The sequence below is a fragment of the Alcanivorax nanhaiticus genome (assembly GCF_000756665.1).
Taxonomy (GTDB): Bacteria; Pseudomonadota; Gammaproteobacteria; order Pseudomonadales; family Alcanivoracaceae; genus Alcanivorax; species Alcanivorax nanhaiticus.
The window spans coordinates 57230-114900 of sequence record NZ_ARXV01000013.1 but is presented as its reverse complement, the minus strand read 5'-3'; the positions used below and the strand labels follow the sequence as shown (position 1 = coordinate 114900).

Below are 57671 nucleotides of genomic sequence, written 5' to 3'. Positions count from 1 at the left end.
ATCAATAGGTGCAGGATACGCCCAGTCAGGTGGTTGGCGATAATCCAGGGCCAATACTTTCGCTTTGCAATACTGACTCATCCGCCAGGTAACGGCACGGTGTGAACGGGGAGAACCAAAAAAGTAAGCGCCGCCATGAAAATAAAGCACTACCCGGTTAGAACGGACGCCCCGCCCAGCGATAAGCCATTCTCCAGGCACGCCGCCCACCAGCGCCGGGGAAATATGGACGTCTGAATGTACTGGCAGAGCCAACGTCACAGCATCAAACCCCAGCTGGGAAAACTTCATGAAACGCCGACTGAAACGCACGCGGCTAACCACGGGTTTGATAAGAGTACGCATGACAGACGTGACAATTTTGCCCTGCCAGCTATTTCCCGGGAACAGAGTATTGTTGTTTTTCTTCATGATGGTTGCGCCTCTGGTTCATAGACTAAGTGGTCATCCGATGCGTAACAAGCCACAATAGCGGCAGCTTTGTTGATTTCACGGGATCAGGAACCTGCATGGAAAGTCTGCGAGAACGCTGGCGACATATTATCTTCGGCACTGACACGCCGGCGGGTCAGCTGTTTGATGTAATCCTGATTGTTACCATTCTGGCCAGTGTCGTTGCGGTGATGCTGGACAGTGTCGCCAGCCTGCATCTGGACTATGGTACCTGGCTGTATGCCGCCGAGTGGTTCTTCACCATTTTGTTCACTCTGGAATACGGAATCCGTCTGTGGGTCAGTGAACGTCCATTGCGGTATGCACGCAGTTTTTACGGCATTGTCGACCTGCTTTCGATTATTCCCACCTATTTGAGCCTGATCGTCGCCGGCTCCAATTACCTGCTTACTATCCGCGCGCTACGGGTACTGCGAGTATTCCGGGTCATGAAGCTGGTCAAGTTCATGGGCGAGGCCAATCAGCTCGGGCTCGCCCTGGTGCGCACCCGCCGCAAGATCGCTATCTTCATGTTTTCGGTGTTCGTAGTGATCGTTATTTTTGGCAGTGTCATGTATGTGGTGGAAGGGCCAAAGAACGGCTTCACCAGCATCCCCAGAAGCATTTACTGGGCTATCGTGACCATCACCACTGTCGGCTACGGGGATATTTCTCCACACACGCCATTGGGGCAATTGATTGCTTCACTGGCCATGATCACAGGCTATGCCATCATCGCGGTCCCTACTGGTATCGTCACAGCCGAGATCTCTGCGGCTCGGCACAGCATGCAATATGAGCGCGAGTGCACCGAATGCCACTGGCACTCCCACGACCCGGATGCGAGATTCTGCAAACAATGCGGCAGCAAATTGCCCAAACTGTCACTGAAAGGCAGGGAATAAGCAGCAGGGGTCCTGGCTTTGGCCTCTGCTGCTCGCGAATTCAGATTAAGCCTTTTTCCTTGAGTACCGCCATAAAGAGAGAGGGCTCCGGGCGGACTCGGTAATTATCGGTGAGATGCTGGTAAACCAATCGCCCTTCCCGATCCAGAATCAGTACTGTCGGCATGACGGTGTCGCTGTCATCCCCCAACCCCCTCGGCATGACGGTGTCGCTGTCATACCCCAACACCTCCAGCCCCGCCGGTGTACCGCCTTCATCGATAATTCCCAGTGTTCTTGCAGACTGGTTATTGTCATCACGAAGGAAATCAAACTGAACTGAAAACTGTTTCGCCAATGCAGCAGACTGGGTATGGGACTGAGGGCTGACCAGTGCCACCCGCACACCTTTCTCCTGCAATGACTGATACTGTTCAGCAATCTCACGAATCTGCGCCATGCACAGTGGGCACCAGTTGCCGCGATAAAACATCAGAATCACGGGGTGACCGGCAAAAGATTCCGGTGTGACCAAGTTGCCATTCAGGTCCGAAAAGCTGACAGGGGGCAGCACCTTGCCAATTTCAGCAGTCAGCGGACGTTGCTGATAACGGCTGTACCAGCGGATGTACAGGTACACCCCCAGTAGATTCAGTACCGCCAGGGAACTCATCAACCAGCATGCTTTTCCGCCAGCGAATAAAACCACTACCACCACCGCCCCAACGAGCGTCGGCCAGAATACCCACGGCAGATTGGTACTGGTGCGTGCCGGAGGAAACAGGAAGAGCCGTGCCAGGAATATCAGGAGCGGCAGTGCAGGTAACAACAAGGCCAATCCATAAGGGTTGCCCACAATGGTCAGCCAGATCGCCACCGCGACAGAACCCACCGCCAAGGTAATTTGACCAGAAATAAACAGAGATTTGAGACTTTTCATGGAGACCCCGACAGACATTTGCACTTCGATGACTGTCGGGGCGGGATGTTACAGAATCAGACAGCGCTGGTAGCCAGCAGCCCTTTCAACTCCGGAATGCAGGAGCCACAGTTAGTGCCGGCCTTACAGCACTGGCCAATCGCCTCCACCGTATCGGCACCCTCTTCTACCGCTGCTTCGATGGTTTTCTGCCGCACCTGATGGCAACTGCAGATCACAGGCCCGAGATCCGGACCGGCATCAGCGGGTTGCCCTGCCAGGATGGACAGGGGTTGCACGTCCTGTTCATCCGCAAAGCAGCTGGCCAGCCATTCCACATCACACAGCGGCAGGCTTTCGCCGATGGCAAGCCACGCGATCAGTTTGCCATCGGCATCCAGGGCAGCACGGCGAAAATGGCCTGTGGAGGGATCATTCAGCGCCAACCACTGCGCTGCCTCTGGCATCCATTCATGGAGTTGTTGTTCGGTTAGGTCCGCATCGCCGGCCAGCCGATAGCGTTGTACTTGGCCCGCCTGCAAAAATGCATCGACGGGAACTCGGGCCCAGTACTCCACGGCGGGCGGGGTTGCCGCCGTGAACAACCAGCCATGCCAGCGGGGTTGCCAGTCGCTGACATTAACCGGCGTATGTTTGAACGCCGGCTGGCCGGAATGCGGATCCAGACGTGCCGGCACCAGGGCATCAACCCGGGCGCGGCGAGAAAACTGATCAGTCCAGTGCATGGGCATGAAAGCCGTACCGGGGCGTTGCCCGGCATCACTTTTCACCCGCACCAGAGCATCACCAACCTTGCTGGTCAGGCGGACAAAGCCGCCATCCGTGAGCCGGTAACGCTCAATATCTTTGGGGTGGAGGGCAGTAAACGGTTCGCTGAGGTGAGCGAACAACCGCCCTGCTCTGCCGGTGCGTGTCATGGTATGCCATTGATCACGAATACGGCCGCTGTTGAGGATCACCGGGTAGGCGTCACCCATCTTGTGAACCACCGGATTCTTGCACGCCACAAAACGTGCGCGACCATCAGGGGTCGCAAACTGGCCATCCCCGAAACAGCGAGGATCAGCTTGCAGGGGCCACTGTTGCGGCTCCCAGCTTTCATATTGGTCGGCGCTCATTTCTGCAGCCGCTGTCAGGTCAAGCCGCTTACCAAACCGGCCAGCCAGTGCAGTGAGCGCCGAATACTCGGCAAAAATTTCATGTTCGTGCTGATAACCGAACGCATCAGCGTAACCCATACGGCGGGCCACTTCGGTGATGATCCACCAGTCGGCTTTCGCTTCCCCCGGAGCCGGAACAAAAGGCCGCTGGCGTGACACACAGCGCTCGGAGTTGGTAACCATGCCGGACTTTTCTCCCCAGCCCAGCGCCGGGAGACGAATGTCAGCACAGGCCAGGGTATCGCCACTGGCCACACAGTCAGACACCACCACGGTATCGCATGCCATCAATGCATGGCGCACGCGATCCGCCTCAGGCAGGGAGTCCACCGGATTGGTAGCCATAATCCAGACTGCTTTGACCTGACCACTTTCCACCGCATTGAACAGATCAACCGCTGTCAGACCATTTTCCCGAGCCAGGTTTTCTGTCTGCCAGAAATCGGCCACCGCTGCATGATGCTCCTGGTTATCAATATCCAGATGCACAGCCAGCTGGTTGGCCAGGCCTCCCACTTCCCTGCCGCCCATGGCATTGGGCTGGCCGGTAATGGAAAACGGACTGGCTCCCGGTTTACCTACACGGCCAGTGGCCAAATGCGCATTGATAATGGCATTACCCTGGTCGGAACCATTTCGCGCCTGGTTAACCCCTTGGGAAAACACCGTGACGGTTTTGTCGCAGGTGGCAAACCAGTGATAGAAGGTCGTCAGGTCGACCTTGGACACGCCCAGTTGACTCGCCAGTGCATCCCAGTCATTGCCCTGCTCGCGAGCCGTGCTGAGCGCTGCATCAAAGCCGTTGGTGTGTGCCGCGATGTACTCACCGTCCAACGCGTTGTGATCGTCCAGCCAGGTGAGCAGGCCATTGAATAAAGGAACATCCTGACCAGGTCGCACGGCAATGTGCAGATCCGCCAGATCACAGGTGGCCGTGCGACGGGGATCGATCACCACCACTTTCATTTCCGGGCGCGCCTGCTTGGCCGCCGCAATCCGCTGATACACGATAGGATGTGCCCAGGCGGTATTGGAGCCGGTCAGAATCACCAGATCCGCGATCTCGAGATCTTCATAACAACCGGGCACCACGTCCTCACCAAAGGCACGCTTGTGGGCCACCACCGCGCTGCTCATGCACAGCCGGGAATTGGTATCGATGTTGGCGCTACCGATATAGCCCTTCATCAATTTGTTGGCGACGTAATAATCCTCAGTGAGTAGCTGACCCGACACATAGAAGGCAACCGCATCCGGACCATGTTCATCCACGATACGGCGAAAACGATTAGCCACTTCATCCAGCGCGTGATTCCAGCTGGCGCGAAGACCCTCTATTTCCGGGTACAACAACCTGTCCTGGTCTCCCAGGGTTTCCAGTACGGAGGAACCCTTCACACACAGGCGGCCACCATTGGCCGGATGAATCTCATCGCCCTGCAGGGTATTACCATCGGTACGGATACCGCACCCAACACCACAGTATGGACAGGTGGTACAGATACTACTCATGCGGCAATTTCCTCCTCGCCGTCACCGCGCTTGGCTGCTGCCTTGCAGAACGCCTCACCCATCAACAAGACCTGGCGCAACGAGGTAATGTCGGTGCGCTCTCGCCACAGGCTCTCGTAATAGGCGGCATCGGTGACATCACCATACAGCACCATACCGACGATCCGGTTTTCCACCACTTGCAGGCGGCGATAGCTGCCCGGCAGCGCCAGCTGCAGGGTCTCGCCGTCACCTTCAAAATCGCCGAACGACACCAGGTCGATGCCGGAGATCTTGAGCCGGGTAGCACTGTCTGCAAACAGGTAACGACGGTGCCCAAGTTCTGCAAGATGACTGGCACACACCGCCGCTTGTTCATACAGCGGTGCCACCAGACCAAAGGTGCGGTTACGGTGCTCCACGCATTCGCCAATGGCATAAATGGCAGGGTCAAACGTTTGCAAGGTATCGTCCACACGGACACCTTGGTTAACGCTTAAGCCTGCTTGATCGGCCAGTTCAGTTCGCGGAACAATGCCCACGGCCTGAACCACATAGTCGGCTGGCAGCAGCTGACCATCGCCAAGCATCACTGACGACACCGCACCGTCACTGTCTCCTTGCAGAGACGCAGTGCGTGCCTGCATGACGAATTTCACGCCACGCTGTTCCAGGTCGGCCTGCAAACGGTGACCGGCAACTTCATCCAGTTGCTGATTCAGCAGATGGCCGCGGCTGTGCACCAGGGTCACATCGTGTCCCTGTTTCACCAGCGCGTCGGCGGCCTCCAGCCCTAAAAAGCCGCCGCCCACGACCACCACACGGGCAGCCGAGAGCGACAACAACTTGCGGACGTCATAAAGATCTCGAAAGCTCATGACGCCCTGTAATTCAACACCCTCAACGGGTAGCTTGCGGGGCGCAGCCCCGGTAGCCAGCACCAGGCGGTCGTAGTCCAGCTTGTGGCCGGCGGCGGTGACCACCTGACGACGGTGGCGGCGGATAGCCACCACCGGTGAACCGGTTATGAGTCGAATTCCCCGGTCCCGGTACCACTGGTGCGGGTGGGTGGTGATAGCGGATTCATCCGTACCACCACCCAGCAAGGGCGACAGCATGACCCGGTTGTAACCGGCAAAAGGTTCTTCGCCAACGACGGTGATCTGATACAGATCAGGCGCCAGGCGAGTCACCTCTTCCAACAGGCGGACAGCCGCCATGCCGTTACCGATTACCACCAGTTTCTTCATTACTGCCTTGCCCTTATGGTCAGTTAGTTGCCGAAGTGGCAACTTCGATGACGTCGCCTTCCACCCGAACCGGATAGACATTCAAGGTGACGGTTTCATCTTCGAGACACTGACCGGTCTCCAGATCAAAATGCTGCTTGTAGATCGGTGAGGCCACCACCTTGCGGCCTCCCAGTGATCCCAGCAGCCCCCTGCTCAGCACATTGGCGCTGCTGAACGGGTCCATGTTATCGAGTGCAAAGAAACTGCCATCACGAGTGCAGAACAGTGCCGCCTGGCCTTCCGGCAAGCGCACTCCAACACCGGTGCCAGGCAGCACATCGCTGACTTTGCACACCGCTTTCCATTCCACTGCAAGAGCGCTGTTCATGCTTATGCCTCCTCAACCAGTTGGATACGTTCATTCTCGTAAGCAGGACGACGCTGACCACGCTCACGTACGTACTGCAGGTTATCGTCGGCGCTGTCGTCGTTGACGAAATGCTTGAAGCGTTTCACCGCTTCTTCGTCTTCCACTGTGGTCTTCCACTCACATTGGTAGGTGGCGATCACATGCTGCATTTGCGCTTCCAGTTCTTCCCCGATACCCAGGGAATCTTCCAGAATCACTTGCTTCAGATAGTCCAGACCTCCTTCCAGGTTTTCCAACCAGACGCTGGTGCGTTGCAGGCGGTCTGCGGTTTTAATGTAGAACATCAGGAAGCGGTCGATGGTCTTGATCAGCTCTTCATCAGACAGATCCGAGGCGAACAGGTCGGCGTGACGGGGACGCATGCCACCGTTGCCACACACATACAGATTCCAGCCTTTCTCGGTGGCGATGACACCCACGTCCTTGCTCTGCGCTTCCGCACACTCACGGGTACAGCCACTCACCGCCATCTTCAGTTTGTGCGGGCTACGCAGGCCCTTGTAGCGATCTTCAACTTGAATGGCGGTGCCGACGGAATCTTTCACCCCGTAGCGGCACCAGGTAGAACCGACGCAGGACTTCACGGTGCGCAGGGACTTGCCGTAGGCATGACCGGTTTCGAAACCGGCATCCACCAGGATTTTCCAGATTTCCGGCAGCTGCTCTACGCGGGCACCGAACAGATCCACACGCTGACCACCGGTGATCTTGGTGTAAAGGTCGTATTTCTTGGCGACTTCCCCCAACACAATCAACTTGTCTGGAGTAATTTCACCACCCGCCACTCGGGGCACGATGGAATAGGTACCGTCGCGCTGCATGTTACCGAGGAAGTAATCGTTGGTGTCCTGCAAACCGGCATGGGGTTTGTTCAGGACATAGTCGTTCCAGCAGGAGGCCAGTACTGATGCAGCCGTCGGCTTGCAGATATCGCAACCGTCTCCAGTACCGTGCTTCTCAAGCAGTTCGTCAAAGGTGGTGATCTGGCCAACGCGTACCAGGTGGTAAATTTCCTGACGGGAGTAAGGGAAGTGTTCACAGATGTGGTTGTTCACTTCCACACCACGTTTTTCCAGCTCGCTGTCCAGTACTTGCTTGACCAGTGCGGAACAACCGCCACAAGTGGCAGAGGCCTTGGTACAGGCCTTGAGGTCGCCGACCGTCATGGCACCATCATCGATGGCCGCACACAGGTCGCCCTTGGAAACGTTGTTACAGGAACAGATTTGCGCACTATCGGGCAGCGCATCAGCACCCAGCAGCGGCGCGCCATCAGAAACCGGAGCGACCAGGGCAGCCGGGTCGCCGGGCAGATCCATCTCGTTCAGGCACAGTTGCAGCAGGTTGCCGTAGTCAGCAGCGTCACCCACTAGCACGGCCCCCAACAGTTTCTTGCCGCACTCACTGATCACTGCTTTCTTGTAGATGCCAGCGGTCTGATCCATGAACACGGTGCTGCGGCAGCCTGGAGTGTTGCCATGGGCATCACCAATTGAAGCCACATCCACACCCATCAATTTGAGCTTGGTGCTCATGTCGGCACCCTGGAAAGACTTGTCGGTCTTTTTCATCAGGTGCTCGGCAGCGATTTCCGCCATCTGGTAACCCGGTGCCACCAGACCGAAGATACGGCCATTCCACAGTGCCACTTCACCAATGGCATAAACATCATCATCTGAAGTCACGCAGTGATCGTTGACCACGATACCGCCCCGCTCGCCCAGCTCCAGCTCACAGGCCCGCGCCAGTGCATCCTGGGGACGAATGCCCGCGGAGAAAACAATCAAGTCAGTTTCCAGATGCTTGTCTTCACCAAACACCATGCGGTGCTTGCAGCTTTCGCCATCGACAATTTCCTGGGTGCCGGTACTGGTATGCACAGTCACACCCAGTTCCTGAATCTTGTCCTTGAGCAGCGCACCACCGAAATCATCCACCTGTACCGCCATCAGGCGCGGGGCGAATTCCACTACGTGGGTTTCCAGACCCAGATCATGCAATGCTTTGGCCGCTTCCAGACCTAGCAAGCCACCACCGACAACGGTACCCACTTTACCGCCCTTACTGGCCGCAATCATGGCGTCCAGATCATCGATGGTGCGGTACACAAAGCAGTTGTCACGATCGTTGCCCGGAATCGGAGGCACAAAAGGATAAGAACCGGTAGCCAGCACCAGCTTGTCGTAAGACAGGGTTTCACCCGTATTGGTGGTCACGGTTTTGGCAGCGCGATCAATGCTGTCAGCGCGTGTCTTCAGCTTCAGGGCAATATCGTGTTCTTCAAAGAAACCCTGCGGCACCAGCGACAGGTCATCGGCGGTCTTGCCGGAAAAATAACTGGTCAACCCGACACGGTCGTAAGCCGGCAGCGGCTCTTCACACAGTACAGTGATGTCGAATTGCTCACGGCCACCCTGGGCAACCAGCGCTTCCAGATAACGCTGGCCTACCATCCCGTGTCCGATCAAAAGAAGTTGTTGCTTGGCCATAAGGCTCACCCTCGCGGTGCGTAACTGACAGCACCACTACAGCAAGGCTTGTGCCAACTTGATAACCCTTTGAATATATTTATTTTTTCCGGTTTTCTTATGAGAAAAATGTATTTCGATGCATTTTTTTAATGCGTTTATGCACGACGACGATGCACTTTTTCGTGCACCTCAATGAATCACAATTGCGCGCCAGGGATGCGCAGCCATCGGATTTCAGCATTTCTGAAGGCCAATCCGTACAAAGCCCCAAAATGCTCCATCCTTGACCTCCTTCTTCTATATAAGGAACACACGACAATAAAAGCGCTTCGCAACATTCCAAGGCAGTCAGACCAACCCACCCCCTAATCGCCGTACCAGCAACAAGCACAGCTGAGAGGCATTCGTCAGGCACCTATATATAGCAAACGGCAAAAATTCCTTTTTTGCACACATGGCGAGCATCATTTTCGCCCCATCATGCAGCCTAGAGCCTCATGATCCCGCACGGCATCGCGAAAGTTTTCAGCAAAAACTCAACATTTCCCAACAAAATCAGCAACTTAATTGTTGGCACGGCGATTGCTTTGTACAAGCCATCGACCAACCGCCCGTGGATGGAGTCATCATGAGCGCCGACAAACTGAATCTTCTTAATTTTTCTGCACCGCGTATCCGCCTGCTACACCTGAGCTGGGTCGCTTTCTTTATCACTTTTGTAGTGTGGTTTTCCCATGCGCCACTGATGGGACATTTGCGTGAAGCCTTTGACCTCACCACCGAGCAAGTCAAAGCCTTGCTGATTCTCAACGTGGCCCTGACCATCCCCTCGCGGGTAATCATTGGCTCCCTGGTAGACCGTTATGGTCCGCGCAAGGTGTTCGGCTTTTTGCTAATCATCTCCGCCTTCCCTTGCTGGGCATTTGCCATGTCCACCACCTTCGAGCAGCTAGCCATCACCCGACTGCTGCTCGGTTTTGTGGGAGCCGGCTTTGTGGTGGGTATTCGTCTGATTGGTGAGTGGTTCCCCGCTCGCGAAGTGGGGCTGGCTGAAGGTGTTTACGGCGGCTGGGGCAACTTCGGCTCCGCTGCAGCAGCCATTACCCTGCCCTCCGTCGCCATGCTGTTTGGTGGTGATGACGGCTGGCGCTGGGCTATTGCCAGCACCGGTATGATTGCCTTGCTGTACGGTTTCTTCTTCCTCTGGAAAGCCCGTAACACTCCCAAGGGCTCCTCCTACTTCAAGCCCAAGCGCAGTGCCGCGCTGGAAGTCAGCACCAAGCGTGATCTGTACTTCTACCTGGCCATGAGCATTCCGCTGTACGCCGCCCTGCTGGTGATTGTATGGCGTCTTGGCCCCAGCAACCTGTCTCTGTTTGGCACCACTACCCAGTATGTACTGGCCTCGCTGATCTTTGCCCTGGGCATTGTGCAGATTGGTCAGGCATGGCGCGTGAACCGTGAGCACCTGAAAGAAGGCGTTGACGAGCATGACCGTTACAGCTTCAAGCAGGTCGCCATTCTTGATCTTTCCTATCTGGTGACCTTTGGCTCCGAACTGGCTGTAGTCTCCATGCTGCCACTGTTCTTTGCAGACACCTTTGGTCTGGAGCCGGTGATGGCCGGTCTGTTGGCCTCCGGTTATGCCTTCATGAATCTGGCTGCGCGCCCTGGCGGTGGCTGGCTCTCCGACAAGTTCGGTCGCAAGAAATCCCTGATGATTCTGCTCGCCGGACTGATGGTGGGTTACGGTCTGATGAGCCAGATCGGCAGTACCTGGCCGCTGGCACTCGCCGTGATCGCCACCATGTGTTGCTCCTTCTTCGTGCAGGCTGGTGAAGGGGCGGTGTTCGCTACCGTACCGCTGATCAAGCGCCGCCTTACAGGACAGATCGCGGGCATGGTAGGTGCCTATGGCAACACCGGGGCGGTGATCTTCCTGACCGTACTCACCTTTGTGGAGCCCAGCACTTTCTTCCTGGTCATTGCTGCCAGTGCCGCCGTGGCCTTCGCAGCAGTCCAGTTCCTCGATGAGCCCAAGGGGCATATTGCGGAGATCGACGAAAAAGGCGAAGTTCAGCTTATCAAGGTAGGCTAACAACGACTGGCCGGCCTGCGGGCCGGCCGTTCAGGATTGACACGGGGACCGATAATGGACGCATCTAACGCCAGCCTTCCCACCACTCCAGTAACCGCATCATCCTCCGGTGACGAACCGGATCTGGCCCCTCGTGTTCGCATTGGCCAGTACACGGATAGCGGCCCCAAACTGCACAACCAGGACGCTCTGGCCATGCAGATTCCGGAAGGCAGCCTGATGCGCACCAAAGGCATTGTGGCAGCACTGGCAGATGGCCTTTCCACTGCCGGGGCGGCTCGCGAGGCAGCCGAATCCTGCGTTCTCGGTTTTATCAGTGATTATTACGCCACCCCGGCGCTGTGGAGCGTGCCCCGCTCGGCACAGAAAGTACTGGAAGCACTCAACCGCTGGTTATGCCGCCAGACACTGGCCGGGGAAAGCCACCTGTGCACCCTGTCCCTGCTAATTTTGAGGTCACGAACCGCCCACCTGTTTCAGGTGGGCGATTCGCGCATCTGGCGTCTGCGCAACGACAAGCTTGAATGTCTGACCCGTGACCACAGCCGTATGCTCGGTGATAACAAACAGGTGCTCACCCGTGTCATGGGCGGTGACACACGACTGGATGTGGATTACAGCAGCAGTGATCTACAGGTCGGGGATATTTTTCTGCTCACCAGCGACGGCGTGCATGGTTTCCTCAGCCGCTCGCGCATGCAGGGCATTCTCCGGGGCTGCAGCAAACCTGAGATCTGCTCCCAGGCGCTGGTGGAAGCGGCAATCGCCAATGGCAGCGACGACAATGTCAGCTGCCAGGTACTGGTGGTCGATGCCCTGCCGGATGCCGGTGCGGATGAAGTACTGCGTCAGCGAGGTAGCCTGCCCCTGCCGCCGCCACTCAGCCCTGGAATAAGAGTCGATGGCTTTACGGTACTGCGGGAGCTCTATGCCAGTGTGCGCAGCCACCTTTATCTGGTGGAAGATGCCGATGGACAACGCTCTGTTCTGAAGACTCCCTCCGTGAACCTGGAAGATGATCGCTTCTCTCTGGAGCGCTTTGTCATGGAAGGCTGGGTTGGCAACCGGTTGAGAAACCCTCATTTGTTGCGCTATCTCACCCTTCCTGACAATCCCAGTTGTCTCTATCAGCGTCTGGAATTCATCGATGGCGTAACGCTAAAGCAGTGGCTCAAGGATCACCCTGATGCACCTGTCGAAGAAAAGCTGTACCTGGCAGATCAGCTGCTCAATGGTATCCGCGCCTTGCACCGGGCCGATGTGATTCATGGCGATCTCAAGCCGGAAAACATCATGGTAGACAGCAATGGGCTGGTCAGAATTGTCGACTTTGGCAGCTGCCATTGCCGCGGCATGGAACAAGTCAACGCTGGCATCCCCCTGGGTACACGGGATTACAGTGCCCCGGAGTTGGTAGAAGGCTCCACGCCTTCTGAGCAGAGTGACCTGTTCTCTGTTGGCGTGATCATCCATGAGATGCTCACTGGTGCCCTGCCCTGGCATGGCCGCTATGAAAAAGCCTCACATCAACCGCTGCCGCCACTCCAGGGATTGAATGCCTTTGTACCATTGTGGATCAATAACGTGCTGCAGATTGGCTTGCAACGCCAACCCAACCAGCGCTTTGCTGACGCCGCCGAATTCCGGGATGCCCTGCGCCGCCCGGTCCGCAGCGCCAAGCCAGCGAAAGACAACAGCGTGAATGAATTAAGACTTTGGAAAGGCGCCTGTGTGGTACTGATGATGTTGTTGCTGATTAGCGTAAGCCTTAATCAATAGCAGTGAACAGTTGCGCGAGCAACGTTGTTTTATCTTAAACGCATGAGGCCGCGCCCAACCAATGGACGCGGCCTCATGCGTTTAAGAGCAAACCCGCTTTATTCCGCGTTCTTTCGCTGTTAACTATTCACTGTTAACTGTTCACTCTTCCAGAGCGCCCAACTCAAACCGCTCCCCACCACTCTCAACCAGCAGCCTGCCACCCTCTTCCCTTCCCCAGTCGATCAGCTGGTAGAAAGCACTGCGGCCAATAAGGGCTTCAAGGTTCTTGCGTACAGTGATGTAGGGGGATGGTTCACCGGTTTCAGGATCAGTCGCTACCCGGATAGGGTGCTCGGCAGAGGCGACCACGTGGCTACCTACATTGGTGGTAAAGACGAGTTTGCCGTCCACCTGCTGCACTTCGCCTGCCACGAAGGGCGCATCGTCCACCTGAATCCGCAACTTCTCCACCGGTGTGATCAGGAAGAAATCTTCCCCTTCTCGCAACAGGATCGTGGAGAACAAGGCGACCATCCGTTCGCGTTCGATGGGCGAGCCTTCATAGAACCAGGTGCCATCACGGGCAATGCGCATGTCAATGTCCGCATGCCGTTGTGGCTTCCACTGCTCCACCGGCGGCAGCCCCTGCTCATCCTTGTCTGCTTTCTCAAGCAAGGAAAGCAGATCATCCGCTGAGCTCATCGCGGCCCCCGCTGGCCCTTGTTGCCCATGCGGATGCCAATCTCGATCAGGAAATCGAGGAAGTCTTCCTTGTCATCAATCAAACGCTTGTAAAACGGCGATTCCATCAGCGCCACCGCCCCATGGGCCAGCGCCCAGGCGGAACAGATGTGATAGATCGGCGGCACTGATTCCAGGGAACCTTCTTCCACCCGGGCTTCAACGATTTCGGTAAGCCTGGCGAAATTGGCTTCGCGAATGCTGTGCAGCTTTTCTACCAGCTCCGGAAGTGCATGGTCCTTGATGACCTTGTTTTCCAGACGGTCGAACAACTGATAACGCTTGGGATCGGAGATGCGGAAACGGAAATACTCCCGGACCAGCTTTTCCTTGTTGTCGGCATCGGATATCTGCTTGAAAACGTCTGCCAGATCCTCTTCGTAACGGATCATCAACAACAGGTAAATTTCGTTCTTGGTCTCGAAGTGCTTGTAGATGGTGCCCTTACCAATCCCTACACGGTCGGCAATCATCTCCACTGTTACCCGGTCTTCGCCTTCCTCCAGAAACAACTCCAGAGCAGCATCAAGAATCTGCCTTTCACGCTGACGGAACTCCTGCGCTTTGCGTGTGGCTTTTTCCAGGTCACCCATCCAAATCTCCTTGAGCACGACAGGGCTTGGGAGCCTCTGAACTGTCCTTCACATACCCCGTATGCAAGGCCATCGCAGACACTTCCCGGTCAACATCAGGATAACCCGAACCGCAGCGGTGCCAACCTTTTCAGGCCAGCCCAACACCGATCCAGTGTTATGGCGGCAATTCTAACGTATTCCCTTTTTCTGCGCATATCACTGAGGCACACTGTTTACCCATCCACCTCGTATCATTGCCAGCCAGGAGTCAGCATGGGTCTCTCAGTGTCAGATCATCCCGAATTTCCACAGCAGGACGAACTGATTTATCTGAATCATGCTGCGGTTGCTCCCTGGCCGGAACGCACCCGCCTTGCCGTTCACGCCTTCGCCGATACCAACTGCCGCATCGGTGCTCGGGATTACCCACAGTGGCTGAAGGTAGAACAACGGCTGCGACAGCGACTGGCCTGGTTGATCGGAGGCGTAGACACCGATGAAATCGCGCTGCTGAAAAACACCTCAGAAGGGCTTTCCGTCATAGCCCAGGGGCTTGACTGGCAACCCGGTGACCAGATCGTAATCAGCGATCAGGAGTTTCCCTCCAACCGCATTCCCTGGCTGGCCCTTGCAGAACAGGGCGTCGAGGTCATTGAAGTCAATCTGGATGTGGATGATCCCGAACAGGCCATCATCGACGCCCTCAACGACAAAACCCGACTGGTTTCACTTTCCGCTGTGCAATACGGTACCGGCCTGCTGATGAATATGGCGCGAATAGGCCAGGTATGCCGGGCACGGCAAATCCTGTTTTGTGTGGATGCCATCCAGATACTCGGCGCCCTGCCCTTTGATGCCCGCGAGGCCTGTGCCGACTTTGTCGTGGCCGACGGGCATAAATGGATGCTGGGCCCCGAAGGCCTGGCACTTTTTTACTGTCGCAAGGAAGTACAGCCGTCCCTGACCCTGCGTCAGCATGGCTGGCACATGATCGCCAACGCAGGGGACTACACCCGCAAAGACTGGCAGGTGGTAGATAATGCCCGTCGCTTTGAGTGCGGCAGCCCGAACATGCTCGGCATCCATGCACTGGAGGCGTCACTGTCGCTGTTACAGGAAGTGGGTATGGAGACAGTAGAAGCCGAGTTGCAGGCGCGGGTTGCGTATCTGATTGAAGGCTTGCAACAGCGTGGTGCCGACTTGCTGAGCCCGATCCAGCCAGAACAGCGGGCCGGGATTGTGACCTTTACACTGCCAGGTGAAGTTCCCGCCGATACCTTCCTCCGTCTCAAGCAACAGGGTGTGGTATGTGCAGAACGGGGTGGCGGTGTACGCTTCTCACCCCATTTCTACACGGCATTTTCGGTCATCGACCGGGCGCTGGCCCTGTTGTAAGCTGCCTCCACTCTGTAACAAATCATGGATAACGAACCAAGATGAGCAAACAGCGGGCGGTGTACGAGTGGTGCTGTCGTCAGCTCCAGCGGGATGAGAGCCACAGCGGCCAACCCAGCGCGGATCTGGACAGCCTGCGTTCAGTTATTCGTCCCTGTGATGTGCTATTGGTAGCCGGGCACAGCAGCATAGACCGGACCTTCAAGGTCATTGGCGACAGCCGTTATGCCCGTGCAGTGCTTTATGTTGGTCGTCTGCATGATGTGGCCGACCCGGCGCTACGTGCACTGCTTTCCGATTACACCCCCTGTGAACCCGATACCCAGCTGGTGATCGACGCCAGCCTCGAGCGGGGCTTGATTGTAGAACCCCTATCCGCGCTCGAAGGGCGCCAGATGCGGGTGTGCCGGGCACAGGGCTTGAGCGACAATGAAGCTCAGGATGTACTGAGATATGCCATCAGTCGCATTGGTGCTGGCGGGGGACGCTCCTGGGCCGCGCTTACTCTCATGGCACTGGTGCCCTGGCGCTGGATGCCCCTTCGCTGGCGCTCCAGCCTGTTCCGCCGTTGGGCCGGTGAACTGATCAAGGCGCTCAGCGGAACCGTTATCGCTGATGCCTTCAGTTTCGTGCAATTCCCAGTATTACCATTGGTGAAGGAAGATGGCTCCGGAGCCCGTCTGCTTCGCTTGCAACCTCGCGCGGTCACCGCAGCTGACTTTGATCACTCGCCCTACTTTGAAATCATCAAGGCGCCTTTTCAGCTCAATGCTATCCCCAAAGGGATTGATGCAGTGCCCTGGAAAGGCAATCAGGGCGCGCTGGCGCCAGAGCGCCAGCGCCACCTGTCACTGGTAGAGCCGCCTGCGAATGGCACCCCCGGCCAGAAGTAGCACCACCAGACCGGACAAAGCACCTCCGCCACCACCACCGGAACCCTCACCACCAGAGGAAGCCGTGTTGCTGCTAACCACATTACGGGCGAGCGCAGGATAGCTGGCTGCCTGGTTGTCATTGCTCGGAAAATCGCCATTGTCTGTCCACACTTTCACAGACACCAGGCCATTTCCGCTTCCCTTCAGAATCAATTGCTGTACTGCAACGGCACCCGGAACAAGATCACCAAGACCACACTGAACCAATGTCGTGCCATAACAGCTGTCTGGCACTTGGGCCTGCCAGCCGTCCGGCATCTGAAAACCGACGCGCACCCGTGAAGCGGTACGGTGGGTTGCCGCGTTTTCAACCCGTGCCGTCATTACCACGTTACCGTCGGCACGACGCTGGCTGGACACGTTAAGGACAACATCGGGCTGATCACTGAAAACCAGCTTGAAGCTCTCGGACGGCAGACTGAAGTAGTCATGTCCATCGCTGTAAGGGCGCACGCTCACATTGCCAGCCCAATCCTGCCCATCATTGCTGAAACGAAGGGTGATGGCACCCAGACCATCGCCTACATAGAGGTTCTTGCCCGCAGTGCAACGGGTCTGTTGCGTGCCTGCGGCCGTACAGTTCCAGCCCGCAACGGACACTTCCAGGCCTGCCGCGTGTCGAACCGTCAGCCCCACATTGGTGGCCATATTGACGATACTGCGGTTCACCAGGCTGGCATTCAGGGTCAGAGTTGAGCCCGGTGCCAGATAACGTTTTTCAGGCAAGCCCTGGGTCTCAAGATCCACCAACAGACCCGACGTGGCACTTTCCAGCCAGTCAAGATACTGATCAATACGGGTGTATACGGCAGGAATGCCATCGGTTGCACAGGTCTCATGTCCATAGCTGGTGATCCCCACCAGCCACTGCTGACCATCCTGACTATAGATCAGCGGCCCGCCGCTATCGCCACGGCAGGTATCCTGGGCCACAGGAGCGGGATCCATTTCCCCTGCACAGAGCTGTCCCCTCCAGAGCTCACTCCATTGGCTGGCACAATAGCCACTGGAGACATAATCCAGTTGCACCTGCTGCAAGGTATCGGAAAGCGTCTGGTCTTTGTTGCTGGTATACCCCCAGCCCAACGCAAGCAGGGACTCCTTTGGATTTGCCGCAACGGAGTCGATGACCTCAGCCTTGGCCAAATCCATGGTCTTCAGCTGGCTGGAGGACTTCAATCGCAGCAAGGCAATGTCGTTGTGGTAATTGTCAGAGCGATAGGACGGATGCACCAGAACAGCATTCACAGAATGTTGCTCAAGGGCACTGCCGAAACGATTGGTTCCACCCAGGGAAACAAACAGGATATTGGGTGACAGGGTCACGCCATCCCCGACCACGCAGTGGGCTGCGGTGACAACCCACTGCGGGGCGATCAAGGTGCCACCACACAGGGTAGACGAGTTCGCAGGATCCCCGGATCGGCTGATTTCCACCTCGGCCATCCACGGCCTGACTGCTGTTACATCCTGTCCCCCGATAATGCGGGGTTGAGCTTCTGCTGCCGATACCGTCTGAACCAGGCTCGCGTAAAAAAACAGAACCACAATCAAACGATACATAGTTAATACCTAAGGCTAGACATTGGTTACACCGAGATACTAGCCAAGGAATAAGCTTTTTACGTGTGATGTAGTTCTGATATTAAGATGATAATACGACCGTTCATCTTAATACTTTTTCATGACTGACAGGTCATGTCACTTTGACGTTTTTTGGCAGCATTTTCGTGACATTTGGCGACACAAAATAGAAATATTCACTGCCATTTTGTTTAATTCAACGAGTTGTATATAAATCAGGCTTTTTACATTTAATCAAAAGCCTTGTCAGACAGACCCATCGGTCAGCTGCAGCAGCAAGAAAGGAGAGGCCCTCCCCGGCAAGGACATCGACAGGCGCACGGGCAAACAGGGAGGCTGCCCGGAACCGGGCAGCGACAGAGCGATTCAGGATGAAGCAGGCTCATCCTCATCATCGGCTCTCGGCAATGCACGGCGAGCCTTGGCACCGAGATCCATCAGCTGGTTGGCCTGGCGCAGCAGGTTGCCCCTGCCCTGAGTGAGGCGACTATGGGTGGTTTCCCAGGCGTTGTGGGCCTTGTTTAACTTGTCACCCAGGTCTCCCAGTGATTCATCGATAAGAGAAACCTGATCACAAATTTTGCCCGCCCGGTCAGCAATATCCAGCGCATTGCGGTTCTGATACTCGTAGCGCCAGATATTCTGGATGGTGCGCAGGGTCACCAACAACGTGGTCGGGCTGACCAGCACGATGTTACGGGCGAAGGCATCGGTGTACAGGCTGGAATCCTGCTCCATGGCCACCATGAAGGCTCCTTCGATGGGAATGAACAGCAGAACAAAGTCCAGGCTCTGGATGCCTTCCAGGCCGCTGTAGTCCTTGATATCCAACCCTTTGATGTGACTTCGCAGTGAAGCCAGATGCTCTCGCAGGGCCTGCTCTCGCTCCTCCTGGCTGGAGGCTGAAGACAGACGTTCATAGGCAAGCAGTGACACTTTGGCGTCCACCACCACATCCTTGTTTTCAGGTAGACGCACAATGGCATCTGGCAGTCGACGCTGACCACTCTCATCCTTGAAGGCCACCTGGGTTTCATACTCACGGCCACGAGTCAGACCGGAGGACTCCAGCACCCGCTCAAGAATCATTTCCCCCCAGTTACCCTGGGTTTTGACCTGTCCCTTGAGGGCATCAGTCAGATTCTTGGCATCCTCATGCATTTGCTGATTCAGCCCACGCAGCTGGCTCAGTTGCTCCATCAAGGTGGCCTGGGTACGGGTTTCATCGCTGTGGATCTGATCCACTCGACGACGGAAATCATGGAGCTGCTCGCGGAACGGTTTCAGCACACCATCCAGGCCCTGATGTTGCTGCTCCTGAAGCTGCTTGCTGCGCTGCTCAAAGATCTTTGCCGAGAGATTCTCGAATTCCTGTTTGAGTAGCTCACGGCTTTTCTCGGCGAAGGCCAGTTTTTCTTCCTGACCGGCCAGACGCTCCTCCAGACGGGCTTTTTCTGCCGCCAACTGATGTGCCCGTGACTCCATCTCTCGCTGCTGCCGGGTCGCCGCTTGCAGCTGTTCGTTGAGCAACGGCAGCTGCGCCAACGGCTCGCGCAATTGGTGCTTTTCTTCTTGCCACTGCAACGCCAGATTAGCCTGACGGCGGCGCTCCAGCAGCCAGACCACAAGCGCAGCCAGCACAGCACCCGCCAGCGCCGCCAGACCCGGTATCAGGAACATATTCATCGTTGTGCCTTACTGAAAAGAGTAAAGAAATTATCTGCAGTGATTTTTCCAAGTTGCTCAACGCTCACGTCTTTCAGCTCAGCAACGCATTCGGCCACATTGGCCACAAAGCGCGGTTCATTGGGCTTGCCTCTAAAGGGCACGGGAGCCAGCCAGGGGGAATCCGTTTCGATCAACAGCTTCTCAATGGGCAGCGCCCTGACAACATCGCGCAACGATTCCGCATTGCGGAACGTGACAATACCCGAGATGGATATATAAAAACCCAGCTCAATGGCTTGCTGTGCCATGTCCAGGTCTTCCGTGAAGCAGTGCAACACACCTTTTACCTCACCACCGCCGTGCTCACGCAGCAGACTAAGCGTGTCGTCCTTGGCACCACGGGTATGCACCACCAATGGCAGTCCGGTTTCTCTTGCCGCCTGGATGTGAGCAATGAAATAGCGTTTCTGCCAATCCCGCTCTTCCTTGGCGTAGAAGTAATCCAGCCCGGTTTCACCGATGGCGATCACCTTGGGATGTGCTGCACGCTCAAGCAGTTCAGTCACCGACGGTTCGCGGGATTCCTTGTACAGCGGATGCACCCCCACACTGGCGAATACGTGAGGATATTGTTCAGCCAGCGCCTGCACATCTGGAAAGGTTTCCAGATCCACGCCGATACACAACATGTGGCTGACGCCCGCCTCCTCTGTCGCAGCCATCATGGCCGAGAAATCCCCACCATGGGCCTCCAGGTTCAGACGATCAAGGTGGCAATGAGAATCCACAAAAGTGGCTGACGACATGAAAATCTCCGGCGTTTTTTTACGGCGGCAAGTGTAACAGATTCAGAGGAGACGCTGGACGCATGACGCCAAATGCCAGACGCAAAAAAGCGGCAACCTCTGCCTGGAAATTGCCGCTTTCGGATCCGAAGCGCATCAGCGCTTTTTTGGTGTTTTTTTGCTTCTAGGGTCAGGCGTGCTACATCGTATGCGTCGGACGGTCAGACTCCAGTGAGCCAGCCAGATGGTTTTCGATGGTAACCCGAGCGGTATCATCCTGATCAGAGAATTGAACGCCAATACCCGCGCTGCGGTTACCCTGAGCGCCTTTGGGGGTGATCCATACCACTTTGCCCGCCACTGGGATCTTGTCGGCTTCATCCATGATATTGAGCAGCAGGAAGATCTCCTCGCCCAGCTTGTACTGTTTGTCCGTAGGGATGAACAATCCGCCGTTGGTGATAAAGGGCATATAAGCCGAATAAAGCACCGCCTTGTCCTTGATGGACAAGGAAAGAATCCCGCTACGTCCGCCGGGCATCTTCATAAGATTTGCCTCATGGTCGTTAATGGCCACAACGCCAGAACGGCAGCCAGTACGACTTTATTATTAAAGTTGCACCAAGATTAGTGGCCTGTCGGCGCAGCGTCAACGCCAGTCAGCACCAGTAGCCATTGCTCGTAAAGGAGTTCCTTGTTGGGATTGGCCCCGGATAGCAACGCACGCCGCCCTTCCAGCACCCGTTGCGCAGCCCGCAGCAAGCGAGCGGCCGGTACCGCAATAGCCAGCCGTTTCAGCAAGGGAGCCAGCTGCGCATCAGCACTTTCCTCGCCCGCCACCGACTGTTTCAGGCTGCGCCCCAACCAACCGTATATCACTGTCGCCATCTCGATCGGATCATGCTTGGCGAGCACTGAGGAGGCCTGGGCCGAGCTTTGCCGCCCCTCTGCCACTGATACCAGGGTTTCCAGCAAACGACTTCTGTCCGCAAACCAGTCAGCCTGCTCCAGAGCCAGCGCCTGCAAAGGTGCCCCCTGAGCAGCATCCAGCAGCGAGCCAGGATCACTGGCCTGCCCCTGTAACCATTCCAGTGCCTGCTCCCTGGGTGGCAAAGGCAGGGTGCGCTGCTGGCAACGGCTACGAATGGTCGGTAGCAGCAGCGTCGGCTGGTCACTGATCAGCATCAACAGGGTCCTGCTGCCCGGCTCTTCAAGCGTTTTCAGCAAGGCATTCTGGGCATTGCGGTTCAAGGCTTCTGCCGGTGACAGGATCGCAATACGGTAGCCATCGTACTGGGCGGTACGCGTGGCGAAACTGACCAACTGGCGAACCTGATCAATCTTGATCGCCTTGCTGCCCTCCTCCGGGCTGAGGCGATGATAATCAGGATGGGTACCTGCGGTACTCAACTGGCACCCCTGACATTTACCGCAAGGGAAGTCGCTGCCACTGTTACACAGCAGTGTCTGGGCCAGGGATTCCGCCAGCCTCAGCTTGCCGATCCCTCGCGGGCCACTGATCAGGAGAGCGTGTGGCAAACGATTCTGGCGATGCTGATCCAGTAACCGCGCCATTTCTTCCTGATGCCAGGGAAGCGGAACCTGCACGCGGGCAGCTACGGCCATGACAGCATCTCCTCAATGACGGGCTCCAGCTGCGCACGCACCTGGTCAAGAGACAGGGAAGCATCCAACACACGAAAACGTGCTGGCTGCTGATCTGCACGCTGCAGGTAACAATCCCGAATACGCTCGAAAAACGCCTTGTCTTCCTGCTCGATACGATCCAGAGCAGCACGCTTACCCGCCCGGGCCATGCCCTGCTCAACAGAAATATCAAACAGAATGGTCATATCCGGCTGGCTATCGGCGACCACCAGCTGCTCCAGGGCCGCAATGCTGGTTTGATCCAGACCTCGCCCGGCCCCCTGATAGGCCCAGGTGGCATCCACGAAACGATCGCACAACACCCATTCGCCTCTTGCCAGTGCAGGGCGGATTTTTTCAGCCAGATGCTGGGCTCGGGCAGCAAACACCAGCAGCAATTCGGTGTCGTCTGCCATGGCTTCGTCACTTGGCGCCAACAACACCTCACGAATGGACTCAGCCAAAGGCGTACCACCCGGCTCGCGGGTTAACAGTACCGTCTTGCCAGCGGCGCGCAGTTGCTCCGCCAGCCATTCCATATTGCTGCTTTTGCCTGCCCCTTCTCCCCCTTCAAGAGTAATAAAGCGTCCACTCATTGGGCTGCTCCCGGTGAAGAGCGATAACCATTGCGGCGACGCAACTGATAATCTCGCACCGCCTTTTGATGCTGGGCCAGAGTCTTGGAAAAATAATGACTGCCGTCACCTCTGGCAACAAAGTAAAGCGACTCGGTGGTTTGCGGTTTCACCGCAGCCAGAATCGCCTCCTTGCCCGGCATGGCAATAGGTGTCGGCGGCATGCCGAAGATGGTGTAGGTGTTGTAAGGGGTAGGACGCCGCAGGTCTGACCGACGAATATTGCCGTCATAGCGCTCTCCCATGCCGTAGATCACAGTAGGGTCCGTCTGCAGACGCATGCCCTTGCGCAGCCGGTTAACGAAAACCCCTGCTATCTCGCCACGCTCTTCCGGCACACCGGTTTCCTTTTCCACTATCGACGCCATAATCAGCGCCTCATAAGGCGTGTCATAGGGCAAGTCGGCATCGCGCTGGGCCCAGGCTGCATCCAGCACCTGCTGCTGGCGCTCCATAGCCCAGCCCAACAATTCGATATCGGAGGTGCCACGGGTGTAGAAATAGGTTTCCGGTGCAAACCACCCTTCGGGATGACGTTCCGGGTGACCCAGCCTGTCCATGACCTGCTCATCTGTCAGGCCTTCCAGCGTTTGCGTCAGCGTATCCTGTGCTGCCAGGCGAGCGCGCAGTTCACGAAAGTTCCAGCCCTCCACCAACGTAACGCTGCGCTGCAGCACATCGCCACGCTCCATTTTTTCGAGCAGCGCGAGCAACGAATCGCCCTTCTCGAGCTGATATTCGCCCACATGCAGGCGGCCATCCATACCCGTGAAGCTGCTGTAGAGACGCGCGCCAAGACGGCGCAGGGTGGCATTGTGGCCATCGCCCAGCACCCCATCACGCTGAAGGCTATACAGCACACGGCTCAGGCCCGCCCCTTTCTCGACAACCACAATACGGGATTCAGACACGCCCAGCGGGCGATGCAGATAACTGCTGACCCAGGCCCCGGCAACAGGAATGGCGGCAACCAGCAGAAGTACCAGCAACCCAAAGACTCGAATTTTTTTTCGCATAGCGGAATTGTAGGGCCTGTAATCAGGAAAGCTACCAGGAATCAGAGATTAGGCGGCGAACAGTGCATCCACACGCGCTTGCAACACACGCACGGAATCCGGCACAGCCCATTGCCACTGCGCCAGTTTACGCACCGGGAGCACCCCGACAACACTGTTGCTCAAAAACACCCCTTGCGCATGGCAAAGCTGTGACAGTGGCCGCAGATCGCAACTCACGGGCTCCCCCCGCGAAGCCAGATCTGCAAGCAACCAGCGACGCATCACTCCACCGACACCACAGCCCGCTGCAGCCAGATCTGGCGTCCACCATCCCTCGTCAAAACGGGCAAACAGATTCATGGCAGTAGCTTCCAGCGGCTGACGGCGACTGGATAGCAACAACCCCTCCTGCCACCCCTGGCGAGCCACTTCAGCGCGAGCCATAACCTGGGGCAGACGATTGAGATGCTTGTGGCCGGCCAACACATCAGGATAAAGCGGTTGCGAGCACAGCCCCATGACAATGCCATCCCTGCGGTCCTGCTCCTGCCAGACGGGTAAATCCGACGTTTGCCAAAGCAGATTTGGCTTGGGGTGCGCAGGAGGAAGGTAGCCGCGCCCTCCTGCTCCCCTTGTCAGCTGCAGCTTGATCACTCCGGCACCAGCAAGGGCAATGCCCGCTTGTTGCAGTGCCTGATCCACGCAGGCCGGCTCCGGCATCGGAATGCCCAGGGCGCAAGCCCCTTGCTCCAGCCGGGCCAAATGCAAGGGTAACAGCGGAATCCTTCCCTCTGCCGTTACCCGCAGCGTTTCAAACACGCCATCGCCGTAAGCAAGGCCGCGATCACGGCTGTCCAGCATGCTGGGCCAGCGGCTCATAGCTGCCTCAAGGCTTCTTGAACAACAGGGAACCGTTGGTGCCACCAAACCCGAAGGAGTTCGACAGCGCATACTCGATGTTGCGTTCCTGGGCCACGTTGGCCACCAGATTCAGATCACAGCCTTCATCCGGGTTATCCAGGTTGATGGTCGGAGGCGCAATAGAATCGCGGATGGCGAGAATGGAGAAGATGGCTTCAACCGCCCCGGCAGCACCGAGCAAATGGCCGATCATGGATTTGGTCGAGCTCATGGCAAGTGCCTTGGCATGTTCGCCAAACAAGGTCTTTACTGCTGCCACCTCGGCCACATCCCCCATCTGGGTGGAGGTGCCGTGTGCATTGATGTAATCCACCTGCTCAGGAGCGACACCGGCATTCTGCAGGGCATTGCGCATGGCCCGCATGGCACCATCCCCTCCCTCCGCTGGCGCAGTAATATGATAGGCGTCATCGCTCATGCCATAACCCACCAGTTCGGCATAGATGGTGGCACCACGGGCCTTGGCGTGCTCGTACTCTTCCAGCACCAAAGCACCTGCGCCATCGGCCAGTACAAAGCCATCACGATCCTTGTCCCAGGGACGACTCGCCGCCTGAGGATCATCATTGCGAGTGGAAAGCGCGCGAGCCGCAGAAAAACCACCCAGCCCCAGCGGCGTTGACCCTTTCTCGGCACCGCCCGCTACCATCACTTCAGCTTGCCCCAGCTGGATCTGCTGGGCAGCAAAACCAATGTTATGGGTGCCCGTGGTACACGCCGTCACCGTGGCAAAATTTGGCCCCTTCATGCCATACATAATGGCCAGATTGCCGGCGATCATGTTGATGATCGTGCCCGGCACAAAGAACGGGCTCAGTTTACGTGGGCCACTGTTCAGCATCTTGATATGGTTTTCTTCGATATTGGTCAGGCCACCGATGCCGGAGCCAATCGCAGCCCCCACCCGCTCGGCATCCACTTTCTCCATATCCAGGCCTGCATCACGTACCGCCTGGATCGCCGCAATCAGCCCGTACTGGACGAAGATATCCATCTTGCGGGCTTCTTTCGGGGAGAGGTATTCGGAAACATCAAACTCGGGAACCAGGCCGGCGAAGCGGGTTGCAAACGGTTCAGTATCGAAATGCTCGATATTACGAATGCCGCTTTTGCCGGCCTTGATGCCTTCCCAGGTGGAAGCCACATCAGCACCCAGCGGGGTCAGCATTCCCATCCCTGTAACTACAACTCGCCGTAATGTCACCCGAATTCCTCCAGTCCGTTCCAAAGTTGGAGCATTAAACGCTATTGAATGCGACAAGATTACTACAAAGCCGCCATTATCACGCCGCCATTATGTAAGCGGCTGTTAGGGCCTGCCAACACTACCAAAACAGCCCCTGCTGAATGCATTTTTTCGTCCAGTCGTGTCAGTCGATATGCCGTGTAGTCGCTCTATATAAACAGCGGCTGGCACTGCTGGGCGGAAAAAGGGATCAGCCTTTCTGGCTGCGCCCTACAAGTCAAGCAAGAAGACTACCTGAAAATCAGGCACAAAAAAGCCGCAAGTTCGTTGAACCTGCGGCCATTTTGTAAAGCGTAACAACTAACGAATTAGCTGTGGGCTTTGATGTAGTCAACAGCGGACTGAACAGTGCTGATTTTCTCAGCTTCTTCGTCCGGGATCTCGGTCTCGAATTCCTCTTCGAGAGCCATCACCAGCTCAACGGTATCCAGGGAGTCTGCACCCAGATCTTCAACGAAGGACGCTTCAGATTTTACGTCTTCCGGCTTAACACCCAGTTGTTCCACGATGATTTTTTGTACGCGTTCTTCGATGCTGCTCATGATCCTATAACTCTCCTGATTGATGGTGTGCTAGCACCTGTCAGCGGCTATTCTAGGTGAACGCCGTTTGCGCTTGCAAGCGAACTGACCCGGTGCGATTCCTTCAAGTTTTTCCAAATATTTTTCTCTGTAAAAACAGTCAATTACACTGCCCCACAGAGACCCACTCACATGCACACTTTTGGCACTAGCCGGTAAACATACCGCCATTCACGTGCAAAGTCGTGCCGGTTACATAGCCACCGCCGTCGCTGGCAAGCCAGGCAACCGCACTGGCAATCTCTTCCGGCTGCCCCAAACGCCCCAGTGGAATCCCGGACAAAAGAGACTCTTTCTGAGCATCAGGCAAGGCGTCCGTCATATCCGTCTGGATAAAACCGGGCGCCACAGAATTCACTGTGATATTGCGCGAACCCACCTCACGAGCCAGCGCACGGGTAAAACCTTCTACCCCACCCTTGGCTGCCGCGTAGTTGGCCTGGCCAGCATTCCCCATGGTGCCAACCACAGAGCTGATATTGATGATTCTGCCCCAACGCGCCTTGGTCATCCCTTTCAGGCAGCCCTTACTGACACGATAAAGGGAATTGAGGTTGGTGTTAATCACATCTTCCCACTCATCATCTTTCATTCGTAGCATGATGTTGTCACGGGTAATACCGGCGTTATTCACCAGCACCACTGGCGCACCAAACTCTTCATTAATGCTTTTCAGGGTGGTTTCAACGGATTGGCGATCGGCCACATTCAGCACCTTGCCAGCGCCATTGGCACTCAGCGCCTCACCGATAGCAGCAGCACCGCCCTCAGAGGTTGCCGTGCCCACAACAAAAAAGCCGTCTTCAATCAGTTTATTGGCAATGGCACGGCCGATACCGCGGCTAGCGCCGGTTACCAGTGCCACTTTCTTATCAGACATTCTGTTTTCTCCTGACAGAATCGTTTACAGACCCAGCGCCTTTTCAAACGCATCACCGCTCTCCAGCGGACTGGCAGCCATGCCCCGATCAATTCGCTTGATCAGACCACATAGCACCTTGCCGGGGCCACATTCATAAACACTGGTCACGCCCTCGGCACCCAGCGCCTGGATGGTTTCCACCCAACGCACAGGTGAATACAGCTGCCGCACCAGCGCATCACGGATTTGTTCCGGTGCGGTTTCTGCCACCACGTCCACATTGTTGATGACCGGGATTTCAGCCGCATGAAAATTAGTGGCGTTGAGGTTTTCTGCAAGCTGGTCTGCCGCAGGTTTCATCAGAGCACAATGAGATGGCACGCTGACTGGCAGTGGCATGGCGCGCTTGGCCCCTGCCTCTTTGCAGGCAGCAATGGCACGCTCGACTGCATCCGCGGCACCGGCAATCACCACCTGTCCAGGTGCATTGAAATTCACCGCTTCCACCACAGAGCCCTCAGCAGCCCTGGCACAGGCCTCACGCACTTGCTCATCGTCGAGGCCCAGTACCGCCGCCATCTTGCCCTCGCCTTCGGCAACGGCTTGCTGCATCAGCTGGCCACGGGTCCGTACCAGACGTACCGCATCTCCCAGATTGATCACACCCGCGCAGCTCAGTGCGGTGTATTCGCCCAGGCTGTGGCCAGCCAGAAAGTGCGGACGTGGCCCGCCGCTTTGCTCCCACAAACGCCACAGTGCCACACCGGCAGTGAGCAGCAACGGCTGGGTATTTTCCGTCTGGTTCATCAACTCCTGGGGACCTTCCTGACTCATGGCCCAGAGATCCAGACCCAGGGCACCGGAGGCTTCCTGAAAGGTCTGCTTGACCGCAGGGCGATCAGCAAAGTCCGCCAGCATTCCCAATGACTGGGAACCCTGACCGGGGAAAATAAAGGCAGTTTTGGACATGTCTTATCCTCGTTTCACGCGCCGCAGTATGCCCGGTTTGCCCTGTACTGTCCGGGTAATGCTGCAACAAAGTATTGCCACATCAGGCCCCAGTGTCTGGCGCCGCCTCGGGCGCCAGGGCATCACGAATCAGCGCCGGCACATTTCGCCGCGCTTCCAGCTCCGCCACCTCAAGGGCACTGATAAAACCTTCCACACTGGTGCCACCGTGGCTTTTCACCACTACGCCTCTCAAACCGACCAGGCTGGCACCGTTATAACGGTCTGGATCCATGCGTTTCTTCAATCCGCTCAACACCGGCAGTGCCAGCAGACCACTGAGCTTGCGCAGCCAGGATTGCCCTATCTCTTCACGGATCATATTGCCGATCATCTTGGCAACGCCTTCCATGGTTTTCAGTGACACATTGCCAACAAAGCCGTCACAGACCACCACGTCCGCCTCACCAGCAAAGATGCCATTGCCTTCCACGAAGCCAACATAATTCATGTCGGCAGTTGCCCGCAGCAAGGCGGCCGCTTCCTTGATCTGCTCATTACCCTTGATGTCTTCTTCACCAATATTGAGCAGCGCTACCCGCGGATGGCGCTCACCATCCACCGCCCGCACCAACGCCTGCCCCATCAGAGCAAACTGCACCAAATGTGCTGGCTCGGAATCCACATTGGCACCCAGATCAAGCATGTGACAGTGCCCGGCGGAGGTAGGAATCGCGGTGCAGATGGCGGGACGATCAACTCCTGGCAGGGTTTTCAGAACGAAACGGCTAACCGCCATCAAGGCACCGGTATTACCGGCACTGACAGCCGCCTGGGCCTTGCCTTCCTTGACCTGGTTGATAGCCACTCGCATGGAGGAATCTTTCTTCTGACGCAATGCCACGGCCACCGGATCATCCATGGCTACCACTTCGGCAGCAGGCTGAACGGTAATACGGGCATGGTCCTGCAGACCTTGCTTCCTGAGCGCCTCAGCCAACGGCTCCGGCTGCCCGACAAGAATGATATTGAGATGATCATGGCGGGAAAGCATCCGCGCCACCGCGGGCACGGTCACGGACAAACCGTGGTCGCCCCCCATGGCGTCAACCGCCAACGTCACAACCGACATGGGCTGCTTCCTTAAAATGCGATTATTGATTTTGAGGCCGACATTCTGACAAAAAATACAGCGGGAAACAGGTTCCCTTGTATCCGCTTACAAAAAATCCTCCCGAAGGAGGATTTCTGTGGCCTGGCAGGCCAAAGCAAAACGGGAGCAGAAGCTCCCGTTTGCATGAAGATGTTACTCTTCGTCGTCAGTCTCAACCTGACGAATCACCTGACGGCCGCGGTACATGCCATCCGGGGAGATGTGGTGACGACGATGCACTTCACCAGTGTTGGAATCTTCGGTCAGCGCAGCAGAAGTCAGCGCATCGTGAGAACGGCGCATGCCGCGCTTGGAACGGGTTTTACGGTTCTGTTGAACAGCCATTTCGAGCTCCTCGGGCGTTAAATCAGCCTGAATTTACTTGCCTTGACCCTTTAACTGGGCCAGCACGGCAAAAGGATTATCCGCGTTTTCCTGTTTCTCAGGTTCACCGCTGTCATGCGGTAAAGCTGTCGGGCAAGGGTCATGCAGTGCCACCAACGGCATGGCCAGCAGCAGTTCCTCTTCGAGCAAATCGGTGAGAACCATGGGTTCATCATCAATCAGCCAGGGGTCCAGTCGCTCCGGCAGCGCCTTGGCCTGCTCCTCGTTCCAGACAAGTGCCACATCGATCGTGGCCTTGATGTCACAAGTTACCGGCTCCAGGCAGCGCTGACATGGCAGCACCAGTCGCGTGCTAACCTCGCCCTCAATACGCCGATGCCCCTCTTCGTCACGGCCGAACGCCAGCGATATTGCTACCGGCTGGTCCAGACTCTCCTCGTAATCCTGCAGGCGCGGCAGGTCGCGGACAGTAAGCTGGCCTTCAACGACGCGACCCTGATCCGCGTATTTACGGGGGTCGAGGAACTGTGGCAGTTGCCCTGAAAACATAAGCGCGCAATTCTAGGGCTGAGAAGCCCTTCTGTCAAAGTTAATGTAAGCGGTTAACCCACTGAAGAATAAAGACTTTTCCTAAAACACGAAAAACTCTTTGGCATATCTGGGCATTTTTTGCCCGACGCCGGGCATTTTACCTGAAAACTGGCCCCATAAACCTTCTTCCTGCACCAGAAAATCACTACACTCTGCCCGCTCAGACCGGAGACAGAATCATGACCGCTACACCAGCCATCCTCCTCGCCTCTTCCTCACCGTTTCGTCGTGAATTGCTGGGCAAGCTTCACCTGGAGTTCAGTCACCAGAGCCCTGACATTGATGAATCCCGCCAGGATGGCGAACCCCCCACCGAGCTGGTGATGCGTCTGGGAAGGGAAAAGGCAACCGCGCTGGCGGCAGAACACCCGAACACCCTGATCATCGGCTCCGATCAAGTGGCGGTACTGGGTGACAAAGTGCTCGGCAAACCCGGCACCCGGGAAAAGGCCATCGAGCAGCTGAGCGCAGCCAGCGGCCAGCGGGTTACCTTTCTCACCGGTCTTTGCCTGCTCAACACAGCCACCGGCCGTACCCAAACCGCCTGCGAACCCTTCCACGTACAATTCCGCACCCTGACCCGGGAGCAAATCGAGCGTTACGTGGACCTGGAACAACCCCTCAACTGCGCCGGCAGCTTCAAATCTGAAGGGCTGGGCATTGTGCTGTTCAAATCCCTGGAAGGACGCGACCCCAACAGCCTGATTGGGCTGCCGCTGATCACCTTGACCGAATTTCTGGCAGCGGAAGGGGTTCAGCTACCGCTATAGCTTCGAGCTACGAGAATGGTGATCAGACCAGGCTTAAGCGCAATCCTTAAAAGCAAAAACCCGGCGGCGCCGGGTTTTTGCTTTTCCTCGTAGCTGGAAGCTCGTAGCTCGCAGCGGCTTTACCGAATACTCGGCACGCCCGCATCCACACCCAACTGGCTGGCAATGCCCTCACCGATGGAGACGCCAAACTTGCGCAGGAATTCCTCCATCGGAGAGCGGCTGGCACTGTAATTCACCAGCTCCTCAAGCCCCACCACATCACGGGCCACATCGCCCGGACTCTTCAGACCATCGACCAGACCCATGGTCTCTGCTCGCTCTCCAGTCCAGAACAGGCCAGAGAAGATCTCCGGGTTTTCTGCCTCCTTGAGACGGTCACCCCGACCATTGCGCACAGCGGTAATGAATTGCTGGTGAATCTCATTAAGCATGGCTTTCATGTGTTTACGATCTGCCGGGCGCACCGGAGAGAACGGATCCATGATCGCCTTGTTATTACCTGCCGTCAGCACACGACGCTCAACACCCAATTTTTCTGCCGCTTCTTCAAGACCAAACCCGGCCATGATGACACCAATGGAACCCACAATACTGGCGGGGTCGGCATAAATCTCATCTGCCGCAGAAGCAATATAGTAGGCACCTGACGCGCCCACATCGGTAATGGCGGCGTACACCTTCTTGTCCGGATACTCAGCACGCAGGCGCTTGATCGCGTTGTACACCTGGTTGGACTGCACCGGAGAACCACCCGGGCTGTTGATCTTGAGCAACACGGCCTTGCTGTTTTCTGCCTCGAACGCCCGGGTCAGCCCGGTGACGATCAAATCAGCACTGGCATCCTGATCCGGCGCAATCACACCATTCACCGTGACCACAGCCACATGCTCTTCCGCAACCGCCAGAGAAGAGCCTCCTGAACGACCGTTGAGCATCACTGCCAGCAGCACAAACAGATACACAAAGGTCAGCACCTTAAAGAAAACACCCCAGCGACGGGACTTGCGATGCTCCTCCTGGGCCTGCCCCAAGAGCTTTTCAATCAACTTCCACTCTTTCTCACTAGCAGGACGCTGCGAGGTGTTATCGTTTTCCATTTACAGACTCTCCATGGACAATTCAGCCGCTCCCACAAGCGGCAGCAAGTCGTTCAATCTATCAATCACGGCCAGAGGTTCACAAGGCAGAAGCCGATCAACAGGGTGTGCGCCGTAGCTCACCGCCACTCGATCCACTCCGGCGTTGCGCGCCATTTCCAGATCAAAGGTGGTATCGCCGACCACAATCGCCCGTTCCGCCGGCACCGCCATTTCCTCAAGCAACTCTAACACCATGTGCGGCTCAGGCTTGGAGCGACTTTCATCAGCACAACGTGAAGCATGAAAATAGCGATCCAGCCCCGTGTTACCCCACACTCGCTGCAGCCCCTTGCGACTCTTGCCGGTGGCGACTGACAGCTTGTAGCCCTGCTCGCGCAGCCCGGTGAGCACTGCCTCCGCCCCAGGATACAATGGGCTTGGTGTGGTCTCGGCTTCAATAAAATGAAACGCATAACGATCTCGCATGCGTAATATGTCCGCACTGCCCAGCACCGGATAGAGGGTCGCAATGGCTTCCGGAAGGCCTAGACCAATAATGTCACGCACCGTCTGATCAGGAAGTGAAGGCAGTGCCAGATCACTGGCCGCCAGATGCATACAGCTGACAATACGGCCGGTGGAATCCATCACCGTGCCATCCCAATCAAAGATCACCAGATCATAGTTCATGGTGCCCACTACCCCTTGCCCTTCCTTAATGTCCCCAGAATGGCCTCAAAATCCTCATCCAGCGGGGCCGTGACCGAAATCTGCTTGCCCGTATCCGGATGGGGAAACGTGAGGTTGCGCGCATGCAAGCACAGCCTGCGGCGACCGATCTGCTCCAGCAACGCGGCCCCTTTCGCCGTTCCATACTTGTCATCCCCCAACAGCGGAAAGCCCCCAAACTGGCTGTGCACGCGAATTTGGTGGGTGCGGCCGGTTTCCAGCAACGCCTCCACTAATTGGGCATCCTGAAGCCGCTCGATCATGCGAAAATGGGTTATGGAAGGCTTGCCCTCACGAGACACCCGCACAATCCGCTCGTTACCGTTCTGCATCTTCAGCAGCGGCGCCTCCATGGTACGTTCACTACCCTTGAAACCCTGGCAGATCAGCCAATAGCGTTTTTCCACCTTTCCGCTCTGCATAAGGCGCTGCAATTTGCGCAGAAAGGAGCGCCGGCGGGCCACCATGATCAGGCCACTGGTATCCCGATCCAGACGATGAACCAGCTCAAGCTCTCGCTCATCAGGGTAGATCACTCGCAGCGCTTCAATTAAGCCGAGGCTCACCCCGCTGCCGCCATGCACAGCCAAACCCGAAGGCTTGTTGAAGATGAACAGATTGGCATCTTCGTACACACAGGCACGGGACAGGCGCTCGTTCAGGCCATCACTGACCTTGGGCGGCGCATCGGACTCACTGGTACGGATCGGCGGGATCCGGACCACATCCCCGCTAGACAAGCGTGTGGTCTGCTTGGCGCGCCCCTTGTTCACCCGAACCTCACCAGAACGGATGATCCGGTAGATACGGGACTTGGGCACCCCTTTGAGATGGGTAAACAGGAAATTATCGAGGCGCTGACCATGTCGACCCTCGTCAATAGTGACGAAGCTGACTCGATCCGCCGCAGGGGCATCATTTGGCATGCGGCGATTCTATAGAAAGCCGCAGATAGTGAATAGTTAACAGTGAGCAGTTAATAGCGAAAAGATATAAAAACAAACCCAAGCATAACCCCTAAGCCATTGTCGCGGGCTCAGCCTGCCAGAACCCACCCCCGCCACCCCGCGCACTGTTCACTATTCACTGTTAAGTGTTCACTACCTCAACTGATTGATCCCTCTAACCTTTTATTGCTATAGTCAAGCGTCGACCTGAAGTAGGACAACGGCGACGCGCAGCGAACATTCGCCGTGTGGCCCGCTCCGGCACAGCCGAGAACGACATGGGCCCCGTCTCATCAAGGTTTGACATAGCGTTACCGCCTGCCCCTCTCCCCAAAAGGGCAAGAGCCAGGCTTATAACGTTGCAGAGAAACCCATTTAAAACAGCGTCCAACGTATGGACCCTGAACATTAACATTGGTGGCCTGCAGCGCCGGTCAAATGACCTGGAAAACAGACAGACAAGAGTTTACATATTGTTGTGCAACACTGGAGCGAACACAGTCTCCCACCGCCACAGCAATCGCGTGAAGTATTACCCGCTGGCCACATTGCCAGCCCAATTACGCACTAAACATTGCAAACAACTCGGAGAGACGTTGCTCAGGCACTGAATCACCCCAGGAAAGCGAAAACCCACGCACCGCGTGCGCCCTGGCCGTGACAGGCCTCCAGCCCTCCCCCTGGTCTGCTACCGGTTGTAACCCGGCCCTGCCCAGTGCCACCACTAACATGTGGTAGCACCATGAAACGTATGCTTATTAACGCCACTCACCCTGAAGAGGTTCGGGTGGCTCTTGTCGACGGCCAGCGTCTTTATGACCTGGATATCGAACACAGAACCCGCATTCAGAAAAAATCCAACATCTACAAGGGCAAAATCACCCGCGTAGAACCTTCCCTGGAAGCCGCCTTTGTGGACTTCGGTGCCGAGCGCCATGGCTTCCTGCCATTGAAAGAAATTTCCCGTCAGTACTTCCAGAAAGACCCGAAAGACATCCAGGGTCGCATCAACATCAAGGAAGTCATCAAGGAAGGTCAGGAAGTCATTATTCAGGTTTCCAAGGAAGAGCGTGGCAACAAGGGTGCCGCCCTCACCACCTTCATCAGCCTGGCCGGTCGTTACCTGGTACTGATGCCCAACAACCCCCGCGCCGGCGGTATCTCCCGTCGCATCGAGGGTGAAGAGCGTGCCCAGCTGAAAGAAGCCATGAGCGCCCTGACCGTACCTGATGAAATGGGTGTGATCGTGCGTACCGCCGGCCTGGGTCGCAGTGCAGAAGAACTGCAGTGGGATCTGGACTTCCTGCTCAAGCAGTGGAGCTCCATTGACGAAGCGGCCCAGCAACGCAAGGCCCCCTTCCTGATTTACCAGGAATCCAACGTCATTATCCGCGCCATCCGTGACTACCTGCGCAAGGACATCGGCGAAGTTCTGATCGACTCCGAGAAGGTATTTGCCGAGGCCCAAGGCTTTGTCCAGCAGGTGATGCAGGACTTCCAGAACAAGATCAAGCTGTACAACGATGAAACCCCGTTGTTCTCCCGCTTCCAGATCGAGTCCCAGATCGAGACCGCCTTTGAGCGCGAAGTGAAACTGCCTTCCGGCGGCTCCATTGTGATCGATCCCACCGAAGCACTGGTCTCCATCGACATCAACTCCTCCCGTGCCACCAAGGGCGCGGATATTGAGGAAACCGCCCTGCAGACCAACCTGGAAGCGGCAGAAGAAATCGCCCGCCAGCTGCGTCTGCGTGATATCGGCGGCCTGATCGTGGTCGACTTCATCGATATGGGGCCAGCGCGCAACCAGCGCGAAGTAGAGAACCGCATGCGTGATGCCCTCGAGGCTGACCGCGCTCGCATCCAGCTGGGCCGGATCTCCCGCTTTGGCTTGCTTGAACTGTCCCGTCAGCGCCTGCGTCCCAGCCTGGGTGAGACCTCCAGCATTGTATGCCCGCGCTGTGACGGCCAGGGCCACATCCGTGACGTGAAGTCCCTGGCTCTGAGCATCCTGCGCCTCATCGAAGAAGAGGTGATGAAGGAGCGTACCGGCGAGATTCAGGCTCAGGTTCCGGTAGCCGTGGGCACCTATCTGCTCAACGAGAAGCGTGAACCGCTGCGTGCCATTGAGCAGAACCACAAGGTTCGAGTGGTGATCATCCCCAACCCGAATCTGGAAACCCCACACTTCGAGGTTGAGCGCATCCGTGACGATCAAGTGGTCACCCAGCTGAGCCACGAGATGGATCTGATGGAAGGTGCCGCTGAAGGCGAAGCACCAAACAGCCAGGACCCGGGTGTAAAACCGCAGGAACCGGCCGTCAAACTGATGGCACCGGACACCGCTCCACCGGCACCCAAGCCCGCCGCTGCAGCCGCAGCCTCCCCTGCTGCCGCCCAGAATCTGGGCCTACTGGCACGGTTCTTCACCTGGCTCGCGCAAGTATTTACCGCTGAACCCAAGCCGGCCAAGAAAGCCAAGCCACAGCAAAAAGGCAACAAAGGTCAGCAGAACAACCGCAATAACCGTGGCGGCAACAATCGCAACCGTAACGACAACCGTGGCGGTCGCAACGAAAACCGCAACAAGCAGGACGGCGGTCGCAACAACAAGGGTGGCGACAAGGACAACCGCAACACCCGCAATCGCAAGTCACAGGACAAGGACGATAACCGCAAGGATAACCGTCAGTCCGACAACAAGCGTAACGATGCCCGTGAAGACGGCGGCAATGAGCAGCGTCGTGGCCGCAATGATAACCGTCGCAGCAAGCAAGACGGTGGCAAGGGCGGCGACAATGACAACCGCAACGCTCGTAACCGCAGACAACAGGACAACAAGTCTGACAGCAACAAGGCAGACAAGTCCGATGGCGGTAACAAGGGTGGCAATAACGAAAAGAGCAACGACAAGGGACCAAAAGCACCGCGTCGTACCGATGCCAAGGATGATCGCCCGTTACGCGAGCGCAAGCGCCCCAGCAAGCAGCAGAACAGTGACTCCGCTGCCGCTGAAGCCCCTGCCAAACAGGAGCGTACGCAAGCGGAGAAGCCGCAGGCTGACAACCATGTAATGCAGGGCGCAGAAAGCCATCCGCCGGCCAAGCTGGTTCCCGCGCAAGAACCCGCAGCCGAGCAAAAAGCAGCACCGGCCAACGAGTCCAAAACCGCTCAACCAGCTCCTGCACAGGCGGAAACCGCTGCGCCGGCTCCGGTTCAGACTGAACAGCAAGCGCAACCTGCTGCCAAGACTGAAAACAGCCAGGCCGAGCAACCTGCCCAGATGGAGAGCAAGCCTGCGACCCAACCGGTAGAGAAACCTGCAGCGCAAGCAGAAGCGTCAGCTCCTGCTGCTACCAAGCCGGCAGAAGTGAAGGTCGAGGCGCCTGCCACTACCGAAGCACCGGCCAAAACGGAAGCGGCACAGGAAGCCAAGCCCGAGCCCAAAGCGGAGCTGCAAGCCGCACCGGCAGCGAAGGAAGACGCACCCCAGGCGGAAGACAAGCCTGCTGTCGAGTCAGCTAAACCCTCTGAGCCGGTACGAGCCAGCAACGACCCGCGCTCCCCGAACTACAAGCCGCAGCAACATGCGCCGCGCCAGAAGTTCGAAAAGCCGAAGCCGGCACCCGAGGCCAACGCCCTCCCGAGCCGTGCCGTTGAGGTGAAAACGACCGTGGCGCAGGCCCAGCCTGCTGCTGCAGAGCAAGGCCGTGCGTCCAACGACCCACGGGCTCGCCGCCGTCAACAGCAAGCGGAAGCTGCCGCCAAGGCAGCAGAGCAAGCAGACAGCCCGTCTGAAGACGTTTCCTCAGACAGCTAATCGGCCAGCTCCAAGAACCACAAAAAAGCCCCGCTCTGCGGGGCTTTTTTGTGGTTCTTGGGTTAGCAAGAAGGAAGCTCGCCCAACAGGAGGGGACTTTTCGGCGCGAGTGTCGTTTTTGTGAGAGCGGCGGTTCCGCCGCGATGTGCCGAGCCATGATTGAAACGCTGTTTCGCGGTCGCACCCCGAGGGCATAGCAAACGCCCACCCCCACAGTCCGGCGTGAGAGATTAAGACCTCTCTTTTGCTCAGTGAACTCTGTGCCCTCTGTGGTGAACAAGGACGGCTTTTGGTCCTGATCTTTTTCCCGGCAGAACCGCCGAGGCACAGCCACAAGCACTTGCGGAAACAGGGTGCATGGGCGCACCACTAAATTTGCGTCAACAACGCTCTGGGGTCTTGATCATGAGGCAATCTGAAGAAGAGGATCTCAGGCTGGTCGGCCAGGCTGCCGACACACAGGCGACATTCCCCCGGCTCTGATGCCGAGCCTTCCACATAACGCACCCGATGACGGCCACGGCCGCGATTGCTGGAAACCTGAAAGACCCGGTCACGCTCATTCATGTCACAGCTCCGATTGCCAATACCCCCCTTGATTCAGGGTAGCACAATCGGCTCCTGTTCCAGCTGAACACCAAAACGCTGCCAGACATCGGTACGAACGGCTGCAGCCAGGGCCATCACATCAGAAGGCGTTGCACCACCATGATTCACCAGTACCAAGGCCTGATCCCGATGCATCCCGACCGGGCCGAGCTGTTTGCCTTTCCAGCCTGCCGCCTCAATTAACCACCCGGCGGCCAGTTTGACGCCATCCTGCTGCGGATAGGCCACTAGCTGTGGAAAGGCCTCCTTGAGGGCTTCCGCCTTTTCTGTGCTGACCACTGGATTCTTGAAGAAACTGCCGGCGTTGGCCAGCACCGCTGGGTCCGGCAACTTGCTCTGACGCACGGCGATAACCTGCTCGCGCACAGCCGCCGCGGTCACTTCACCAGAAGCCAAACCGGCAAAGTGCTGCTGGAGTGGACCGTAACTAATATTGCACTGAGCCTGACGATTCAATTTCAGTTCAATGCCGGTGATGATGAAACGCCCTTTGTCCCGGCTCTTGAAACGACTATCGCGGTAAGCGAAATCACATTCCCCAGCAGGAAAATGCGTGAGCTCTCCAGTGGCAATCTCCATCACCGTGACCTGCTCCAGCACCTGAGCCAGCTCAACACCATAGGCGCCAATGTTCTGGAAAGGCGCGGCACCAGCAGTGCCAGGAATAAGAGAAAGGTTTTCCAGTCCTTGCCAGCCCTGCTCTACCGTCCAGGCCACCAGGTCATCCCAATGTACCCCGGCACCAGCAGCCACCCAGACATGCTGGTCAGTTTCACGGACCTTGATCATGCCATCCAGTGCCAAGGCGATGGTCAGCCCCGGAAGGTCCTCCTGGATCACCAGATTACTGCCCTCCCCAATCACATAAACAGGAGACTGCGGATCACGTTCCGCCAGCACCTGCTCCAGCTCATCAAGGGTTTTCGGGCGTGCTAGGCAAGCAGCCCTGGCCGGCAATGCCAAGGTGTTGAAACCGCTGAGGTCCGCGTTGTACTGGAGAAGCAGACTCACAAACGCTCCCGCAGGGCCGCCAACAAACCTTCTGCCCCCTCTTCCACCAGATTGAGCACCTCAGCAAAGCCGTCTTCTCCACCATAGTACGGGTCCGGCACCTCACGCTGGCCACTGTGCGGCGCGTAATCGAGAAAGCGTTTAAGCGTGAGGGTGGCGTCCGCAGGCTGCATGGCCTGCAGATCCGCAAGATTGGCATCATCCATGGCGAGCATCACATCATACTTTTTGAAGTCTGCCACTGTGACCTGCCGAGCCCTGAGACTGCTCATATCATAGCCGCGCACGCCCGCCGCTTCCTGGGTTCGTGGGTCAGGTGCCCGGCCGATATGCCAGTCACCGGTTCCTGCACTATCAATCAGAATATGCTCTTCAAGGCCGGCAGCCCTGACCCGATCCCGAAAGACCACCTCCGCAGTGGGGGAGCGGCAGATGTTGCCCAGACACACGAACAGTACCGAAATCGTCACACCTCTCTCCTACTGCTGCCTGGCCAGTAAAGTCTGTACCCGCTGCAGATCTTCCGGGGTATCAATTCCTCCCGGAACCGGTTCGCAGGACGGGGCGATATGGATGGATTCGCCGTTAGCCATTGCACGCAGCTGCTCCAGGGATTCCAGCTTCTCAAGCTCAGCCGGCTCCCAGGTCACATAGCGATGAAGAAATCCGGCACGATAGGCGTAGATACCAATGTGCCGCCACCATTGGCCGCCTGAAATATCCCGTCCGCCACCCGCGAACGCATCCCTGTGCCAGGGAATAGGTGCCCGGGAAAAATACAGCGCCTTGCCGTTGGCATCGAACACCGCTTTGACCACATTCGGGTTAAACAGATCTTCACTGCACTCGATGGGCTCACACAAGGTGGCCATCTGGCAGTCCGGATTCGCAGCCAGGTTAGCGGCAACCTGGTTAATCACCGCCGCAGGAATCAGTGGTTCATCACCCTGTACATTGACGATAATGTCATCGTCCGCCAATCCCAGGGAGGCAGCCACTTCCTGCAAACGATCCGTACCGGAAGGATGGTCCTCACGGGTCATTACCACCGGCACCAGCCCCTCCAGGGCATCGGCAATTCGCTGATCGTCGGTAGCCACATAGACACTGCCCGCCTCGCTCAGCTGACAACGCTCAGCCACCCGCGCCACCATCGGCTTGCCAGCCAAATCGGCGAGGGGTTTACCGGGAAGCCTTGTAGACGCATACCGCGCCGGGACCACCACATAAAAACTCATCAAGAACCTCGTTAAATGAAACGCTTCATGCCCGCACGCATCACTCCGCATGCAGTAAAGACAATCAAGAGCGAGTTGAGCGTTTAACGTTCAACTCTATTTACCGTCTAGCCCCAATGCCCGATCCAGCATTTGATCCAACAACCCTTCAGGCAAATCCGCTGTCACCGGCAAATACCACCAGTTTGGCTCGGCAAACGCTGCACACTTCACCGCGTCTTTCTCTGTCATAAGAACAGGCAAACCATCAGAAAAAGCCAGATCTGCCGGTTGGTAGGCATGATGATCGGGATAGACATGAGGCTGGATATTCAGACCGATGATATTCAGCAGATTAAAATAACGACGGGGATTACCGATACCGGCGACCGCATGGACATGGGGATATTCGCGGAGAAAATCATGGGTATCCAGAGTGCGGCCATCTGCCAGATTCTCGATCGCCCCGGGTCGCATGATCATTGGATAGGCACCGCTCCAGCCACCGCCGGTGCTGATAACAAAATCCACTTCCTTGAGGCGCGTTGCTGGCTCCCGTAAAGGCCCCTCAGGCAAGCAACGACCATTTCCCAGCCCGCGCTGACCATCCACCACCACGATCTCGGCACTGCGAGGCAACGCATAATGTTGGAGGCCATCATCGCTGATCACCAGATCTGGCTTGCCGGTCTCAATGGCCACCTGCAACGCATTGCGACGATCAGGATCAAGAATAACCGGCACACCGGTACGTCTGGCGATCAAGACAGGCTCATCACCCACGTCCAGTGCAGGGCTATCCGCTGTGACCGTAACCGGATACTGGTCCAGCTTGCCGCCGTACCCCCGCGACACCACAGCCACCTTGAGCCCTCGCGCCTGAGCAGCCTGAACCAAAGCGATCACCAGCGGGGTCTTGCCAGTGCCTCCTACCGTAATGTTTCCCACCACCAACACCGGAACAGGAGGCTTCTCAGGGGCACGACGGAACCGTTCGAGACGACGGCTGGCTTCCATGGATACCAGCAGAGAGAGAGGCCGTAGAGGCAGCAGCCAGGGGCTGCCTTTGTACCAACCTTGCTGAATCCAGTCGCTAACCTTGCTCATAGCGGGGGCCTTTCCAACGGTTCATGACTGTCTGACGATTCATGACTGCCCAACAAACAGACAGTCTTATTCCTCGGCGAAATCCATACGGTAAAGCTGAGTGTAGATACCATTGCGGGCAAGCAGCTCCTCATGACTCCCCTGCTCCATCAACTGACCTTGATCCAACACCAGAATCCGGTCTGCTTTTTCAATGGTAGAAAGGCGGTGTGCAATCACCAATGTAGTCCGCCCGGCCATCACCCTCTCCAACGCCTGTTGAATATGGTGCTCTGACTCCGTGTCCAGGGCACTGGTTGCCTCATCCAGAATCAACAGGGGCGAATCCTTCAACAAGGCACGGGCGATGGCGATACGCTGACGTTGACCTCCGGACAACTGAACGCCGTCCTGCCCCAAACGGGTATCCAGCCCCTGCTCCAGCTGCTCAATAAAGCGCCATGCATGGGCATCACGGGCTGCGCGTTCAATCGCCGCATCATCTGCACTGCGCAGTTCACCGTATGCGATGTTGTTGCGCACCGTATCGTTAAACAACACCACACGCTGACTCACCATGGCGATTTGGTGGCGTAATTCGCTCAGGTTGTACTCATTCAACGGCACGCCATCCAGCAGAATGCGCCCGTGGTCCGGATCAAAGAAGCGAGGCAACATGGCACTGATGGTGCTCTTGCCCGCACCAGATCGCCCAACCAGCGCCACCGTTTCGCCAGCCTTGATAGAGAAAGACAGATTGCGAATCACCGGTGATTCCGGCTCGTAACCGAAAGTCACCCCATCGAATTCCACATCCCCCCGCACACGTTGTGCGGGGACATAGCTGCCTTGATCCACTTCTTCAGGGGTGTCCAGCAATTCGAACAGGCTGGAAGCACCCGTCACTCCTCGCTGCACCTTTACATTCACATCAGTGAGTTGTTTGAGCGGCTTCTGGATCATGCCTGCTGCCGCGATATAGGACAGGAAGCCCCCTACCGTGAGGTCTTCACCCATTAGATGAATATACAGATAGGTAATCGCGCCAATTCCCACCGCCACAAACAGCTGCACGATCACGGTGCTGGCGATCTTGCTGGCGTTGAGTTTCACGTTTTGCTTGGCAAAGCTGCGGCTCACGGTATGAAAGCGGGAAGCTTCCTGCTCCTGACCGCCGAAAATTTTCACCTCACCACTGCCCTCGATGGCCTCACCCAGAAAATGGGTGATGTTGGACATGGAGGACTGGATACGACGGCTGATCTTGCGAAAACGCTTGCTAGTGATATTCACCACCAGGGCAATCAGCGGTGCTACCGCCACCAGAATCAGGGTCAGCTTCCAGTTCTGCCAAAGCAGAAAACTGAACAGCCCGATCACCGTCAGACCTTCACGCACAATCACGATGATGGCATCGGTACCGGCACTGGTAACCTGCTGGGCGTCGAAAATGATCTTCGACATGATCCGCCCGGACGCATTGCGGTGATATTCCGACTGCGGCAGTTTCAACACATGGCCAAACACATCATTACGCAGCACATAAACCAGCTGCTGCGCTACCCAGTTCATGCTGTAACTACCCATGAACTGCCCAAGCCCCTGGAAAACCACCAATACCAAAGGCGCAATGGCCACCACCATGACCCGGAAGTCTGTCGGATTGACGATGGTATCACCCAAGTAACCAGCCAATTGCGCGCCACCAGCCTGCGTCGCTGCATAAAGCGCATAGCCCAGAACACTGATCACCAACATGAACCAGTACGGGCGTACGTAGGACAATAGCCTTTTATAGGTTGGCCAGACGTCGTCGTTGGATTGACTCATTGTGCCTCGATGGGGGATTCGCGGGTGGTGAGCGACAGCTTAACAAAACCGAGCTGTCCCGCCACATCATAGACGCGCACCACAGACTGGTAAGCCACGTTGGCATCCGCATAGATTTGCAGCGGCATATCTGCCTTTTCCTGGCCAAGGGCCATCAAGGCCGTGCGCAATGTCTTGCTGTCAGAGGCCGCCAGCTTTTCGCCATTGACCAGATAGTCTCCCGTGGACGTTACCGTCACGGTGACTTGTTCAGCAGACTGCGCCAGTGCAGCACCGTCAGCTTCAGGCAAGGTGATCGACAGCTGAGTCTTGTCGTCAAAGGTCGTGGAAACCATGAAGAAGATCAGCAGCAGAAACACCACATCAATCAGGGGTGTCAAATTAACGCTGATCTCCTCCTGGCTGGGCCGGGGGAACTTCACGCCTTCTCTCCCGGCTCGGCTTCGCGGTCACCATGCACCAGATCTACAACATGCACCGCGCTTTGTTCCAGCTCTACGGTAATTTCTTCCACACGGCGCACAAAGAAGCGGTGAAAGAAGATCGCAGGAATAGCCACCACCAGACCGGCAGCGGTGGTCAGCAACGCCTGGGAAATGCCGCCGGCCAGCTGGGCCGCATCACCGGTGCCATGAATCATGATGGCAGCAAACACATCAATCATCCCCACCACGGTGCCCAACAGCCCCAGCAGAGGAGTAATCGCCGCAATCGAACCCAGAGTACTGAGAAACTTTTCCAGCTCATGGATAACACTGGTGGCAGACTCCTGAATACTCTCTTTCATGATGTCTCGGCCATGCTTGGCGTTGGCCAATCCTGTGGCCAGAATACGGCCCAGCGGCGAGCTGTCCCGCAACTTGATCAGGTTGCCGTCATTCAAGAGGCCACGCTTGAGCAATGTCTGAACCTGCGGCACGGTATCCGCCGGCGCCAACTTGCTGGGACGCAATGTCCAGAAACGTTCCACGACAATGGCCAACGCCACCACTGAACAGATCAGGATCGGGAGCATCATCCAGCCCCCGGACTGCAAAAGATCCTGCACCTTTACTCTCCCCTTACTCACTACCTTGCCCAGCCGGGCACAGTCGGGTTACCAGAAACGCCAGCCGGCCTGTCGATGCCAGGGCCGGGCAAAATCATGGCGCCATTTTGTTATAAACGGCACATTATCCGGGCCGCCCCCGCGAAACACAATCATGCCATCCTGATCTGTTCGCAGAACTGTGACTCCAGACTCCTCCAGGCGTTTCAGCACTTGCGGATGCGGATGCCCGAAATAATGCTGATAGCCAGCGCTGGCCAGCGCCCAACGCGGTCCCACCTCGCGAAGCAATGCCGCTGAAGTGCTGGAACGACTGCCATGATGGGCAAGCACCAGCAGATCCGTCTGTGGCCATTGTCCCAGCATCCGGTATTCCACATCACGGCCAATATCTCCCGGCAATAACGCTCGCCAGCCATTGCCCTCCACCAGCAATACGCAACTGGCATCATTGCCGGAAAACGTCGTTACGGACGGCCACAGCATGGTAAAAGTTACCCCATCCCAGTGCCACTGCTGCCCGGCCCGGCAGGCCTCACTTCCAGCCACTCGTGTAGGCTCGCCACTAAGCCGGGGGATCGTGTCAGCAAACACCCTCTGCCCTCCCGCGTGGTCATTATCTCCATGACTGATCACCAGGCGATCAATACTCAAACCATAGCGGGACAACCAGGGAACAATGAGAGATTCTGCCATGCTGCCGCCGGACCAGGCCGCACCGGTGTCATACAACAAAAGATGGTCACGGGTACGCACTGCCACCGCCAACCCCTGCCCCACATCGAATGCGGTCAGCTCCCACTGCCCTTCCGATAACGGCGGCAAGGACTGGGTCAGCCAGGGCAGCAGCCAGAATGGCAACAAGCGCCGCGGGAAAGGCAAACCGGGCAACAACAGCAGACATAGCCCGGCAAGCAGGCACAGCGCACTGCTCACCGAGGGCAGTGGCATGAAGGGTGCCATGCTGTCAGATAACGGCACCAACCATTCCATCACCAGCACGGAAAGCTCAACTCCGGTCCCTGCCGCTTCCAGCAGCACCTCCAGTCCCGTTACCGCCCCCAGCAGAGTCAATGGAATGATCAACAGGGAATACAAGGGAATCAGCACGAGATTGACCAGCGGCGAGACCAGCGACCACTGTGAGAACAGCGCCGCCGACAGCACCGCCATCATGAGAGGTAACAGCAACATCAATCGACGACCACCGTGCCCGGCCATGAGAATGGCAATGATTGCCACTGCGCCGAACGACAACCACAGGCTCTCCGACAATGCCGACAAGGGATCTATCAGTAATACCAGCAACAAGGCCCATCCCAGACTGGATTGAAGGCAACCTGTACGGCGCAACCAGCTGGCAACAGCCATGACTGACAGCATGATTAGCGCCCGCTGGGTTGGCAGGCTGAAACCGGCCAGCGCGCTATAGAGGGCGGCAGCCCCCAGTGCGGGAAACCAGGCCAGCTGCTGTAGTGTCAGCCGCCGACAGGGCGCCCATAGCCACTGACACAACGGGGCCAGGAGCAATCGCGCCAGCCACCAGATTGCACCGGCCACAATCGCCACATGCAGCCCGGAAATGGCCAACAGATGCGCCGCTCCCGTGGACTGAAACCCGCTCAGCAAGCCTCCTTCTATTCTCGATCGATCCCCGACCACCAGCGCCGGCAACACCGCACGGGCAGCGGGTGACGAATCGACCGCCGCAGATACGGATCCGGACAATTGCTGCCGCCAGAAATCCAACCCACCGGCAGACCCCATCACTGCCGCCCCTTTCAATGTGGCACGGGCAGAGACACCGGCAGCCAGATCATGGCGGGCCAGATCCATTCCCGTGGCGTTGTACTGCCCTCGCCCGGCCTTAAGCCGTAGCTGCACCTGCAACCGCTCACCAGCATTTACCCTTTTCTCGGGATCATAACTACTGACTCGAATCCGGTGGGTGCCACTCCACTGCGGATGAGAATCGGCGAGGAAAAGAAAATGCTGCTCGTGCTGCCAACGACCAAACCGAAAGCGCTCGCGATTTTGCGGCACGGAAATCACTTGGCCTGTAAAGGTCAGCGTCTTCCCCTCAAGAGCATCGGGCAAGCGCTGCTGCAACCCGCTGTGCAGATGCCAGACACCGTAGAGGCACGCCAGGGGCAAACACAACCAGGTGGTGATGCGACCCTTTCCAGCGAGCAGCGCCATCAGCAACAGGAACACCACAAGCCACAGGGTGCCAAACCAGCAACCTGCCATAATCGACAGTGCCATCCCCCATTTCCGCATCAATGCCCCTAAACGAATCCCGCGACAGGTGTATGCCTTTTCAGTTCGAGTCGGCATAATAGCCAGCCGCAGGCCTCAGCCGGGTAAGCCCTTTCCCCAAACTGATGCAAGCCTGCTGCCACAACGCTGTTGCGTGATTGCAGAAAAACAACCAAGGTCGGATAGGCTGCCAGCGTCATTCGTGCCAGTCTTGACCTGAAACCGGAACGCCTTTAGCCGTCAAAGGCCAGCAGATGCGAATACATGCCTAAAAGGATTTTTCGTAAATACCTGCCCAAACCGGAACGACTGCGTGAGCACAAGTCGTTAAGTTTTCTGGGTGAGGTACTCTCTGACCCCAATCTCTGGCACATCAACCGCCGGTCGCTGGCGGGTGCCGCCTTTATCGGTATTTTTGCCGGCCTCCTGCCCATTCCATTGCAGATGGGCCTGGCCGCCGTACTGGCAGTGCGCTTCCACTGCAACCTGCCGCTATCGGTCATGCTGGTATGGATTTCCAACCCGGTCACCTATGTACCCATTTTCTACTTCAATTACCGGATCGGTGCCTGGCTACTGGGGATGCCGCCGCACAGCGATCAAGCGATCACTGTCGCCTGGTTTGTAGAACAACTGGTCCCGCTGTGGCTGGGCTCAACCCTGTGTGCACTGGTGTTTGGCGGGGCCGCCTATGTGACAGTAAAAGTCGCCTGGCGGCTGGCTATTATTCGCAGCTGGAACCTGCGCGCACGCAACCGTGAGCGCAGCCTGCGCCGGGAAGCGAGGAAAGCGGAAAAGGAACAACAGAAAATGCAGGCTGAGCAGGACAAGTCAGCCCGCCAGGATAACGATACTGACAACCGCTGAACCGCCTAGAGGCGGTTCAGCAAGCCATCATGCAACTCATACTGCTGCGGACAACGAGCAGCAAACTCGCGGTCATGGGTGACAATCATGAACGCCGTGTCCAGAGATTCGTTCAGCTCCAGCATCAACGCCTGCACCTGTTCTGCAGTACGCTCATCCAGATTCCCGGTTGGCTCATCCGCCATCACCAGAGCCGGCTCAGTCACCAGCGCGCGGGCAATCGCAACCCGCTGACGCTCACCACCACTCAGCGCCGACGGCTTGTGCCGCTGACGATGCCCCAACCCTACCTTTTCCAGCAAAGCTGCCGCTTTGGCCTGACATTCAGCCGGCTTGTCGCCCCGGATCAGCAATGGCATAGCCACATTTTCCAGTGCAGTGAACTCAGGCAGCAGGTGGTGGAACTGGTAAACAAAGCCAAGATAACGATTGCGCAGGCGGCCGGTACCCCGATCATTGAGCGTGCTCAGATCGTTACCGGCAATCATCACTTTGCCACGGGTGGCAAAGTCCAGCCCACCCAGCAGATTCAGGAGGGTCGACTTGCCCGAGCCTGACGCGCCGATAATGGCCAGAATGTCACCTTTCTGAACGGTCAGATCCACGCCCCGCAGTACCTCAAGTTCATTGGGGCCTTCCTCGTAGCACTTGACCAGCTGCGAAGCCTGCAAAACGGGCACAACAGCATCATTCATATCGCAGAGCCTCCGCAGGCTGAACCCGGCTGGCGCGCCAGGAAGGATACAGAGTCGCCGCAAAGCTGATAAACAATGCGATGGATACAATCGTCGTCACATCCCCCCACTGCAGCTCAGAAGGCAGATAATTAACGAAATAGGCGTCGAAGAGACGGGTATTGAAAGTTTTCTCGATCCACTCGGCGAGATTGCTGATGTTGGTTGCCAGAAGCACCCCCAGCAGCGTACCCAGCAAGGTACCAACCACCCCGATCAGCGTGCCCTGCACCATGAAGATCCGCATGATCGCGCCAGGAGAAGCCCCCAGGGTTCTCAGCACTGCAATGTTGCCGCGCTTCTCGGTCACGAGCATGACCTGGCTGGAAATGATATTGAATGCCGCCACCGCCACAATAAAACTCAACAGCAACGTCATCATGGTCTTTTCCATCTTGATCGCCTGGAACAAGTTGCCGTGGGTTCGTGTCCAGTCACTGGTGTAATACCCCGGCCCCAGCTCACGCTGCAGCTTCCAGCCAATGGAAGGCGCTGAAAACAGGTCCTTCAAACGTAAACGCAAGCCCTGGACCGTACCCGCCACCCGCGCCAGCTTGGCAGCGTCTTCCACATTGACATAGGCATAGAGGGAATCCACTTCAGCACGCACCCGAAAAATGCCGGTGATGGTGAAACGCTTGAAGCGAGGCATCACCCCTGCCGGAGAAATCGTGGCCTCAGGCAATACCAGCGTCACCTTGTCTCCAAGATTGAGGTCCAGCCGTCTTGCCAGGCCGTAGCCGATCACCATTCCGAATTCGCCAGGCTGCAGGGACTCAAGTTCTCCCTGGGCCATGTAATCCCCAACGATGGAAACCTTGCGCTCGGCTTCCGGCTCAATCCCGTGAATCAGAGCGCCCGCCACTTCACCACGGTGAGTCAGCATGCCTTCCAGCTGCACAAAGGGGGAAACGGCCTCAATCTCATCATGGTGGTCGAGCCGTTCGGCCAACGCCTGCCAATCCTGGACGGGCTCCCGACCATGCACCGACAAATGGGTCACCATGCCAAGAATTCGGGTTTGCAGCTCCCGATCAAAGCCATTCATGACGGACAAAACGGTGATCAACACCGCCACCCCAAGCATCAAGCCAAGGGCAGAGATCAGTGTAATCACCGAAATGAAACTGTTACGGGCCCGAGCGCCGGTATAGCGCAACCCGATATATACGGAGAGAGGTCTGAACATGGAGCGCATTTAACCCGAATCCCGACACAAATACTACGACCAGACTGCGGCCAATCGGGCAGAAATCCCACCTGATTCGTCTTTGTGAACCGGGTCTGCGTCTGGCAGCTGGCAAAATGGTTGAATAAGTGAGTCTAACTTTCTAATATCGAAAGAAAATACCTTTGCCGGGGGAAAGAATGAAAACGAGAATAATGCCGCTGCTGGCCATTGCAGCACTGGTGGTGCCCGCTGCAGCGCTGTCGGCAGAGCCCCCCAAACGGGGCCTTACAGAATCCCAGGTAAGAAGCCAGTTGGGCGCACCGAACTCCACCCGCGGGCCGGTCGGCACCCCGGCCATCACTCGCTGGAACTACAACGGTTTCACGGTTTACTTCGAAAATGGCATCAGCCTGCACACCGTAGTGGATCGGCCAGCACAGCAAGCCCCACAAGTCGTTTCCGATACAACCGCCCTGCCCCCGATCGAAGAAAAAGAAGTACAGGCAGCCCCCGAGCAAACTACGCCTCAGCCAAGCAGCGCACCAGCCGCAGAGGGTGAGATGGCGTTCGACCCCATCACTGGCCGCTTTATCTCTGCTGAGGATAGCGCAGCCACGGATACACCAGAGAAACCAGAAGCTGAAGCACCCGTAGAACCTGTTGCGGCTGAGCAACCCCAGGCTGAACCGGAACAAGCAGCTGAAGAGGCTACCACCGAAACCGTAGCCAGCCCGGAACCCAAACCGGAACCGGCCCCAGCGCCTGCACCAGCTCCTGAAGCCGCGCCAGCGCCACAGGCCGAGCCGACCCCGGCTCCAGCCGCTACGCCGCCTGCTGAACCGGCAAATGACAGCGAATTCCGCTTCGACCCGGTAACCGGCCGCATCATTATTGCTGGCCAGGAAACCCCTGAAGAAGCTGCCGCCAGAGCGGAAACCGAAGCCACACTTGTCAAAGCCAAGGAAGAAGCCGCAAAAGCCTCTGCTGAAGAGGCCGTGGCGGACCGCAAAGCCGAAGCAGAAGCCAAGGTGAATAACACCAAGAAAGAAGCAGAGAGCAGTGCAAAGGAAGCCGCTGAAGAAGCCTCGGAGGCCGTCGATGAGGCCGCTGAGGAAGCCGAAGAAGACGGCGGTTTCTATATTGACTGGGGCGCCCGTCAGTAGCACACTCGCGCGCACGTGACCGCCCCCTGATGGAACCCATCTCACATGCGCCGATTTCTTCCTGAATGGCACCCCCAGTGGGGGGTGCTGCTCGCTTGGCCCGACCCGGAAACCGACTGGGCTGACCACCTTGCCGAAGCAGAACAGTGCTATCTGGATATACTGGCCGCTCTGCTTGATCATGAACATGTGTTGCTGGTCTGTCGCAACGAGAGTCTGCACAACCGTATCCAGCGTCTGGTCGCTCAGAGAGGCATATCTGCCGAACGCCTCAAGCTGGTTATCGCCGACTATAACGACACCTGGGCTCGGGATTTCGGCCCCTTGGCGGTTGAAATAGACGAAAGCGTTGAACTGCTGGACTACACGTTTACCGGCTGGGGTGGCAAGTTTGATGCCAGTCGAGATAACGCACTGAATAGCGCCCTGCCCTGGTCCCTCCCTCTGCGCCCCCAGCAACTAGTACTGGAGGGTGGCGCAGTCGATACCGATGGGCTTGGCCATCTGCTGACCACTCGTCACTGTCTGCGTAACCCCAACCGTAACCCGACGCTATCCGAACAGGAACTCACTGACTTGCTCAAGGCGCAATTGGGTGTAAAGGACATCTGGTGGCTGGACCATGGCGAGTTGGAGGGAGATGACACTGACGCCCATGTGGACACCCTGGCCCGGTTTGTGGATGCCCGTACTCTCGCTTATGTGCAGTGCACGGATAGCAGTGATAGCCACTACCCAGCGCTTCAGCGTATGGAACAGGAACTGCAGGCATTGGCACACGCTCACCATCTGACACTGGTCCCGCTACCCTTGCCCACAGCACAGTACAGTCGTGAGGGTGAGCGGTTGCCGGCCACTTATGCCAACTTCCTCATCACTAATGAAAAGATCCTGCTGCCCGTCTATGGCTGTGAAACGGATCAACCCGCGATGGATGCCCTTGCCGCTGTTGCCGGTGAACGTACAGTGACACCGGTCAACTGCCGGGTCTTGATCGAACAACATGGCAGCCTGCATTGTGTGACCATGCAACTGCCTCAAGGCGCCTTGTAGGCGCCCTGCTTTCCATTCATTCAGGAAGGACGCCCCATGCGAGTCGCCGTTATCCAGCAGAAGAACAGTGCGGACCTCAACGCCAATCTGGATCATTCCCTGTCATTGATCCGTCAGGCCGCCAGCCAGGGGGCCGAGCTGGTCATGCTTCAGGAACTGCATCGCAGTCTGTATTTCTGCCAGACCGAAGACACCAGCGTTTTCGACCTGGCCGAAAGCATCCCCGGCCCCAGCACTGACCAGCTCGGAGCATTGGCCAAGGAGCTGGGCATAGTGATCGTCGGTAGCCTGTTCGAGAAACGCGCCACTGGCCTGTATCACAACACCGCAGTGGTGCTGGAGAAGGACGGCAGTCTGGCAGGGATCTATCGCAAGATGCACATCCCCGATGATCCAGGCTTCTACGAAAAATTTTATTTCACCCCTGGCGATGCCGATTTCAATAATGGCCGCAGTGGCTTCAGCCCCATTCCTACCAGTGTGGGAAAACTGGGTTTGTTGGTGTGCTGGGACCAATGGTACCCCGAGGCCGCACGGTTGATGGCCCTGGCCGGCGCAGATCTGCTGCTCTACCCCACCGCCATTGGCTGGGATCCTAATGACGACCAAGGTGAGCAACAACGCCAGCTGGATGCCTGGATAACGATCCAGCGAGCCCATGGTGTGGCCAATGGCCTGCCGGTACTGGTTGCCAACCGTACAGGATTTGAACAGAGCCCCGCCGATGAGAGCGGTATCCTTTTCTGGGGTAACAGTTTTGTCTGTGGCCCACAGGGCGAGTTCCTTGCCCAGGCAGACAGCGGCAGCGAACAGGTATTACTGGCCGATATCGACATGCAGCGCAGCGAATCCGTACGTCGCATCTGGCCCTACCTGCGCGACCGCCGAGTAGACGCCTACGGGGATCTGTCCAAACGCTATCGGGATTAAACCCGCCAGTCCATCACACAGCGGAGCCAAAAGATGCGTTCTACCTTATTGATCATTGCCGCCACCACATTTCTGATGGCCTGTACCACACCAGCCACTATCCGTGTCGCCGGTGGCGACCAAGCTCAGGGCACTGTAGTCATGGCTTATGATTACAGCTTGATGCAAAGCCCAAAAGCGGACTGGCAGCAGGGTTTGCAGAAAGCCTCAGGGCAATGCCAGAACTGGGGCTACAGTGGTGCCATTCCTGCAGGCAAACCCAGCCAATCCTGTATGACGGAAACCCAGGATGGGGACTGTGTAGGCTGGACGATCAGCGCTGACTTTCAGTGCACCGCGCCCGCACAGCAGTAACTGAAGGCCTGGCGCCTGACGCTAAAAAGCCCACCCGGTTACCCGGGTGGGCTTTTTAACGCGTGCTGCATGATGCGTGTCACGTGAAGCGGCTGTCTCAATCCGCCATGCTGAACTCGTGCCCCGCTTCCTTGCGCTTCACATACTCGCTGACCAGAAAAGCCGGTTTGAGCACGTTATAGAGATTCTCGTCGGTGGTTACCATGTACTCGCGACGCTCCCGTTCAAACGATCGATAGCTCTTCTTGTAGTTCAGGTAATAATCCTGAATTTCCTTTAGGCGTTTCGCGGCATACATGGAGTCCAGTGCTTCCATAGCGGATTTCGGGTGGATACCGATAGCCGTGTTGAACTCTTCGAAGGCGCGATAAATATCCCTGTTACGATTCACATAGATCAGCGAATTGGCAAACTCATAATGGACAATGGCCAGGTCATCCACCTGGGCAAATGATGCCTCAAATCCGTCCTCTACCCTGCTGAGCCTTGCGCCAAAAGTCAGGCGACCCAGCAGCTTGCCTACGACACGAATAATATTGGCATCTTTTGCAGCCTGCATGGCCAGGGCAACGGGGTGTTCCGGATCAATTTCTACCGCATCATCCAGTGCCCGGCTGACCTTGAACAGATAGTTGTTCATCAGGGCTTCCATGGGCGTCGCTTCCTCAGCCAGACGACCAATGGCAAACGCGTAGCCAATCCTCAGCACCATGTAGTCTTCCCGGAAGGCCGGTTCGTCCTTCATACCCTGGATTTCATCCACATAATCGGCGATCTGGTTGGCCACATCCTGGAGCATTTCCAGTTTCACTTCGCGGCTCTCAGTCAGATAAAGCGCCTGAATGGACTGGGCCAGATACGCAGGTAATTTTCCGTAAGCACCAAGCTGAATCCCATAATCTTTTGCTGCCCGGAAATCACCTCGGAAAAACAAACGCCAGACGTGGAGAATCTGCTGAGACAAAGCCTCATAATCACCATCAAAGTCTGGTCCAAGCTCTTCCTTGAAGACCGGGAAACGCTCAAAACGCAATTTCAGGTATTCAGGTGATGGGTAGGGAACGCTGATTGCACGCGTCAGCTCTTTCCAGCGCAGCTTGAGTTGCTCGGGGGGATAATCGAAGTAGCGAGTTTGAAACGGGACGCTATTCCACTGCCCCTGCACAGCAACCTCATCCACGGCAACCTTCTCAGTCTGCCAACCATCACTCTGCTCAACCGACTTGCGGCTTTCTTCCGCCATGGCACGCAATTCGCTACGGCTATAGTCTTCGTAATCCTTTTCTGCCAAGACTTGAACCGAGGAAAACAACCCGGCAATGGTCAACATGGTAATGCCAATGCGACGCTTCATATCCCTTCCCGTTTTGTTGTTTTGATAGATAGTGACCGGATAGTCAAAATAACGCTTGCGGGCCGAGGAATGAATGTTCGGAAGTATCTCAAAATGACATCATTGACCAACCATCCTCGCAGATGGGTCCTTCCCTTCCCGTGAGGTAAACATCTATAAAGGTTTTATTGTGGAGCTTGCCCGTGGCGCTATCGAGAATGGCCCTGGCGGGAAGAATGGTTCTGCGGGAGAGAAGGGAGCACCGGCAGACCGGCACGGGGCAACTCGTCATAGTCCTCAAAATCACTCACCTGTTGCAGCAGCGTCAGGATTCGGGGTGCCAGCCGGTAACTCAAATCGAAAGGGTGCAGCCCAATCCGCAACGGCAGTCGCTGTGTGCGAGCCCGATGGGTGCTAATGGTGTTGAAGATCTCAAGAAACAGCGCCCTTAGCGGGGTATCCGCCTCAAAACCGACCAAGGGGAGTGATGTCAGGCCCCCTGTCTGGGTGTCCAGCAACCCCGTCAACGTCTCCACATAGCGAAACGGTAATTCAGCGAGCTGTTGCGGTGTCAGGCGGCCCATTGCCCATGCCGGTGGCACGTAGAGCGGTGACACCTCGAGATCATGCTGGCCAAACCAGTCATGACATTCTCTCACCAGCTTGACGATTCCAGCGCCGCTGAAAGACAAATGCTCCGCAACCTGCCGGGACAGCATCATACTATGGAGCTTGTGATAGAGGGTTACCGGTGGCTGACAGCGGTGGAACCATCCATGCCCTGCCAAAGGGTGCCCCGCAGACTGCAAACCTCTCAGCCAGGCCAGATCATCATCGCCCCACTGCCGACCGGGCACCACCAGCAAGGTGACGGTCTTGGCAGGTAATGCCAGACGATCCAGCATGTTGCTGACCTCAAGGCGGGTTTCCGGCATGACATCATGGATGCTTACCAAAGCCCTGAGTGACTTTTCTGCCGAACGTTCATGCATGGTGGCTGCTCAAGCGACGCAACAACGCCAACGTCGGTGAAGGATAAACGGACGCAGCAGGCTTCATGGATGCACAGTGGGCCAGCACACTTCCCCAGTGCTCAATAGCATCATGGTTCATGGCACGGGCCGCCGCTCTCGCGCTCTCCGCTTTGTGCTGGCGTGCCTGGGGCGACAAGCCAGCAAGACGATCCAACGTGGCAGTCAACGACTCGCCTTGCTCCATGATCCACAACCCCTTTGCCAGAGCCGGCCACTCATTGATACCGCAGGCCGGAGTGGTAATCACCAAACGCTGTCGGGCCATGGCCTCCAGTGCCACCGTACCAAAGGCTTCAACGGAAGAAGGCAACACCAACACCTGGCTGCGATCAATCAAGTCCACCACTTGCTCACGAGTACACCAGCCCAGCAGGGTCAAGTTGGCGCAGCGTCCGCAGGCCTCTTCCACCCTGGTACGCAGAGGCCCGTCGCCTGCCACTTCAAATTGCAGGTCCGGGCGGCTTGCCGCCAACTCAAGAAAAGCATCTATGTTCTTTTCCGCGGCCAGCCTGCCCACATAACAGATACGCGAGACGTTGTCCGGCAATGGCACCCTGGGTGTCTGAACGAATTCCCGTGCCAGTGGCGTCCCCACCAACTGTGGATTACGGGCACCGGCAGCGCGTGCCTGTGCAATCATGGACTCACAGATCGTTGCTGCGGTTTCACTACCCTGGAACAGAGTCCGGTTCACCCAATTCAGAAAACCTCCCGCCAACCTGGCCAGACGTTTTCCCCAGTAGAGTTCCACCAGCCGATTGTAATCCGTCTGAAAGGTGACACAGACCGGAATACCCCATTTTTTGGCGATCCAGTAACCGATCATGGAAAAGATCCCGGGCCCGGGAATCACAATCACATGGGGTTTCATTTCCCATACCAGCGCACTGAGTTCCCGCACCTTGGGAAAGAATAGTCGCTGAGTCGGGTCACCGGGAATGGGCATGGACATGCCCTGGCAGGGATGAGGGTCAGTGAGACATGGCTGCACCAGTTCAACCCGTTCCACTTTATCTTCCAGATGCGAGACAAGATCCTGGAAATAGGCACCGACGCCATTTCGGCCCTTGATCGCATCCACCACAAACAATACTCGAAGCGTTTTGGTATCCATAGGCGCGAGTATTGCGCCCCTGGATGTCTGAAATGTGACACCCCCTACCAAGGTGCGGGGAAATTTGCGACAGAATGTAACCAACCCTCAACGAGACACCTGCTCAGGGCGGGGAAACCCAAAACGTTCATACACCCAGCCAAAGGTCTCATTCAGCGTTGCAGTGTCGACCCCAAGTGTCGCCAGGGAATACGCATGGCCGCTTTGGTATTGGCGAGCCTTGCGGTCTTGCACTGCCAGCCGTGCACGAAACTCCTCCCCTGCTTCCCAGCCAAAATGCGCATAGAATTCCAGTACCGTACTCCCAGGTTCAGTGGCCAGTTTTTCCATGACGGACAGTGCCTGCCGATCCGTTTCCATACTCGCCAAGGCAGTCAGCAGGTGTCGGTAGTAGTAATCCAGCATGGCAACAAATCCCTCACGCCAGTAGCCTGTCGTGTCCCTGCCATCAAATATCCGTGCTCCGATCAGTATGGAATTGATTTGTGAAGGGACGGACTGATTCGGGTTTCTTACACAGCCAATAAACCGGGCATCCGGGAACGCCGCCGATAGTGTCTCCAGCCAGGGGGTAAACGACGGGTTCTTGGAAAGCAGCTGCTTGTGTTCACCGTGAAAGTAAAGGTGCCGTTGCACAAACCGGCGATATGCCTTCATCAACCTGGCTTTCTCCTTCTCGCTGCCATCGCGATCCAGAAACGTCAGCCGCCACAATGCCGGTACGGGCACCACCAGCACCAACAGGAAGCACCCCCACACCGGAATCAGCCCAAGGTAATCTTCCTCTGGATCGAGTAGCCCGGTCTTATGCACGCCATCCAGTCCACCTAGTAATCGCCGTTCGCACCACAGCAGCAAGCGCCCCATGGGACGCCCTGCGCGTCTGTCCAGTTTTGCCAGCATCGTCCAGAAATAACGCTGGGTGATTGACGGGGCAAACAACAGCTCCCAAAGGGCAGTGGTGGTGAAACGGTCATCCAGCGCTAACAAACGGTGCAGGA

At 56.9% G+C, this 57671-nt stretch carries 53 protein-coding genes (2 of these 53 running past the window's edge); 12 read left to right on the top strand and 41 right to left on the bottom strand.

Annotated features, from left to right (window positions below):
* On the bottom strand, positions 1-411 hold the 5' end (the start) of the coding sequence (locus Y5S_RS14725) for an alpha/beta hydrolase (protein WP_035233986.1). 591 nt of this gene lie to the left of the window's left edge; the window shows 411 of its 1002 coding nt (coding positions 1-411); its start codon is at positions 409-411; its stop codon lies off the left edge, out of view.
* Positions 412-509: 98 nt separating this feature from the next.
* Between Y5S_RS14725 and Y5S_RS14720 the strand changes: the two genes are divergently transcribed.
* Positions 510-1337, top strand: coding sequence for an ion transporter (locus Y5S_RS14720; RefSeq protein WP_035233985.1), 828 nt, complete (start codon positions 510-512; stop codon positions 1335-1337).
* 40 nt (positions 1338-1377) lie between these two features.
* On the opposite strand, the gene Y5S_RS14715 is transcribed toward Y5S_RS14720, so the two are convergent.
* From Y5S_RS14715 to nirB, 5 genes are read right to left on the bottom strand one after another with little or no spacing between them, the layout of a single operon-like run.
* Positions 1378-2256 (bottom strand): peroxiredoxin-like family protein, encoded by an 879-nt coding sequence (locus Y5S_RS14715; RefSeq protein WP_035233984.1) that lies wholly within the window; start codon positions 2254-2256, stop codon positions 1378-1380.
* 56 nt (positions 2257-2312) lie between these two features.
* A complete protein-coding gene (locus Y5S_RS14710; RefSeq protein ID WP_035233983.1) occupies positions 2313-4928 on the bottom strand; it encodes a nitrate reductase in 2616 nt (871 codons plus the stop codon).
* On the bottom strand, positions 4925-6157 hold the full coding sequence (locus Y5S_RS14705) for an NAD(P)/FAD-dependent oxidoreductase (protein ID WP_052041629.1): 1233 nt from the start codon (positions 6155-6157) through the stop codon (positions 4925-4927). Before Y5S_RS14705 ends, Y5S_RS14710 begins: the two co-directional genes overlap by 4 nt.
* A 19-nt stretch (positions 6158-6176) precedes the next feature.
* Positions 6177-6527 (bottom strand): nitrite reductase small subunit NirD, encoded by a 351-nt coding sequence (gene nirD, locus Y5S_RS14700; RefSeq protein ID WP_035233982.1) that lies wholly within the window; start codon positions 6525-6527, stop codon positions 6177-6179.
* 2 nt (positions 6528-6529) lie between these two features.
* The gene (gene nirB / locus Y5S_RS14695) at positions 6530-9058 is read right to left on the bottom strand and encodes a nitrite reductase large subunit NirB (protein WP_035233981.1); all 2529 of its coding nucleotides are present in this window, start codon (positions 9056-9058) and stop codon (positions 6530-6532) included.
* Positions 9059-9668: 610 nt separating this feature from the next.
* On the opposite strand from nirB, the gene Y5S_RS14690 reads away from it, so the two are divergent.
* Positions 9669-11138 (top strand): NarK family nitrate/nitrite MFS transporter, encoded by a 1470-nt coding sequence (locus Y5S_RS14690; protein ID WP_197055159.1) that lies wholly within the window; start codon positions 9669-9671, stop codon positions 11136-11138.
* A gap of 54 nt (positions 11139-11192) precedes the next feature.
* Positions 11193-12917: a bifunctional protein-serine/threonine kinase/phosphatase gene (locus Y5S_RS14685; RefSeq protein WP_052041628.1), complete on the top strand. Its 1725-nt coding sequence runs from the start codon at positions 11193-11195 to the stop codon at positions 12915-12917.
* A 141-nt stretch (positions 12918-13058) separates the two neighbouring features.
* On the opposite strand, the gene Y5S_RS14680 is transcribed toward Y5S_RS14685, so the two are convergent.
* Together Y5S_RS14680 and Y5S_RS14675 are read right to left on the bottom strand one after the other, a co-directional pair.
* Positions 13059-13601 carry a DUF1285 domain-containing protein gene (locus Y5S_RS14680; protein WP_035233980.1) on the bottom strand — a complete coding sequence of 181 codons (543 nt, stop codon included), beginning with the start codon at positions 13599-13601 and terminating at the stop codon, positions 13059-13061.
* Complete coding sequence (locus Y5S_RS14675; protein ID WP_035233979.1) at positions 13598-14233, bottom strand: TetR/AcrR family transcriptional regulator; 636 nt, start codon at positions 14231-14233, stop codon at positions 13598-13600. Before Y5S_RS14675 ends, Y5S_RS14680 begins: the two co-directional genes overlap by 4 nt.
* Before the next feature lie 255 nt (positions 14234-14488).
* Here Y5S_RS14675 and Y5S_RS14670 point away from each other — a divergent pair, with 255 nt between their 5' ends.
* The gene (locus Y5S_RS14670) at positions 14489-15610 is read left to right on the top strand and encodes an aminotransferase class V-fold PLP-dependent enzyme (protein WP_035233978.1); all 1122 of its coding nucleotides are present in this window, start codon (positions 14489-14491) and stop codon (positions 15608-15610) included.
* A 41-nt stretch (positions 15611-15651) separates the two neighbouring features.
* The gene (locus Y5S_RS14665) at positions 15652-16503 is read left to right on the top strand and encodes a hypothetical protein (RefSeq protein WP_035233977.1); all 852 of its coding nucleotides are present in this window, start codon (positions 15652-15654) and stop codon (positions 16501-16503) included.
* On the opposite strand, the gene Y5S_RS14660 is transcribed toward Y5S_RS14665, so the two are convergent.
* The 15 genes from Y5S_RS14660 to Y5S_RS14590 all read right to left on the bottom strand — a co-directional run bounded on the left by Y5S_RS14660 (position 16459) and on the right by Y5S_RS14590 (position 30467).
* Positions 16459-18108: a S1 family peptidase gene (locus Y5S_RS14660; protein ID WP_035233976.1), complete on the bottom strand. Its 1650-nt coding sequence runs from the start codon at positions 18106-18108 to the stop codon at positions 16459-16461. The genes Y5S_RS14665 and Y5S_RS14660 overlap by 45 nt on opposite strands.
* A gap of 387 nt (positions 18109-18495) precedes the next feature.
* A complete protein-coding gene (gene rmuC / locus Y5S_RS14655; RefSeq protein ID WP_035233975.1) occupies positions 18496-19815 on the bottom strand; it encodes a DNA recombination protein RmuC in 1320 nt (439 codons plus the stop codon).
* Positions 19812-20603 carry a TatD family hydrolase gene (locus tag Y5S_RS14650; protein WP_035233974.1) on the bottom strand — a complete coding sequence of 264 codons (792 nt, stop codon included), beginning with the start codon at positions 20601-20603 and terminating at the stop codon, positions 19812-19814. The genes rmuC and Y5S_RS14650 overlap by 4 nt, the downstream gene beginning before the upstream one ends.
* 178 nt (positions 20604-20781) lie before the next feature.
* Positions 20782-21129, bottom strand: coding sequence for a PilZ domain-containing protein (locus tag Y5S_RS14645; protein WP_035233973.1), 348 nt, complete (start codon positions 21127-21129; stop codon positions 20782-20784).
* 80 nt (positions 21130-21209) lie between these two features.
* The gene (locus Y5S_RS14640; protein WP_035233972.1) at positions 21210-22208 is read right to left on the bottom strand and encodes a DNA polymerase III subunit delta'; all 999 of its coding nucleotides are present in this window, start codon (positions 22206-22208) and stop codon (positions 21210-21212) included.
* Entirely contained in the window at positions 22199-22825 is a 627-nt protein-coding gene (tmk, locus tag Y5S_RS14635; RefSeq protein ID WP_035233971.1) for a dTMP kinase, read from the bottom strand. The genes Y5S_RS14640 and tmk overlap by 10 nt, the downstream gene beginning before the upstream one ends.
* A complete protein-coding gene (gene mltG, locus Y5S_RS14630) occupies positions 22822-23880 on the bottom strand; it encodes an endolytic transglycosylase MltG (protein ID WP_035233970.1) in 1059 nt (352 codons plus the stop codon). Before mltG ends, tmk begins: the two co-directional genes overlap by 4 nt.
* Before the next feature lie 48 nt (positions 23881-23928).
* A complete protein-coding gene (gene pabC, locus Y5S_RS14625) occupies positions 23929-24741 on the bottom strand; it encodes an aminodeoxychorismate lyase (RefSeq protein WP_035233969.1) in 813 nt (270 codons plus the stop codon).
* Between the two features lie 7 nt (positions 24742-24748).
* The gene (fabF, locus tag Y5S_RS14620; RefSeq protein WP_081939788.1) at positions 24749-25987 is read right to left on the bottom strand and encodes a beta-ketoacyl-ACP synthase II; all 1239 of its coding nucleotides are present in this window, start codon (positions 25985-25987) and stop codon (positions 24749-24751) included.
* Positions 25988-26337: 350 nt separating this feature from the next.
* A complete protein-coding gene (gene acpP, locus Y5S_RS14615; protein WP_035233967.1) occupies positions 26338-26571 on the bottom strand; it encodes an acyl carrier protein in 234 nt (77 codons plus the stop codon).
* Positions 26572-26758: 187 nt separating this feature from the next.
* Positions 26759-27490: a 3-oxoacyl-ACP reductase FabG gene (fabG, locus tag Y5S_RS14610; protein WP_035233966.1), complete on the bottom strand. Its 732-nt coding sequence runs from the start codon at positions 27488-27490 to the stop codon at positions 26759-26761.
* Between the two features lie 24 nt (positions 27491-27514).
* On the bottom strand, positions 27515-28441 hold the full coding sequence (gene fabD, locus Y5S_RS14605) for an ACP S-malonyltransferase (RefSeq protein WP_035233965.1): 927 nt from the start codon (positions 28439-28441) through the stop codon (positions 27515-27517).
* A gap of 82 nt (positions 28442-28523) precedes the next feature.
* The gene (plsX, locus tag Y5S_RS14600) at positions 28524-29552 is read right to left on the bottom strand and encodes a phosphate acyltransferase PlsX (protein WP_035233964.1); all 1029 of its coding nucleotides are present in this window, start codon (positions 29550-29552) and stop codon (positions 28524-28526) included.
* Positions 29553-29726: 174 nt separating this feature from the next.
* Positions 29727-29918 carry a 50S ribosomal protein L32 gene (gene rpmF / locus Y5S_RS14595; RefSeq protein ID WP_035233963.1) on the bottom strand — a complete coding sequence of 64 codons (192 nt, stop codon included), beginning with the start codon at positions 29916-29918 and terminating at the stop codon, positions 29727-29729.
* 33 nt (positions 29919-29951) lie between these two features.
* Positions 29952-30467, bottom strand: a complete 516-nt coding sequence (locus Y5S_RS14590; RefSeq protein WP_035233961.1) for a YceD family protein — start codon at positions 30465-30467, stop codon at positions 29952-29954.
* A 221-nt stretch (positions 30468-30688) separates the two neighbouring features.
* On the opposite strand from Y5S_RS14590, the gene Y5S_RS14585 reads away from it, so the two are divergent.
* Positions 30689-31279 carry a Maf family protein gene (locus tag Y5S_RS14585; RefSeq protein WP_035233960.1) on the top strand — a complete coding sequence of 197 codons (591 nt, stop codon included), beginning with the start codon at positions 30689-30691 and terminating at the stop codon, positions 31277-31279.
* A gap of 119 nt (positions 31280-31398) precedes the next feature.
* Here Y5S_RS14585 and sppA read toward each other — a convergent pair whose 3' ends face one another.
* From sppA to Y5S_RS14570, 3 genes are read right to left on the bottom strand one after another with little or no spacing between them, the layout of a single operon-like run.
* Positions 31399-32379 (bottom strand): signal peptide peptidase SppA, encoded by a 981-nt coding sequence (gene sppA, locus Y5S_RS14580; protein WP_035233959.1) that lies wholly within the window; start codon positions 32377-32379, stop codon positions 31399-31401.
* Positions 32380-33051, bottom strand: coding sequence for an HAD family hydrolase (locus Y5S_RS14575; RefSeq protein ID WP_035234014.1), 672 nt, complete (start codon positions 33049-33051; stop codon positions 32380-32382).
* 8 nt (positions 33052-33059) lie between these two features.
* Positions 33060-34016, bottom strand: a complete 957-nt coding sequence (locus Y5S_RS14570) for an RluA family pseudouridine synthase (RefSeq protein ID WP_035233958.1) — start codon at positions 34014-34016, stop codon at positions 33060-33062.
* 763 nt (positions 34017-34779) lie between these two features.
* Between Y5S_RS14570 and rne the strand changes: the two genes are divergently transcribed.
* Complete coding sequence (rne, locus tag Y5S_RS14565) at positions 34780-37857, top strand: ribonuclease E (protein WP_035233957.1); 3078 nt, start codon at positions 34780-34782, stop codon at positions 37855-37857.
* Positions 37858-38226: 369 nt separating this feature from the next.
* Here the strand turns inward: rne and Y5S_RS14560 are convergent, their stop codons facing one another.
* From Y5S_RS14560 to Y5S_RS14520, 9 genes are all read right to left on the bottom strand, one after another.
* Positions 38227-38424 carry a hypothetical protein gene (locus tag Y5S_RS14560; RefSeq protein ID WP_035233956.1) on the bottom strand — a complete coding sequence of 66 codons (198 nt, stop codon included), beginning with the start codon at positions 38422-38424 and terminating at the stop codon, positions 38227-38229.
* 33 nt (positions 38425-38457) lie between these two features.
* Positions 38458-39477, bottom strand: a complete 1020-nt coding sequence (murB, locus tag Y5S_RS14555; RefSeq protein ID WP_035233955.1) for a UDP-N-acetylmuramate dehydrogenase — start codon at positions 39475-39477, stop codon at positions 38458-38460.
* Positions 39474-39947, bottom strand: a complete 474-nt coding sequence (locus tag Y5S_RS14550; RefSeq protein ID WP_197055158.1) for a low molecular weight protein-tyrosine-phosphatase — start codon at positions 39945-39947, stop codon at positions 39474-39476. The genes murB and Y5S_RS14550 overlap by 4 nt, the downstream gene beginning before the upstream one ends.
* Positions 39948-39956: 9 nt before the next feature.
* Positions 39957-40715, bottom strand: a complete 759-nt coding sequence (gene kdsB, locus Y5S_RS14545) for a 3-deoxy-manno-octulosonate cytidylyltransferase (RefSeq protein WP_035233954.1) — start codon at positions 40713-40715, stop codon at positions 39957-39959.
* 96 nt (positions 40716-40811) lie between these two features.
* On the bottom strand, positions 40812-41801 hold the full coding sequence (gene lpxK / locus Y5S_RS14540; RefSeq protein WP_035233953.1) for a tetraacyldisaccharide 4'-kinase: 990 nt from the start codon (positions 41799-41801) through the stop codon (positions 40812-40814).
* A 66-nt stretch (positions 41802-41867) separates the two neighbouring features.
* The gene (msbA, locus tag Y5S_RS14535; RefSeq protein WP_035233952.1) at positions 41868-43610 is read right to left on the bottom strand and encodes a lipid A export permease/ATP-binding protein MsbA; all 1743 of its coding nucleotides are present in this window, start codon (positions 43608-43610) and stop codon (positions 41868-41870) included.
* Entirely contained in the window at positions 43607-44032 is a 426-nt protein-coding gene (locus tag Y5S_RS14530) for an ExbD/TolR family protein (protein ID WP_035233951.1), read from the bottom strand. The genes msbA and Y5S_RS14530 overlap by 4 nt, the downstream gene beginning before the upstream one ends.
* The gene (locus tag Y5S_RS14525) at positions 44029-44658 is read right to left on the bottom strand and encodes a MotA/TolQ/ExbB proton channel family protein (RefSeq protein ID WP_035233950.1); all 630 of its coding nucleotides are present in this window, start codon (positions 44656-44658) and stop codon (positions 44029-44031) included. Before Y5S_RS14525 ends, Y5S_RS14530 begins: the two co-directional genes overlap by 4 nt.
* Positions 44659-44706: 48 nt before the next feature.
* Positions 44707-46923, bottom strand: a complete 2217-nt coding sequence (locus Y5S_RS14520; protein ID WP_231552705.1) for a DNA internalization-related competence protein ComEC/Rec2 — start codon at positions 46921-46923, stop codon at positions 44707-44709.
* A gap of 258 nt (positions 46924-47181) precedes the next feature.
* On the opposite strand from Y5S_RS14520, the gene Y5S_RS14515 reads away from it, so the two are divergent.
* Positions 47182-47784: a DUF2062 domain-containing protein gene (locus Y5S_RS14515; protein ID WP_035233948.1), complete on the top strand. Its 603-nt coding sequence runs from the start codon at positions 47182-47184 to the stop codon at positions 47782-47784.
* A gap of 5 nt (positions 47785-47789) precedes the next feature.
* Here Y5S_RS14515 and lolD read toward each other — a convergent pair whose 3' ends face one another.
* Positions 47790-48479 carry a lipoprotein-releasing ABC transporter ATP-binding protein LolD gene (gene lolD / locus Y5S_RS14510; protein WP_035233947.1) on the bottom strand — a complete coding sequence of 230 codons (690 nt, stop codon included), beginning with the start codon at positions 48477-48479 and terminating at the stop codon, positions 47790-47792.
* Positions 48472-49707, bottom strand: a complete 1236-nt coding sequence (locus tag Y5S_RS14505) for a lipoprotein-releasing ABC transporter permease subunit (protein ID WP_035234010.1) — start codon at positions 49705-49707, stop codon at positions 48472-48474. The genes lolD and Y5S_RS14505 overlap by 8 nt, the downstream gene beginning before the upstream one ends.
* 179 nt (positions 49708-49886) lie before the next feature.
* Here Y5S_RS14505 and Y5S_RS14500 point away from each other — a divergent pair, with 179 nt between their 5' ends.
* From Y5S_RS14500 to yecR, 4 genes are read left to right on the top strand one after another with little or no spacing between them, the layout of a single operon-like run.
* Positions 49887-50852, top strand: a complete 966-nt coding sequence (locus Y5S_RS14500) for a hypothetical protein (protein ID WP_035233946.1) — start codon at positions 49887-49889, stop codon at positions 50850-50852.
* Positions 50853-50897: 45 nt separating this feature from the next.
* On the top strand, positions 50898-51905 hold the full coding sequence (locus Y5S_RS14495; protein ID WP_035233945.1) for an agmatine deiminase family protein: 1008 nt from the start codon (positions 50898-50900) through the stop codon (positions 51903-51905).
* A 36-nt stretch (positions 51906-51941) separates the two neighbouring features.
* Positions 51942-52835, top strand: a complete 894-nt coding sequence (locus Y5S_RS14490) for a carbon-nitrogen hydrolase (RefSeq protein WP_035233944.1) — start codon at positions 51942-51944, stop codon at positions 52833-52835.
* A 33-nt stretch (positions 52836-52868) separates the two neighbouring features.
* Positions 52869-53189: a YecR family lipoprotein gene (gene yecR, locus Y5S_RS14485; RefSeq protein WP_035233943.1), complete on the top strand. Its 321-nt coding sequence runs from the start codon at positions 52869-52871 to the stop codon at positions 53187-53189.
* A 97-nt stretch (positions 53190-53286) separates the two neighbouring features.
* Here the strand turns inward: yecR and Y5S_RS14480 are convergent, their stop codons facing one another.
* The 4 genes from Y5S_RS14480 to Y5S_RS14465 all read right to left on the bottom strand — a co-directional run.
* A complete protein-coding gene (locus Y5S_RS14480; protein WP_052041625.1) occupies positions 53287-54543 on the bottom strand; it encodes a hypothetical protein in 1257 nt (418 codons plus the stop codon).
* A 188-nt stretch (positions 54544-54731) separates the two neighbouring features.
* Positions 54732-55514: a polysaccharide deacetylase family protein gene (locus Y5S_RS14475; protein WP_065130327.1), complete on the bottom strand. Its 783-nt coding sequence runs from the start codon at positions 55512-55514 to the stop codon at positions 54732-54734.
* On the bottom strand, positions 55507-56670 hold the full coding sequence (locus Y5S_RS14470) for a glycosyltransferase (protein WP_035233942.1): 1164 nt from the start codon (positions 56668-56670) through the stop codon (positions 55507-55509). Before Y5S_RS14470 ends, Y5S_RS14475 begins: the two co-directional genes overlap by 8 nt.
* 87 nt (positions 56671-56757) lie before the next feature.
* Positions 56758-57671, bottom strand: the 3' portion of a protein-coding gene (locus Y5S_RS14465; protein ID WP_231552706.1) for a sulfotransferase. It continues 241 nt past the right edge of the window; the window shows 914 of its 1155 coding nt (coding positions 242-1155); its start codon lies off the right edge, out of view; its stop codon occupies positions 56758-56760.

Excerpts from the sequence above, each read along its gene's own strand:
- Y5S_RS14720 (WP_035233985.1), top strand. The coding sequence starts at position 510 with ATGGAAAGTCTGCGAGAACGCTGGCGACATATTATCTTCGGCACTGAC.
- Y5S_RS14715 (WP_035233984.1), bottom strand. The coding sequence starts at position 2,256 with ATGAAAAGTCTCAAATCTCTGTTTATTTCTGGTCAAATTACCTTGGCG.
- Y5S_RS14710 (WP_035233983.1), bottom strand. The coding sequence starts at position 4,928 with ATGAGTAGTATCTGTACCACCTGTCCATACTGTGGTGTTGGGTGCGGT.
- Y5S_RS14705 (WP_052041629.1), bottom strand. The coding sequence starts at position 6,157 with ATGAAGAAACTGGTGGTAATCGGTAACGGCATGGCGGCTGTCCGCCTG.
- nirD (WP_035233982.1), bottom strand. The coding sequence starts at position 6,527 with ATGAACAGCGCTCTTGCAGTGGAATGGAAAGCGGTGTGCAAAGTCAGC.
- nirB (WP_035233981.1), bottom strand. The coding sequence starts at position 9,058 with ATGGCCAAGCAACAACTTCTTTTGATCGGACACGGGATGGTAGGCCAG.
- Y5S_RS14690 (WP_197055159.1), top strand. The coding sequence starts at position 9,669 with ATGAGCGCCGACAAACTGAATCTTCTTAATTTTTCTGCACCGCGTATC.
- Y5S_RS14685 (WP_052041628.1), top strand. The coding sequence starts at position 11,193 with ATGGACGCATCTAACGCCAGCCTTCCCACCACTCCAGTAACCGCATCA.
- Y5S_RS14680 (WP_035233980.1), bottom strand. The coding sequence starts at position 13,601 with ATGAGCTCAGCGGATGATCTGCTTTCCTTGCTTGAGAAAGCAGACAAG.
- Y5S_RS14675 (WP_035233979.1), bottom strand. The coding sequence starts at position 14,233 with ATGGGTGACCTGGAAAAAGCCACACGCAAAGCGCAGGAGTTCCGTCAG.
- Y5S_RS14670 (WP_035233978.1), top strand. The coding sequence starts at position 14,489 with ATGGGTCTCTCAGTGTCAGATCATCCCGAATTTCCACAGCAGGACGAA.
- Y5S_RS14665 (WP_035233977.1), top strand. The coding sequence starts at position 15,652 with ATGAGCAAACAGCGGGCGGTGTACGAGTGGTGCTGTCGTCAGCTCCAG.
- Y5S_RS14660 (WP_035233976.1), bottom strand. The coding sequence starts at position 18,108 with ATGTATCGTTTGATTGTGGTTCTGTTTTTTTACGCGAGCCTGGTTCAG.
- rmuC (WP_035233975.1), bottom strand. The coding sequence starts at position 19,815 with ATGAATATGTTCCTGATACCGGGTCTGGCGGCGCTGGCGGGTGCTGTG.
- Y5S_RS14650 (WP_035233974.1), bottom strand. The coding sequence starts at position 20,603 with ATGTCGTCAGCCACTTTTGTGGATTCTCATTGCCACCTTGATCGTCTG.
- Y5S_RS14645 (WP_035233973.1), bottom strand. The coding sequence starts at position 21,129 with ATGAAGATGCCCGGCGGACGTAGCGGGATTCTTTCCTTGTCCATCAAG.
- Y5S_RS14640 (WP_035233972.1), bottom strand. The coding sequence starts at position 22,208 with ATGGCCGTAGCTGCCCGCGTGCAGGTTCCGCTTCCCTGGCATCAGGAA.
- tmk (WP_035233971.1), bottom strand. The coding sequence starts at position 22,825 with ATGAGTGGACGCTTTATTACTCTTGAAGGGGGAGAAGGGGCAGGCAAA.
- mltG (WP_035233970.1), bottom strand. The coding sequence starts at position 23,880 with ATGCGAAAAAAAATTCGAGTCTTTGGGTTGCTGGTACTTCTGCTGGTT.
- pabC (WP_035233969.1), bottom strand. The coding sequence starts at position 24,741 with ATGAGCCGCTGGCCCAGCATGCTGGACAGCCGTGATCGCGGCCTTGCT.
- acpP (WP_035233967.1), bottom strand. The coding sequence starts at position 26,571 with ATGAGCAGCATCGAAGAACGCGTACAAAAAATCATCGTGGAACAACTG.
- fabG (WP_035233966.1), bottom strand. The coding sequence starts at position 27,490 with ATGTCTGATAAGAAAGTGGCACTGGTAACCGGCGCTAGCCGCGGTATC.
- fabD (WP_035233965.1), bottom strand. The coding sequence starts at position 28,441 with ATGTCCAAAACTGCCTTTATTTTCCCCGGTCAGGGTTCCCAGTCATTG.
- plsX (WP_035233964.1), bottom strand. The coding sequence starts at position 29,552 with ATGTCGGTTGTGACGTTGGCGGTTGACGCCATGGGGGGCGACCACGGT.
- rpmF (WP_035233963.1), bottom strand. The coding sequence starts at position 29,918 with ATGGCTGTTCAACAGAACCGTAAAACCCGTTCCAAGCGCGGCATGCGC.
- Y5S_RS14590 (WP_035233961.1), bottom strand. The coding sequence starts at position 30,467 with ATGTTTTCAGGGCAACTGCCACAGTTCCTCGACCCCCGTAAATACGCG.
- Y5S_RS14585 (WP_035233960.1), top strand. The coding sequence starts at position 30,689 with ATGACCGCTACACCAGCCATCCTCCTCGCCTCTTCCTCACCGTTTCGT.
- sppA (WP_035233959.1), bottom strand. The coding sequence starts at position 32,379 with ATGGAAAACGATAACACCTCGCAGCGTCCTGCTAGTGAGAAAGAGTGG.
- Y5S_RS14575 (WP_035234014.1), bottom strand. The coding sequence starts at position 33,051 with ATGAACTATGATCTGGTGATCTTTGATTGGGATGGCACGGTGATGGAT.
- Y5S_RS14570 (WP_035233958.1), bottom strand. The coding sequence starts at position 34,016 with ATGCCAAATGATGCCCCTGCGGCGGATCGAGTCAGCTTCGTCACTATT.
- rne (WP_035233957.1), top strand. The coding sequence starts at position 34,780 with ATGAAACGTATGCTTATTAACGCCACTCACCCTGAAGAGGTTCGGGTG.
- Y5S_RS14560 (WP_035233956.1), bottom strand. The coding sequence starts at position 38,424 with ATGAATGAGCGTGACCGGGTCTTTCAGGTTTCCAGCAATCGCGGCCGT.
- kdsB (WP_035233954.1), bottom strand. The coding sequence starts at position 40,715 with ATGAGTTTTTATGTGGTGGTCCCGGCGCGGTATGCGTCTACAAGGCTT.
- lpxK (WP_035233953.1), bottom strand. The coding sequence starts at position 41,801 with ATGAGCAAGGTTAGCGACTGGATTCAGCAAGGTTGGTACAAAGGCAGC.
- msbA (WP_035233952.1), bottom strand. The coding sequence starts at position 43,610 with ATGAGTCAATCCAACGACGACGTCTGGCCAACCTATAAAAGGCTATTG.
- Y5S_RS14520 (WP_231552705.1), bottom strand. The coding sequence starts at position 46,923 with ATGGCACTGTCGATTATGGCAGGTTGCTGGTTTGGCACCCTGTGGCTT.
- Y5S_RS14515 (WP_035233948.1), top strand. The coding sequence starts at position 47,182 with ATGCCTAAAAGGATTTTTCGTAAATACCTGCCCAAACCGGAACGACTG.
- lolD (WP_035233947.1), bottom strand. The coding sequence starts at position 48,479 with ATGAATGATGCTGTTGTGCCCGTTTTGCAGGCTTCGCAGCTGGTCAAG.
- Y5S_RS14505 (WP_035234010.1), bottom strand. The coding sequence starts at position 49,707 with ATGTTCAGACCTCTCTCCGTATATATCGGGTTGCGCTATACCGGCGCT.
- Y5S_RS14500 (WP_035233946.1), top strand. The coding sequence starts at position 49,887 with ATGAAAACGAGAATAATGCCGCTGCTGGCCATTGCAGCACTGGTGGTG.
- Y5S_RS14495 (WP_035233945.1), top strand. The coding sequence starts at position 50,898 with ATGCGCCGATTTCTTCCTGAATGGCACCCCCAGTGGGGGGTGCTGCTC.
- Y5S_RS14490 (WP_035233944.1), top strand. The coding sequence starts at position 51,942 with ATGCGAGTCGCCGTTATCCAGCAGAAGAACAGTGCGGACCTCAACGCC.
- yecR (WP_035233943.1), top strand. The coding sequence starts at position 52,869 with ATGCGTTCTACCTTATTGATCATTGCCGCCACCACATTTCTGATGGCC.
- Y5S_RS14480 (WP_052041625.1), bottom strand. The coding sequence starts at position 54,543 with ATGAAGCGTCGCATTGGCATTACCATGTTGACCATTGCCGGGTTGTTT.
- Y5S_RS14475 (WP_065130327.1), bottom strand. The coding sequence starts at position 55,514 with ATGCATGAACGTTCGGCAGAAAAGTCACTCAGGGCTTTGGTAAGCATC.
- Y5S_RS14470 (WP_035233942.1), bottom strand. The coding sequence starts at position 56,670 with ATGGATACCAAAACGCTTCGAGTATTGTTTGTGGTGGATGCGATCAAG.